44 protein-coding genes (2 of these 44 cut by a window edge) are annotated in these 57671 nt (G+C 56.5%); 19 read left to right on the forward strand and 25 right to left on the reverse strand.

Going from position 1 to position 57671, the window contains the following annotated elements:
• From SD425_RS00220 to SD425_RS00230, 3 genes are all read left to right on the forward strand, one after another.
• On the forward strand, window positions 1–2475 hold the 3' portion of the coding sequence (locus tag SD425_RS00220; protein ID WP_324674168.1) for an Ig-like domain-containing protein. It extends 2196 nt beyond the left edge of the window; only the last 2475 of its 4671 coding nucleotides appear in the window; its start codon lies off the left edge, out of view; the stop codon is at window positions 2473–2475.
• Between the two features lie 185 nt (window positions 2476–2660).
• A complete protein-coding gene (locus tag SD425_RS00225) occupies window positions 2661–3629 on the forward strand; it encodes an NAD(P)/FAD-dependent oxidoreductase (protein ID WP_324674170.1) in 969 nt (322 codons plus the stop codon).
• A 267-nt stretch (window positions 3630–3896) separates the two neighbouring features.
• A complete protein-coding gene (locus SD425_RS00230) occupies window positions 3897–6410 on the forward strand; it encodes a DUF5686 and carboxypeptidase-like regulatory domain-containing protein (protein WP_324674172.1) in 2514 nt (837 codons plus the stop codon).
• 183 nt (window positions 6411–6593) lie between these two features.
• On the opposite strand, the gene SD425_RS00235 is transcribed toward SD425_RS00230, so the two are convergent.
• Window positions 6594–7811, reverse strand: coding sequence for an alpha/beta hydrolase family protein (locus SD425_RS00235; RefSeq protein ID WP_324674174.1), 1218 nt, complete (start codon window positions 7809–7811; stop codon window positions 6594–6596).
• A gap of 243 nt (window positions 7812–8054) precedes the next feature.
• Here SD425_RS00235 and SD425_RS00240 point away from each other — a divergent pair, with 243 nt between their 5' ends.
• Genes SD425_RS00240 through SD425_RS00250 form a run of 3 tightly spaced genes read left to right on the forward strand, consistent with a single transcriptional unit; the run spans window position 8055 to window position 11897 of the window.
• Window positions 8055–8660 (forward strand): 2Fe-2S iron-sulfur cluster-binding protein, encoded by a 606-nt coding sequence (locus SD425_RS00240; RefSeq protein ID WP_324674176.1) that lies wholly within the window; start codon window positions 8055–8057, stop codon window positions 8658–8660.
• On the forward strand, window positions 8657–9649 hold the full coding sequence (locus SD425_RS00245) for a xanthine dehydrogenase family protein subunit M (protein WP_324674178.1): 993 nt from the start codon (window positions 8657–8659) through the stop codon (window positions 9647–9649). The genes SD425_RS00240 and SD425_RS00245 overlap by 4 nt, the downstream gene beginning before the upstream one ends.
• A 4-nt stretch (window positions 9650–9653) precedes the next feature.
• Entirely contained in the window at window positions 9654–11897 is a 2244-nt protein-coding gene (locus SD425_RS00250; protein WP_324674180.1) for a xanthine dehydrogenase family protein molybdopterin-binding subunit, read from the forward strand.
• A 77-nt stretch (window positions 11898–11974) separates the two neighbouring features.
• On the opposite strand, the gene SD425_RS00255 is transcribed toward SD425_RS00250, so the two are convergent.
• The 9 genes from SD425_RS00255 to SD425_RS00295 form a co-directional block, all read right to left on the reverse strand.
• Window positions 11975–12889 carry a helix-turn-helix transcriptional regulator gene (locus SD425_RS00255; RefSeq protein ID WP_324674182.1) on the reverse strand — a complete coding sequence of 305 codons (915 nt, stop codon included), beginning with the start codon at window positions 12887–12889 and terminating at the stop codon, window positions 11975–11977.
• 21 nt (window positions 12890–12910) lie between these two features.
• Window positions 12911–13861 (reverse strand): alpha/beta hydrolase family protein, encoded by a 951-nt coding sequence (locus SD425_RS00260; RefSeq protein ID WP_324674184.1) that lies wholly within the window; start codon window positions 13859–13861, stop codon window positions 12911–12913.
• A 31-nt stretch (window positions 13862–13892) separates the two neighbouring features.
• On the reverse strand, window positions 13893–14888 hold the full coding sequence (locus SD425_RS00265) for an aldo/keto reductase (protein ID WP_324674186.1): 996 nt from the start codon (window positions 14886–14888) through the stop codon (window positions 13893–13895).
• 299 nt (window positions 14889–15187) lie between these two features.
• Window positions 15188–16234: an aldo/keto reductase gene (locus tag SD425_RS00270; protein ID WP_324674188.1), complete on the reverse strand. Its 1047-nt coding sequence runs from the start codon at window positions 16232–16234 to the stop codon at window positions 15188–15190.
• A gap of 98 nt (window positions 16235–16332) precedes the next feature.
• On the reverse strand, window positions 16333–16962 hold the full coding sequence (locus tag SD425_RS00275) for a cyclase family protein (RefSeq protein WP_324674190.1): 630 nt from the start codon (window positions 16960–16962) through the stop codon (window positions 16333–16335).
• A gap of 84 nt (window positions 16963–17046) precedes the next feature.
• A complete protein-coding gene (locus SD425_RS00280; RefSeq protein WP_324674192.1) occupies window positions 17047–19008 on the reverse strand; it encodes an amylo-alpha-1,6-glucosidase in 1962 nt (653 codons plus the stop codon).
• A 130-nt stretch (window positions 19009–19138) separates the two neighbouring features.
• A complete protein-coding gene (locus SD425_RS00285; RefSeq protein ID WP_324674194.1) occupies window positions 19139–21760 on the reverse strand; it encodes an MGH1-like glycoside hydrolase domain-containing protein in 2622 nt (873 codons plus the stop codon).
• Window positions 21761–21999: 239 nt separating this feature from the next.
• Window positions 22000–22815, reverse strand: coding sequence for an SDR family oxidoreductase (locus SD425_RS00290; RefSeq protein WP_324674196.1), 816 nt, complete (start codon window positions 22813–22815; stop codon window positions 22000–22002).
• Between the two features lie 220 nt (window positions 22816–23035).
• The gene (locus SD425_RS00295; protein ID WP_324674198.1) at window positions 23036–24103 is read right to left on the reverse strand and encodes an aminotransferase class I/II-fold pyridoxal phosphate-dependent enzyme; all 1068 of its coding nucleotides are present in this window, start codon (window positions 24101–24103) and stop codon (window positions 23036–23038) included.
• A gap of 127 nt (window positions 24104–24230) precedes the next feature.
• On the opposite strand from SD425_RS00295, the gene SD425_RS00300 reads away from it, so the two are divergent.
• Both SD425_RS00300 and SD425_RS00305 read left to right on the forward strand, forming a co-directional pair.
• On the forward strand, window positions 24231–24674 hold the full coding sequence (locus tag SD425_RS00300; RefSeq protein ID WP_324674200.1) for a hypothetical protein: 444 nt from the start codon (window positions 24231–24233) through the stop codon (window positions 24672–24674).
• 192 nt (window positions 24675–24866) lie between these two features.
• Window positions 24867–26060: a class I SAM-dependent rRNA methyltransferase gene (locus SD425_RS00305; protein WP_324674202.1), complete on the forward strand. Its 1194-nt coding sequence runs from the start codon at window positions 24867–24869 to the stop codon at window positions 26058–26060.
• 87 nt (window positions 26061–26147) lie between these two features.
• Here the strand turns inward: SD425_RS00305 and SD425_RS00310 are convergent, their stop codons facing one another.
• A complete protein-coding gene (locus tag SD425_RS00310) occupies window positions 26148–27041 on the reverse strand; it encodes a prohibitin family protein (protein ID WP_324674204.1) in 894 nt (297 codons plus the stop codon).
• Window positions 27042–27078: 37 nt separating this feature from the next.
• A complete protein-coding gene (locus SD425_RS00315) occupies window positions 27079–27285 on the reverse strand; it encodes a hypothetical protein (RefSeq protein ID WP_324674206.1) in 207 nt (68 codons plus the stop codon).
• 273 nt (window positions 27286–27558) lie between these two features.
• Between SD425_RS00315 and crtD the strand changes: the two genes are divergently transcribed.
• From crtD to SD425_RS00330, 3 genes are all read left to right on the forward strand, one after another.
• A complete protein-coding gene (crtD, locus tag SD425_RS00320) occupies window positions 27559–29049 on the forward strand; it encodes a 1-hydroxycarotenoid 3,4-desaturase CrtD (RefSeq protein ID WP_324674208.1) in 1491 nt (496 codons plus the stop codon).
• A 151-nt stretch (window positions 29050–29200) separates the two neighbouring features.
• Complete coding sequence (locus SD425_RS00325; protein WP_324674210.1) at window positions 29201–29893, forward strand: carotenoid biosynthesis protein; 693 nt, start codon at window positions 29201–29203, stop codon at window positions 29891–29893.
• Window positions 29894–30092: 199 nt separating this feature from the next.
• On the forward strand, window positions 30093–30680 hold the full coding sequence (locus tag SD425_RS00330) for an arylesterase (RefSeq protein ID WP_324674212.1): 588 nt from the start codon (window positions 30093–30095) through the stop codon (window positions 30678–30680).
• A 172-nt stretch (window positions 30681–30852) separates the two neighbouring features.
• Here SD425_RS00330 and glgP read toward each other — a convergent pair whose 3' ends face one another.
• The gene (gene glgP, locus SD425_RS00335) at window positions 30853–32505 is read right to left on the reverse strand and encodes an alpha-glucan family phosphorylase (RefSeq protein ID WP_324674214.1); all 1653 of its coding nucleotides are present in this window, start codon (window positions 32503–32505) and stop codon (window positions 30853–30855) included.
• A 323-nt stretch (window positions 32506–32828) separates the two neighbouring features.
• Window positions 32829–33281 (reverse strand): PA2169 family four-helix-bundle protein, encoded by a 453-nt coding sequence (locus SD425_RS00340; RefSeq protein ID WP_324674216.1) that lies wholly within the window; start codon window positions 33279–33281, stop codon window positions 32829–32831.
• 271 nt (window positions 33282–33552) lie between these two features.
• On the opposite strand from SD425_RS00340, the gene SD425_RS00345 reads away from it, so the two are divergent.
• The 3 genes from SD425_RS00345 to SD425_RS00355 all read left to right on the forward strand — a co-directional run bounded on the left by SD425_RS00345 (window position 33553) and on the right by SD425_RS00355 (window position 37785).
• Window positions 33553–35001, forward strand: coding sequence for a hydrolase (locus tag SD425_RS00345; protein ID WP_324674218.1), 1449 nt, complete (start codon window positions 33553–33555; stop codon window positions 34999–35001).
• A gap of 203 nt (window positions 35002–35204) precedes the next feature.
• On the forward strand, window positions 35205–35699 hold the full coding sequence (locus tag SD425_RS00350) for a hypothetical protein (protein WP_324674220.1): 495 nt from the start codon (window positions 35205–35207) through the stop codon (window positions 35697–35699).
• Window positions 35700–35880: 181 nt separating this feature from the next.
• Window positions 35881–37785: a glycoside hydrolase family 13 protein gene (locus SD425_RS00355; RefSeq protein ID WP_324674222.1), complete on the forward strand. Its 1905-nt coding sequence runs from the start codon at window positions 35881–35883 to the stop codon at window positions 37783–37785.
• A gap of 47 nt (window positions 37786–37832) precedes the next feature.
• Here SD425_RS00355 and SD425_RS00360 read toward each other — a convergent pair whose 3' ends face one another.
• Entirely contained in the window at window positions 37833–38072 is a 240-nt protein-coding gene (locus tag SD425_RS00360; RefSeq protein ID WP_324674224.1) for a GxxExxY protein, read from the reverse strand.
• 38 nt (window positions 38073–38110) lie between these two features.
• Between SD425_RS00360 and SD425_RS00365 the strand changes: the two genes are divergently transcribed.
• The 4 genes from SD425_RS00365 to SD425_RS00380 all read left to right on the forward strand — a co-directional run bounded on the left by SD425_RS00365 (window position 38111) and on the right by SD425_RS00380 (window position 43570).
• The gene (locus SD425_RS00365) at window positions 38111–38818 is read left to right on the forward strand and encodes an SDR family oxidoreductase (protein ID WP_324674225.1); all 708 of its coding nucleotides are present in this window, start codon (window positions 38111–38113) and stop codon (window positions 38816–38818) included.
• A 73-nt stretch (window positions 38819–38891) separates the two neighbouring features.
• Window positions 38892–40739 (forward strand): alpha-amylase family glycosyl hydrolase, encoded by a 1848-nt coding sequence (locus SD425_RS00370; RefSeq protein WP_416381017.1) that lies wholly within the window; start codon window positions 38892–38894, stop codon window positions 40737–40739.
• A gap of 73 nt (window positions 40740–40812) precedes the next feature.
• The gene (locus tag SD425_RS00375) at window positions 40813–42225 is read left to right on the forward strand and encodes an MFS transporter (protein ID WP_324674227.1); all 1413 of its coding nucleotides are present in this window, start codon (window positions 40813–40815) and stop codon (window positions 42223–42225) included.
• Window positions 42226–42472: 247 nt separating this feature from the next.
• Entirely contained in the window at window positions 42473–43570 is a 1098-nt protein-coding gene (locus SD425_RS00380; protein WP_324674229.1) for a glycosyltransferase, read from the forward strand.
• Window positions 43571–43592: 22 nt separating this feature from the next.
• On the opposite strand, the gene SD425_RS00385 is transcribed toward SD425_RS00380, so the two are convergent.
• The 4 genes from SD425_RS00385 to SD425_RS00400 form a co-directional block, all read right to left on the reverse strand.
• Window positions 43593–47513, reverse strand: a complete 3921-nt coding sequence (locus tag SD425_RS00385; RefSeq protein ID WP_324674231.1) for an FG-GAP-like repeat-containing protein — start codon at window positions 47511–47513, stop codon at window positions 43593–43595.
• Between the two features lie 321 nt (window positions 47514–47834).
• Window positions 47835–48485, reverse strand: a complete 651-nt coding sequence (locus tag SD425_RS00390) for an HAD family phosphatase (protein ID WP_324674233.1) — start codon at window positions 48483–48485, stop codon at window positions 47835–47837.
• A 406-nt stretch (window positions 48486–48891) separates the two neighbouring features.
• Window positions 48892–49314: a hypothetical protein gene (locus tag SD425_RS00395; RefSeq protein WP_324674236.1), complete on the reverse strand. Its 423-nt coding sequence runs from the start codon at window positions 49312–49314 to the stop codon at window positions 48892–48894.
• Window positions 49315–49520: 206 nt separating this feature from the next.
• The gene (locus SD425_RS00400; protein WP_324674238.1) at window positions 49521–51236 is read right to left on the reverse strand and encodes a M28 family metallopeptidase; all 1716 of its coding nucleotides are present in this window, start codon (window positions 51234–51236) and stop codon (window positions 49521–49523) included.
• A 200-nt stretch (window positions 51237–51436) separates the two neighbouring features.
• Between SD425_RS00400 and SD425_RS00405 the strand changes: the two genes are divergently transcribed.
• Window positions 51437–51898 (forward strand): hypothetical protein, encoded by a 462-nt coding sequence (locus tag SD425_RS00405; RefSeq protein WP_324674240.1) that lies wholly within the window; start codon window positions 51437–51439, stop codon window positions 51896–51898.
• A 60-nt stretch (window positions 51899–51958) separates the two neighbouring features.
• On the opposite strand, the gene SD425_RS00410 is transcribed toward SD425_RS00405, so the two are convergent.
• The 6 genes from SD425_RS00410 to thrA all read right to left on the reverse strand — a co-directional run.
• Entirely contained in the window at window positions 51959–53215 is a 1257-nt protein-coding gene (locus SD425_RS00410) for an NAD(P)/FAD-dependent oxidoreductase (protein ID WP_324674242.1), read from the reverse strand.
• A gap of 91 nt (window positions 53216–53306) precedes the next feature.
• Complete coding sequence (locus tag SD425_RS00415) at window positions 53307–54089, reverse strand: hypothetical protein (protein ID WP_324674244.1); 783 nt, start codon at window positions 54087–54089, stop codon at window positions 53307–53309.
• Between the two features lie 89 nt (window positions 54090–54178).
• Window positions 54179–54856 carry a c-type heme family protein gene (locus tag SD425_RS00420; protein WP_324674246.1) on the reverse strand — a complete coding sequence of 226 codons (678 nt, stop codon included), beginning with the start codon at window positions 54854–54856 and terminating at the stop codon, window positions 54179–54181.
• A 238-nt stretch (window positions 54857–55094) separates the two neighbouring features.
• Entirely contained in the window at window positions 55095–56480 is a 1386-nt protein-coding gene (thrC, locus tag SD425_RS00425; RefSeq protein WP_324674248.1) for a threonine synthase, read from the reverse strand.
• Between the two features lie 30 nt (window positions 56481–56510).
• Entirely contained in the window at window positions 56511–57452 is a 942-nt protein-coding gene (locus tag SD425_RS00430) for a homoserine kinase (RefSeq protein WP_324674250.1), read from the reverse strand.
• Window positions 57453–57533: 81 nt separating this feature from the next.
• Window positions 57534–57671: the 3' portion of a bifunctional aspartate kinase/homoserine dehydrogenase I gene (thrA, locus tag SD425_RS00435; RefSeq protein WP_324674252.1), read on the reverse strand. 2307 nt of this gene lie beyond the right edge of the window; the window shows 138 of its 2445 coding nt (coding positions 2308–2445); the start codon falls outside the window, past its right edge; its stop codon occupies window positions 57534–57536.

The raw sequence follows: 57671 nt of genomic DNA on the forward strand, positions 1-57671 counted from the left end.
GCCAGTAACGTGACTACTACCGCTACGCAAGTGGCCGATGTGGCTGCCACCATCACAGGCCCAACGGCTACGGCGCCAGGTGGAAAAACCGTACTCAACATTGTAGCCAGTAACTACGGTCCTTCGGCGGCGACCAACGTGCTACTGCGGGCTACCATCTCCAAAAACCTTACGAACGTCACTGTATCAGATGGAGGTAGCTACGATGCAACTACGGGCGTAATTACGCTACCCGCTATTACCAGCTTAGCATCATCTGCCTCTACCGGCTTCACTGTGTCGTTAACGGCTCCGAAGAGCTCTGATCAGCCTGTCATAGGTTCGGTCAATACTACGGCAGCTACCGCAGATCCTGCTGCGAGCAACAACGATGGCTCGGCTTCCTTCTCGAATATCCGGGTGGCAATCAGCAATACCGTTTCCAGCCAAGCGTGTCTTACTACTTCTACAACGGACGTAACAACGGCTGCTAACCAGCAGATCAACACGTACTACAAAGGCGTAGGATCCGCTGCGGCAAACAGCACTACGCTGGCCGTTGGGCCAGCCCTGTCGACGGTAGGTGCCGCTGACATTGTTCCCGGCGACTTGCTGCTCATTATTCAAATGCAAGGTGCACAGATTGACTACAGCAATACCAATGCATACGGTGATGGAATTGCTTCAACGGATTCGCCAGCAAATGGTACGCTAGGTACCGGGCTAACGGCCGGTTTGTATGAGTATCGCTACGTAGATGCTACTTCCGCTTCCGCAACCGCGGCGGGCGGTGGTACGTTGACGTTGTCGTCGCCGCTAACCAGTACTTACACCAATGCCAATGCTACTACTGCTGCTGGTCAGCAGCGCTTCCAGGTAATCCGGGTGCCGCGCTATCGTAACCTGACCCTAGGTGCAGACTTAGTACCCGCGGCTTGGAATGGTGAAACGGGTGGAATAGTGGTACTGGAAGTAGGAGGTACGTTGAACTTCAACGGCTACACAATCAACGCGAGTGGTAAAGGCTTCCGTGGGGGCGCTGGCCGGACGCTAGCAGGAACTACCGATGCAAGCGTCACCAACCTAGATTACGTCACTTCATCGAGCCTAGCTCTCAATGGTTCGAAAGGAGAAGGAATAGCCGGTACGCCCCGCTACGTGAACAATAATGGGGCGTTGCTTGACAACACCGCGGAAGGCTATCCAGGAGGTAGCTACGGCCGGGGTGCCCCAGGCAACGCTGGTGGCGGTGGTACCGATGGCACTACTGCGACCAACGCCAACAACACTGGTGGTGGTGGTGGCTCCAACGGCGGATTCGGTGGTCAGGGCGGCAACTCCTGGAACCAAGGTGCACCTACGGGTGGTAACGGCGGTGCTCCCTTCTTGCAAGCTAGCCCGAGCCGTGTGGTATTAGGTGGCGGTGGCGGCGCTGGTACTACCAACAACGGTACAGGTACGCCGGCCAACGGCCTAGCCAGCAGCGGTACAGCAGGTGGCGGTATCGTGATTGTAAACACGAACCAAGTAGCTGGCACTGGTACAATTAACGTCAGCGGAATCGACAATACGTTTACAGTACAAAACGATGGTGCGGGTGGCGGTGGCGCCGGTGGCAGCGTAGTATTCCTCGCTCAAGGAACCCTCTCAAATATTATTGTCTTGGCCAAAGGTGGCCAGGGAGGTAGCGACAACCTAGCTCCGCAAGCCCAGGGTCACGGGCCCGGTGGTGGTGGGTCGGCAGGTGTCGTTTTCACGTCTTCTGCTATCAACAGCTCTTCGGAAATTGCGTCAGGTGCCAGCGGCCAAACGGGTGGTAGCAACGGCAACTTCAGCTTTGGAGGTACAACGGGTACGCAGTTCGCGGGCCTCGTTCGTAATACTATCGCGCAAGCTGACGTGCCCAACATCACACAGGCGTCCAACTGTACAGTACAGCCTCTGCCCGTCGAGCTGGTGCAATTTGACGCCAAGGCGCAAGGCCGCCAAGTGCAGCTAAACTGGAGCACCGCTTCCGAAAAGAACGCTGATTATTTTGCGGTAGAGCGTAGCATCGATAGCTACTCGTTCGAACAAATTGGCAAGGTGGCCAGCTATGGCACTACGACTGATAAGCACGGCTACGCTTTCACCGACCAGGAAGCAAGCCGGTATGCAGGCCAGGTACTCTACTATCGCTTGCGTCAGGTAGACCTCGATGGAGCAACGACGTACTCCCCCGTGCGGTCAGTAGCGTTGCAGGCGGGCATGGCTACGTTCGATCTTAGCCCCAACCCGACCTCCGACTATGTCACCCTTGATCTTACCGCCTTGCCCGCGGGGCAGTTTCACCTATCCTTCCACGACGTGAGTGGTCGTAATGTAGGCGGATTAGAGCAGGATGTTAAAGGTGGCCAACCTACTACCTTGAACGTGGCTATTTTGCCCGCCGGCGTTTATATCGTGACGCTGCAAGGAGTAGATAAAGTGCTAACGCGCCGCTTAGTGAAGCACTAAATCTCACGAAGTAGACCGCTTGCGGTTGAACTAACCCAGCTGTTTCGTTGTGCAAACGGAGCAGCTGGGTTTTGTTTTAGGGTTTGTCAAGGCCAAGTTCATGCTTGAGCTAGCGAAATATCTTGTGTAGTAAGCCCAACTCCTACGCTAATCTGCCGTTCTAAATGGCCGACTACGTGTTTGGTATGGCTACTCTTTGTGCTCCCATTTATTCTCGCCGCCCCTCAACTATTGCCCCTACCGATTACGATGTTGTCATCGTTGGGGCGGGTTGCGCAGGGCTAGGTGCCGCTCTTGTATTAGGGCGCTGCCGCCGTCGGGTACTCGTCTGCGACGGCGGAGCGCCGCGTAATGCTCCTTCGTCGGGAGTGCATGCGTTTCTGAGCCGCGACGGCATCAAACCGCAGGAGCTCCTGCGCATCAGCAGAGAACAACTGGAACCCTACCCGTCGGTGGTTATTCGGCCGGGCAAAGTCACCAATGTGTCAGCTGAAAATCATGGCTTTACGCTTATCGCCGAGAGCGAATCGGGCCGGCCAGCGACTATTACTACGCGGAAGCTACTGCTTGCTACTGGCGTCGACGATGAACTTCCCCCGCTGGACGGGATGAGGGAGCTCTGGGGCCGGGGGGTACTTCATTGCCCTTACTGCCATGGCTGGGAGGTACAAGACAAAGCGCTGGCCGTCTACGGACGTGGAAAGATGGTGGTGGGGCTAGCCTTGCTGATTAGTCGTTGGTCGCGCGACGTGGTCGTGTGCACCGATGGTCCCATGGGCATTTCTGCCAATGCGCGCCGCCGTTTGCAAGCCCAAGGTATTACCGTTCGGGAGGAGCCAATTATCCGCCTGCAAGGCAACCGTCGTGGCGATTTAAAATGCATACTCTTCAAAAATGGTGATGAGCTGGAGCGAGATGCGTTGTTTGTGCACGCGCACCAGCACCAGCGAGGCACGCTGGCCGAGCAACTCGGATGCCGCACCACCAGCAAAGGAGCCGTGTGGACCGACAAATACCTGCAAACATCCATGCGCGGCGTGTATGCGGCCGGTGATATGACGCCTGGCTCCCAACAAGCGTTAATCGCCGCCGCCGAGGGTACTCAAGCGGGCATCTTCCTGAATGAGCGCTTAACTAAGGAAGAGTGCGTTTAGCGCTACTGTGAATGGGAACTAGGGGATCAGCCATAAATATGAATTTAGCTTAGGCTTGCATTTTGCTGAGGAGACAAGTGAAGCCACTCGGCTAACCTCAACGGTAGCTGAACCGGTCAGAAAAGAGCGAAAGAAAGATTATCAGGTGCTTACGGCTAACTCTTAGACGAATGATCCGTCTAAGAACCTAGCTTTTCCTGCAGCTGAGTGCGTATCTTTCAAGGCTGCGAACTATGTTCAGCTCGCTCAGGTTTGTGTGCTTGATTTATGAAAAAGGTTTCCTTCCTGCTTTTACTGCTGTTGCTGTTAGCTGGCGTTTCGTCGGTGCAGGCCCAGCGTATCGTGCTGAGTGGGCAGGTGACGGAGTCGACAACCGGCCAACCTGTGCCGTTTGCCTCGTTGTTTTTGCCCGGAACATCGGCGGGCATAACAGCTGACGAGCAAGGACACTATGAGCTAGCTACTTCCGAACGCGCTGACTCGCTAGCTGCTTCGGCCATGGGCTACAAGGTGCAGAAGAAGCGCATTGGCACGGAATTACGGCAGACGATCAATTTTACGTTGCCCACTAGCGGCGTGACCCTCGGGGAAGTAACCGTCCGTCCCACCGAGAACCCCGCCTACGAAATTCTGCGCCGCGTGCAGGCCCACAAGCCGAAGAACGACAAACGCTTCCTAGAAGCCTTTGCATTCGATAGCTACAACCGCGTAGAAGTAGCCGTGAACGATTTGCCCAAGGGCGCGGCGCGTAGCCGCGTATTGCGCCAAATGACGGCCGTTGCCGACAGCCTAGGCCAAGCCCGCGCGGACAACGGCAATCCTGTACTACCGATTTTCGCCTCTGAGGTGCTGTCGCGCTATTTCGCGCGGCGTGAGCCTCGGCGCAAGCGTGAAGAAATCAAACGTACGCAGATGCGGGGCCTAGCGCCGCGCGATGGCTCAGTGCTGTCGCAAATCCTAGGTTCTTCCTTTCAAGACTGGGACTTTTATCCCAACTGGCAGCAGTTGCTGGGCAAGGACTTTATCTCGCCTATCGCCGACGGCTGGAAGTTCACGTACGAGTACGAGCTGCAAGACTCGGTGTACTTGGGCAAAGACTGGTGCTACAAGCTAGGGGTAGAGCCGCGCCGGCCCCAAGACCTAGCTTTCACCGGTACCATCTGGATTACAGCTGATACTTACGCGCTGCGCCGCGTCGACCTGACGGTAAGCCCCGAGGCTAACCTCAACTTTGTGAGTAAGATCCAGGTGTACCAAGACCTAGCTCCGACGGCGGCTGGACCGTGGCTACCTACGCGCACCCGCGTGTACATTGCCATTAAGCCGGGTGGGGTGCAGGTGGCAGGCGTCACGGCCAAGTTCACTACCGTCAACCAAAACTTCGATATCAACCACCCGCAGCCGCTTGCCTTCTACGACCGGCCTGTGGTGGCTGCCTCCGATGCGTACGACGCACCCGGCGATTTTTGGGAGAAGAACCGTCCTGATTCGTTGTCGGTGGATGATCAGCGCACCCTCGCCATCCTAGATTCCGTGCAGAAGCTGCCGTCGGTGCAGTCGTTAAAGAAGCTGGCGGATGTGTTCGTGAACGGCTACAAGCGCGTGGGCATGGTGGACCTAGGTCCGATCTGGACTTTGTATGGGTTCAATAACATCGAAGGAAACCGTTTTCGGGTGGGCTTCCGTACCACGCCCGATTTTAGCCGTGAGTGGCAGATGCGCGCCTACCTAGCCTACGGCACCCGCGACACGCGTCTGAAATACGACCTGCGCATCAGTCGAATCCTGAACCGGGACAACTGGACGGTAATTACCGCTGAGCGCCGCCGCGACCTCGACCAACTGGCGCTGATCGACAACGACTACGCTTTGGAAAATCCGCTGTTTGAGGCGGCGGCTCGCCTCGGCAACATCACCAGTAGTCGGCCGCTGATGCGTGATTTGAATACGCTCAGTATCCAGAGTGACTTGTTCCGGGGCTTTACGCAACGGGTTACGGTGCGCCAGCAGAACTTCGACCCGCTCTATCCTTTTGCTTATTACACCGACGAGCCTGCGCCTGGTGCGCCGCTAGCTGATCAGTTTTCTTTATCGGAGCTCGTGCTCGAATCGCGCTACGCCCGCGATGAGGTGTTGGTGCAAAGCCGTAACCAAAACCAGCGCTACGCCATCGGGCTGAAGAAATGGCCGGTATTTACGCTGCGCTACACATTGGGGCTAGACAAGTTCTTGAGCAGCGATTTTAAGTACCACAAGTTTACTTTCCAGGTCAGCCAAAGCGTGCGGCTAGGGCAGCTCGGTCGCACCGACTACATCGTAGATGCGGGCTACATCCCCAGCACCGTTCCTTACCTGATCTTAAAAACGCACCTTGGCAACCAATCGCCCTTTTACAACGTGGGCGCTTTCAACCTGATGCGTTACTCCGAGTTCATCAGTGACAAGTACGCATCCTTTCAGTTCGAAAACCACTTCGAAGGCTTTCTGGTGAATAGTGTTCCGGCCCTGAAGCAGCTCAACTGGCGCCTGGTAGCTACCGGCAGTTTGCTCTATGGTGGCGTAAGCGCCGCCAACCGCGCTATCACGCCGGCCCTCAGCGCAAACGGAGAGCCGTTGTTCACCTTCCAGTCGCTAGGTCGCTTACCCTACGCTGAAGTTGGCTACGGCATAGAAAACATCTTTAAGGTAGCCCGCGTCGATTTTATCCACCGCCTCACCTACCGTAACTCTCCCGGCGCCAAGGATTTTGGGGTGAAAGTGAGCTTGCAATTCAAACTGTAAAGATTAACTGCTCACAAGGCTACTAGTCAAACAGAACGAAGCTCCCCTCCTTTTTTAAGGAGGGGTTGGGGGTGGTTCCTTGTCGTTGAACGACAGGCTAGGTCTAATCTTCTAGTTCTAGTCTGACCACCCCCAACCCCTCCTTAAAAAAGGAGGGGAGCTTTTAGTTTTAACTAAAACTCTCTACTTATCCAACGACTGCAGCCACGGCAGGGCGTTCAGCATCATGGGCACAATGCTGGTGCGGTGGGTGCCACCCGGAATGGGGAAGAACGCTACATTGGTGGCGCCAGCGGCTTGGAAGCGGGCGTAAGTAGTGACGGAAGTGCTGAAGAAAACGGACTCATCGTTGGTGCCGTGGTAGAGGCGCGTGGGGCTTCTGGGTACCCAGTTGTTGAAGCTGTTTTCGAGGAGCTTCTGCCGTAGCGCCGGTTCGCCGCTTGGGTTCTTTAGGTTGGCGTAGAAGGTGGGGTTAAACAAAGAAGCTAGGTTGGTGGTCAACTCGGCGTTGATTTGGTCGATGTTCTTGGTGCCATCGAGCAGCATGGGAATCTTGCCAGCGTAAGGTTGCTGAAAGAAATCAGTGAGTGGCCGGTTCCAGGTGTAGGTGGTGTTATAGGCCTGCAGGATAAACGCCAGAAACGACGGGCTAGCGTACGTCGGCACGGTGGCAACCTGGTTTAGGAACTCCGGCAGGTCATAGCCGCCCGCGCCTGCAGCGGCGGCCGTCAGCGTTAGTTGGTGACCGGGATGCGTCTCAATTTCCTGCTGGGCAGCCATCGTCACGTAGCCACCTTCCGAGTAGCCCGCCAAAAACAAGTTTTTATTGAGTGCTATACCGCCGCTTTTGAGAAAGTACTGGGCGGCCTTCAGCATGTTCACTACCGTCAGGGCGCTGGACTTCCGATCGAAGTACGGATGAAAAATATTCCGGGAGGTGCCGTAGCCGATAAAATCGGGGATGACGGTAACGAACCCTGTCGAGGCGAAGAGCTCGAAGCCGCTAAAGGTAGCCGGGAAGTTCGAAGGGGCTTCCGCTTGTAGGAATGTGGTGCCGTGCTGGGCACTGAGCAGTGCTGGTGGGGCCGGCGTGCCTTGTGGAATGCCGAGTAACCCGGAGGCCTGCACGTTCTGCCCTTGGTAGTTCACTTTATACACCATGCGGTAAAACGTCACGTCGTACTTGGCGAAGGGCGCAAAGCTCTCAAAACCGGCCGCAGTTGCCAAACTCTTGAGGGTAGCCGCAGGCACCGTCCCAACCAGCTCAGCCGTCACGAACAAATCCTTTCCGCTTGGCTGCGGGTCCATGGGCACCGGATCATCGTTCAAGTATTCGCAGCTGCTAAACACAGCTAGCCACAGCACGAGCAGCCACCGAAGGGAAGTGAGGTTTTTTTGCATGGGTGTTAAGGAAGGTATGGGTGTTCGATAGGTCTTGCGCTTGTAGGAAATTGAGAGCGAGTAGTTTACGTTTATTGTGGAACAAACCCAAGAAAAAGTTGAAAAATAGCTGGTCGTAGTAGCTTGTCAGGTCTGTACCCCGAGCAACCTTCCGGCGCGGCAGGCAGTAGACCCACGAAGAAGTTGCCCTGGGTAGCCTGTCATCGTGCCTGCCATTTTGGGTCAACCCAACTAGCCCCTCCTATGAGCTTCTCGATTGAACAGATTCTGCGCGGGGATATTCCGCGCGTGGAGCACCGGCCGCCGTCTGCCGCGGACCCTGGCTTAGTGCCCGTTAGCCTGCGCATCAATGGTCAAACCTATGACTTGCAGCTAGAGCCACGCGTAAGTCTGCTTGATGCCCTACGCGAGTTCATTGGCCTGACGGGCACCAAGAAAGGTTGTAACCAAGGCGCATGTGGTGCCTGCACGGTACTCATTGAAGACGAACGGGTTAACTCATGCCTGACCTTCGCCATCATGCACGAGGGCCAGGAAATTACCACCATCGAAGGCCTAGGTACCCCAAACGAACTGCATCCGCTACAAGCCGCCTTCATCGAGCACGACGGCTTTCAGTGCGGCTACTGCACGCCAGGGCAAATCTGCTCGGCGGTGGCCATGTTGAAGGAGGTAGAACAGGGCGACGCCAGCGTCCTAACGCCCGACCTAGCCGCTACCAAAGTAGAGCTGACCGATGAGGAACTGCGGGAACGAATGAGCGGCAACGTCTGTCGGTGCGGTGCCTACCTCGGTATTATCGATGCCATTCGCGACGTGTACGAGCAGCAAAAAGGGCCGCAAGCATGAGAGCATTTACCTACACCCGCGCCACGGATGAGCAAGCTGCGCTCAATGCCGTATTCCGGAACCCAGAAGCCAAGTTTATTGGTGGCGGTACCAACTTGGTGGATTTAATGCGCGAAGAAGTCGAGCGACCAAGTGAAGTAGTGGATATCAACGCGCTGCCCTTCAAACAGATCAATGAACTGCCCGATGGTAGCGTACGCCTTGGTGCCCTCGCGCGGAATAGCCACACGGCCAACCACCCCCTCCTTCGGCAGCGGTATCCGGTACTCACGCAAGCTATGCTAAGTGCGGCCTCGCCGCAACTGCGCAACCTAGCTACCAACGCCGGCAACCTCTTGCAGCGCACCCGCTGCTACTACTTCTACGACATCACGGCGCCCTGTAACAAGCGCCAGCCCGGCTCGGGTTGTGCGGCTATTCACGGCGTCAACCGCATTCACGCCATCCTCGGTACCAGCGAGCAGTGCATTGCCACGCACCCTTCCGATATGGCTGTTGCATTGGCTGTTCTTGATGCAGTGGTGCAGGTACAAGGCTCCAACGGCGGACGTAGTATTCCGATTGAGAAATTTCACCGTTTGCCCGGCGATACTCCCGAGCAGGATACCAACCTAGGGCACGACGAACTGATTACAAGCATTGATCTGCCAGCTTTGCCGTTTGCTACTAACTCCCTCTACCTCAAAGTGCGCGACCGGCCTAGCTTCGCGTTTGCGCTGGTGTCGGTAGCGGTGGTGCTGGAGCTGGAGGATGATAAGATTAAGAACGTGCGCTTGGCCCTGGGTGGTGTGGCGCACAAACCCTGGCGGGCGCATACGGCCGAACAGGCGCTACTAGGTGCATCCGCTACGGCCGAGAACTTCCGGCAAGCTGCGGAAGCGGAGCTGCAAACCGCCATTGCCTACGAGCATAATGCCTTCAAAATCGAGCTAGCCAAGCGCACCATCGTGCGGGCTTTAACTACGCTCGCCGAACGCAACCTAGCCTAAGCCGATGAGAACGAAAGAAGTAGGCCGTCCCCTCGACCGCGTTGACGGACGCCTGAAAGTAACCGGCCAAGCACGCTACACGGCGGAGTTTCCCGTCGAGCAGGTAGCGTATGGGGTTCTTGTGCGCAGCACCATTGCCCGCGGCCGCATTTTGGCTTACGCTACCAAGGCAGCGGAGCAAGCCCGCGGCGTGTTGGCGGTGATAACGCACGAAAACGCCCCTAAGCGCCACCCGACCAAAGAGTTTGACCCCAGCGACAAAGAGCCCAGCGCATCGCCCACTACCATCCTCGCCCTTAATACCGATGAAGTAAGCTGGCACGGGCAACCTATCGTGGTCGTCGTGGCCGAAACGCTCGACCAAGCCGAGTACGCAGCTGACTTGGTGCGCATCACCTACGCACCGGCCGAAGAGCCAGCTAGGTTGTCGATGCTGGACGAGAAATCGGAGGCGTTTGTGCCCAAGAAGGTGCTAAACGAAAAGCCAGAAGTAAAGCAGGGCAATGCCGAAGAAGCCTTGGCTGCCGCGCCGGTCAAAATTGACCACACCTATACCACGCCGCCCTACAACCACAACCCCATCGAGGCGCACAATACCCTAGCTTACTGGGAAGAGGAAGACCGGCTGACGGTCTATGATTCAACGCAATATATCTTCGGCGTGCGCAAAATGCTTTCGGAAATGTTTGCGCTGCCGGAAGAAAATATACGGGTCATTTCGGCCTTTGTGGGTGGGGCTTTTGGCAGTAAAGGTCGGGCTTGGCCGCACGTTGGCCTGACGGTAATGGCCGCCAAAGTGGTAGGTCGCCCGGTGAAAGTCGACTTGCCGCGTAAGGACATGTTCTACATGGTAGGCGGCCGCACGCCCAGCGAGCAACGCGTAGCCCTAGGTGCCAATGCGGAAGGCAAGCTGCAAGCCGTTATCCATACCGGCCTCACGGCTAGCTCTACCAGCAACACCTTCGCCGAGCACTTTTCCTTTGTCACGCGTCACCTCTATGCTAGCCCCAACTTCCTGATTCAGCAGAAGTTAGTGCGGCTCGATATGGTGCCGAATACCTTCATGCGGGCACCCGGCGAAGGTATCGGCACGTTCGCGCTGGAGTCGGCCATGGACGAGCTAGCCTACGCCCTGAACATAGATCCGATAGAGCTGCGCCTGCGCAACGAGCCCGAAAAAGACCCTACCATGCACGTGCCCTTTTCGAGCCGACACTTGAAAGAGTGCTTTGCGCTCGGGGCGGAGAAGTTTGGCTGGCACTCGCGCAACCCGCAGCCGCGTAGCCAGCGCGAAGGTCCGTGGCTTATCGGCCAAGGCACCGCAAGTGCTTTTTACCCGGCTAATAAGCGGAGCGCTGAGGTCAAAGTCCATCTTTCTATTGATGGCACAGCGGTGTTGCAAAGTGCCACCCACGAAATGGGCACCGGTACCGCCACCGTGCAAGCCCAGAACGCTGCTGACCAGCTAGGCCTATCCGTCGAAAAGGTGCGTTTTGAGTACGGCGACTCGCTATTGCCGAAGGCCAACGGCAGCTACGGTTCCACCACCACCATTACGGTGGGCGGGGCCGTGGAACTAGCCTGCGAAGACTTAAAGCGCCAGTTGTTGCGCCTAGCCGTGAAGCACCCTAGCTCGCCTCTGCACGAAGCCAGCTACGACGACCTCGAAGCCCGCGACAACGGCTTGTTCTACAAAGATAATCCTGCCCAAGGCGAAACCTACGCGACTATCATGGCCCGTGAAGGCAAAGCCGGCCTCGAAGCGCAAGCTAGCTTCCCGCCCTTTCTGAAGGAAAAGCTAGAAGAAATGGCGTATTCCTTCCAGTCATTTGGGGCGCAATTCTGCGAGGTGCGCGTGCACGAGGATACCGGCGAGGTGCTGGTGTCGCGCTGGGTGGGCGTATACGACTGCGGCACCATCCTAAACGAGAAAACCGCCCGCTCGCAGTTCCTCGGCTCCGTGACCATGGGCATCGGGATGGCGCTGTGGGAAGCCACCCAGTGGGACCTGCGCGACGGTCGCATCCCGAATGCTAGCTTGAGCGAATACCACGTACCCGTTGCCGCGGGCCTGCCGCGCATCGAAGTTCACTCCCTGGGCATACCGGACCCGCATACACCCCTAGGTGCGCACGGCGCCGGCGAAATTGCCGTGACGGGCGCGGCCGCCGCTATTGCCAACGCCGTGTACCACGCCACTGGCAAGCGCATCCGTAATTTGCCGATCACGCCGGATAAGCTGCTGTAAAACAAGGTTTTTCATAGCATACTACACGGCTGCCAGTTAGACGTCGTAGGGGTTTAAACGGCAGGCGTGTAGTATGCTTACTGCACCGAGAACCGGAACGCCGCAGGCGTAACGCCTGTTTTGCTCTTGAACAGGCGAGTGAAATATTGTGGGTACTCGAAGCCTAGCTGATACGCCGTTTCGTTGATGGTGAGCGACGTGCTGAGTAGCAGTTGTTTGGCTTTGTTGATCAACGCATTGTGAATGTGCTGCTGTGTGTTCTGACCTGTGAGGGTGCGGAGCATATCGCTCAGGTAAGCAGGCGACACATGCAGGGCGTCGGCGAAGTGCTGCACCGTGGGCAACGGCAGTTCCGCCTCTTGAGCGAAATAGTTGGATAGCAGCGCCTCGAAACGAGTAAGCAGGTCGTGCTCGGCGGTGCGGCGGGTGTGGAACTGGCGGTGGTAGAAGCGGTTGGCGTAGCTTAGCAGCACGTCGAGCTGCGACACGAGCACATCCTGGCTGAAGGCGTCGATGGGTTGCTCATACTCCATCCGGATGCCATCAATCATACCCGCCAGCAGGCTTTCTTCCTTGGCTGACAAGTGCAAGGCTTCGTGCGATTGGTACGAGAAGAACCCGTAGGTGAGTATCTTCTTGGCCAGTGGGTACTTCAGCAGTAAGTCGGGGTGAAATACGAGCATCCAGCCATTTATTTCAGAAATGTCAAGCGTCTCATCAACCGCAAACACCTGATCGGGGCCTAGGAAGAACAGTACGCCCTCAGCGAAATCGTAGGACTGGCGGCCATAATAGATCGTACCCTTTATACCCCGCTTCAAGGCCACGGTATAAAGCTGCTGCACCATCGGTGTGGTTGGGTGGGGCAGGCAACGGGCTTTTTCCAGGTCAATGATGGTGAGCAGCGGGTGCGCCGGAGCGGGTAGGTTGTAGAAGCGAGTGTAGTCCGTCACGGTTGACAGCACACGGAAGTTTTGCGCGGTTTGCTTCATAAAACATTGTGCCATAGTCTACTAGAGCGCTCGTGATAAAAAAGCTAGCACTTCCGTGTTTAGCTCATCGTGAAAACGTGCTCGATCAAAGCCCGGCGGATCTTGGGAGGGCGGAAACGCAGGACTAACCCTAGCTTCCGGAAAAGGACTCAGGAAGGAGAAATGCCCGGCATTCTCAACCACGCGGTGCTGAATCTTGGTTGAGTCAGGTACTCCCGTGAGAATCACTTGAGCATGTTCGGAAGGCGTATGGACGTCTACCTCCGCCGTAAGTAACAACGTAGCAACGTGAACGTTGCGTAAGGCGCCTTCTGCCCTGAACCACATGGCTGCCGGCGCTAACAATACTAATGCTTTCACCCGGCTATCCGTAGGAGTCGATATGAAGTGGAATTGGTTATCGGCCGATTCCCAGGGGAAGGAGGTGGGCTCGCCGCCTGCTAGCGCCAAAGCCGTGTAACCCCCTACTGAGTGACCAATGAGCCCCACCCTAGTCGGTTCTAAGAACGCAGCGAACCTAGGATGATCCATCAAGTGGCTGATAGCCAGTTGTAAGTGTCGAGGACGATTCGCTAGGTTCTGCGCTGTTTTGGCCCAACTGTTATCCAGCCGATTATTGAACGGGTGGTCTGGCATGCCCACCACGAACCCGTGGCGAGCTAGGTAATGCGCCAGGGTGCGGTACACGAGTCCCGAGCCACCGTTACCGTGCGAAATCAGCACCAGCGGAAACACGCCTTCTTGGATGGGGGCATCCGGCGCAACGTCGAGCTGGTACATTCCGACGGCTTGCAGGCTACTCGGCGTGCTAGTCGGGTAGAGCACCACCATCGGAAACGTCAAACCAAGCTCTGGATCAGCTACTTTGGTTGTCCAATATCCTACAAAGTCACTCATCGTTTCTGTTCTGCTGCGTAGCTCATGGCGCGTAGCCCGGTCAGGATGCAAACCCTGACCGGGTTGTTGTCGCAAGTAACTGAAAGCTACGCAGCCTAGCAGCAGCTTAGAACATAACAGGGTACGCGGCGCCCGCAGAACTACCAACCGGCATGATGGCTTCTAGTTCAGCTAGCTCTTGGGGGCTCAACGTGATACTAGCTGCCGCTACGTTGGCTTCCAAGTACTTGCGACGCTTCGTGCCCGGAATAGCCACGACACCTTGGGCCAAAACCCAAGCAATAGCGAGTTGGGCAGCTGTCACGCTTTTGGCCTGCGCCAAGGTTTGCAGCTTTTCCACTAGCTCCAGGTTCTTGTAAAAGTTTTCGCCCTGGTAGCGTGGGAAGTGGCGGCGCGAGTCGTTGGCTTCGAGGTCGTCGGGTGACTTGAGGTCGCCGGAAAGGAAGCCACGACCGAGCGGCGAGTAGGCCACAAAGCCAATACCTAGCTCCCGTGCAGCCTGCAAAGAACCCGTTCCCTCCACACCCCGGTCGAACAGGGAGTACTCCGTTTGTAGGGCCGTAATGGGGTGTATGCCATGGGCACGGCGCAACTCCTCGGGCGTCGTTTCCGATACCCCTAGGTAGCGCACTTTGCCTTCTTCTACGAAGCGGCTCATCTCGCCGATGGAATCCTCAATGGGTACATTCGGGTCGACACGGTGCAGGTAGTACAGGTCAACGTAGTCGGTGCCGAGGTTCTTCAGCGACCGTTCGATGCACTTGCGGGCGTAGGCGGGGTGGCCGTTTAGCTTGCCGGTCCAGTTCTCGTCATCATCTACTTCAAAGCCGAACTTGGTAGCTAGAATAACATCTTGCCGGCGGCCGGTTAAGGCTTTGCCAACCAGCCGTTCATTGTGCATAGGGCCGTATAAGTCGGCTGTATCCAGCAGGTTAATACCTAGCTCCAAGGCGCGGTGCAGCGTGGCGAGGCTTTCAATTTCGTCGGCTTCCCCGTACACACTCATGCCAGCTACGCCGCTCGTCATGCCCATGCAGCCGAGGCCTTCGGCGGGAACTATTAACCCTTGGCTACCCAGGGGTACTCGTTTGATAGTGCTCATCTTGTGGCTATTGTAAGGTAATAGGGGTTGACTTTTTACCTTACAAAGGTCTGGCAACAACCTAGGCTGGGACTTATACAAACCGTCGCTTCTGCAACACAAAACGCCGTTACTGAGCCGGGAAAAAAGTAAAAAGGAACGTGGCTTTACTATTCTAAATGTGAACGTCATGCTGAGCTTGTCGAAGCATCTCGCGTGCAATGGTAAACCCTGAGGATTAGAGTTACTACTGCACGCGAGATGCTTCGACAAGCTCAGCATGACGTTCTACTTTGGACGTATTGGTGAGTTTACCAGGATTACCAGCCCTGCACCGTATGGCCACCGAAGATGCCGCGGTTCACGGCTGGGGAGAAAATGGGGTACGGGTAAATAGGGTCGAGGGCACTAGCTTGGTCAAGCTTCTGGAGCTGATCAGCCGTTAGCCGGACCTCTATCGAAGCTAGGTTATCGTGCAGTTGCTCTAGTTTGCTGGCGCCGATGATGAGTGAACTCATACTCGGTTGCGCCGCAGCCCACGCTAAGGCCACTTGTGCCAACGGTAGGTTTGCCTCGGTGGCTACTTCGCGCAGCGAGTCGAGCACGCGCCAATTGCGGTCGGTAAATAGCTGGTCGCCAAACGGGTTAGGGCCGCTGAGGCGACCGTCCGTCGTGGCTTTGGGGTCTTCACGGTGGTACTTGCCGGCTAGGAAACCTGCTGCGAGCGGACTCCACGGCGTGATACCTAGGCCCAGCGCCCGTGCCGCCGGCACGTGCTCCCGCTCGATGCTGCGGTCGACCAGCGAGTATTCGAGTTGCAAGGCAATAGGGCCGGGAATGGCGTGCGCCGAAGCTAGGGTAGCGGCCTGCGTGGCGTACCACGCAGGCACGTTGGAGAAGCCGAAGTAGCGAATCTTCCCGGCCCGCACTAGGTCGCCGAAGGTTTGCAGCACTTCCTCTACGGGCGTCACCACATCCCAGGTGTGCAGCCAGTACATGTCGACGTAGTCGGTGCGCAGGCGGCGCAACGAGCCTTCCAGCGCCCGGTAGATGTTCTTGCGTCCGTTGCCGCCCGCGTTTGGATTGCCGGGTTGGGCATTAAAAGCAAACTTGGTAGCGAGCACCAGTTGGTTGCGCAGGCGGCGGTCGGCGATGTAGCCGCCTAGCAACTCTTCGCTGCGGCCTCCGGCGTACACATCAGCCGTGTCGAGGAAGTTGCCGCCGGCCTCCACATAGGCGTTGAAGACAGACGCAGAAACTTCATCGGGCGAGCCCCAACGTGGAGTGCCGAAGGTCATGGTACCGAGACACAGCGGACTGACCACCAGGCCGGAGCGACCAAGTGTGCGAAAATTAGTAAGACTCATGGGAGCAGCTTTTGCTAAGAAGATAAGACCTTCAAAGATCTAACTATCTTATACGGCTGAGCTTATACAAACCGCGTCTTCTGCTACACGAAATGCTGCTAGGCCAGCGGCTTGAGCAGCACCCGCGCCGGCGCCCCATCCGACCCTTTGATTTTTAGCGGTAAGCAAATCATCTCATAAGCGCCCGGCTCTACCTGCTGCAAGGCTAGCCCTTCAATTACCGTAATGCCGTTATCGAGCAACGCATGGTGCGCCTCGGGTCCGCCAACCGACAGATAATCAACACCCACGCAGATCACACCTTTCTCTTGCAGGAACTTGGCCGCATCAGCCGCCAACGCTACAAAGTCTTTCTTGAAAGGTGCCGTGGCCCACTCCGACGATGAGTTGCGGGTCTTAAATAACACCCGCTCGCCGGGGGCCAGCGGCAAGTCCTGAATCTCGCTCAACTTGATGGCTTCTGGGTCCTGAATCTGCACCAGCCGCACGGGGCCCATCAGGGTAGCTAGGTCAAGAGTAGTCACGTCGTCGCCGTTGGCGATGAAGTGCAGCGGCGCATCTACGTGGGTAGCTGTGTGGGCGCTCATCGAGAGCTTGGTAACGTTGGCCGCGTCACCGTTGGCAATGCTAGAGGTGTGCGTGATATGTACGGGCGCGTTGTCAGGCCAGTGGACCATGCCATCTTCAATGGTGGTCGTGACGTCAATCCAGGTGCTAGGAGTGGGCATAATGAGTTGTTAATGAAATGGGTACTTACGTGAACCTCAGTCTTAGCCTCGGTTTGCTTGCTGCGCAAAGTCCGAAAAACAAGGCTAGGGGTGAGGTTGCTTGAACTCAGTTGCTACGCGCAGCACTTCGGCTACGCTCCAGGCCTGCGCCATGCAGCCGCGCGGATAGTGAGGCGCCTGGCCGTCGAAGATTTCGGAGATGGTACCCACACCCGCTTCGCGCAGGTGATACGTGAATGCTTCCAGCACCTGCTGCGCCCGTTCCTGCCCTAGCTTCTGCCCATGCACGTACAGTAGCGCATCGACGTACGGCCCGAGCAACCAACTCCAGACGGTGCCTTGGTGGTAAGCACCGTCACGCTGGAGGAGAGGACCTTCGTAAATAGGTTGGTAGCGAGTATCTTCTGGTGAAAGGCTGCGCAAGCCAACGGGGGTGTACAGGTGTTCTGCTACAACGGACAAAACCTGTTCAGCTCGCTCGCCAGTGAGCAAGGGAAATGGCAAGCTCAGCGCGAAAAGTTGATTGGGCCTGATGCTCGCGTCGGGTGTACCATCCAGGTGCAGGCAGTCGTAGAGGCAACCTAGGTCAGCGTTCCAGAAGTTGGGTTGAAAAGCGGCATAGAGGCGACTGGCTTGCTCCTCAAGTTGTTGGCCCGTGGTTGGCTGCTCAAAATCGTAAGCTAGGATGGAGCCAATACGTAGCGCGTTGTACCATAAGGCATTTATCTCTACGGCTTTGCCCTGGCGCGGCGTCACGACCCAATCGCCTACTTTGGCATCCATCCAAGTCAGCTGCTGCCCTTCTTCGCCGGCGCTGAGCAGGCCATCTTCTGCTACGCGAATGCCGAAGCGCGTGCCGCGCTGGTGCCAGGCTAGAATATCGAGCAGCACTGGTAACAACTCGCGCACAAAGGCCTCATCACCGCTGGCCTGCCGGTAGTGATGAATAGCCACAAAAAACCACAGCGTCGCGTCGACGGTGTTGTACTCGGGCGCCTCACCTGAGTCGGGAAAGCGGTTGGGCAGCATGCCTTCGCTCACCGATTGAGCAAACGCTTGCAGAATCAAGCGCGCATCATCGAAGCGGCTGGTCGCCAGACACAAGCCGGGCAGCGCAATCATGGTATCGCGGCCCCAGTCGGTAAACCAATGGTAGCCAGCTACTACTGTTTTGAGTTGGGTGCCGCGGCGCACGATAAACTGATCAGCCGCTAGGGTTAGCTTGTAGAGCAGGCTATCGGGCGCAGCAGTGGGTGGCAGTAGGGCAGCACGGCGCTGTTGCTCCTGGGTCAGTAAGGCTGCCGCGTCGCGGCCTGCCGGGGAGTCGGTCGAGACTAGGATGTGCACGGTGTCGCCGGCTGCTAACGTGAGCGAGAAAGAGCCCGGACTAAACAGATCTTCGTGGTACTGCTCGCCCCGCTCTTGCTCAATGGCGTATTCTAACTGGTAGAACCACAGCGGCCTAGGTGCGTAGCTAGCGCCCGGTATCGCTAGGTACAGCTCTGGCGTGTTGGGTTGCGGCCGAATCTGAAAGATGGCGTCGGTGCGAGTGAAATCAGGCTGCGGCGTGTCGTCGGCGTGGCGGAAATCGTGCGAGTTGCGGCCAGCGAGCAGCGGCAACAGCTCCAGCGTAAACGAAGCCGGAGCTGCTAGCACTTCGTATCGGACAAGGGTAGTGTTTTCGCCCGCCAGCGCCACGATGGTTTTGCGCAGCGTCACCCCACCTGCTTCGTAGGTAAACTCCGGAAAAAGGTTGCGCTGGAACTGGGTAAGGTATTGATAGCCTTGGGGCTGCACCGTGCCGGGGTACTGATTGCACCCTAGCTCGTAACGCTGTCCGCCAAGAACTAGTGTTTCGTCTAGCTTGGATAGAAGCACCTGCCGGTCTACCGGCGGGCGGGTGGCTGCCACCAGCAAGCCGTGGTAGCGGCGGCTGTGCGCCCCACTGATCGTGGAGCTAGCCCAGCCGCCTAAGCCATTGGTTTCTAACCACTCCCGGCTCAGGGCTTGTTCAAAGTCTTGGGTAACGGTAGCGTCAAACAGCATGCAGTAACGAGCTTGTAGGAACGCGCTATGGCGCGCTCAGCATTAAACAACCTAGGGCCGGAAGCTGAGGATCATACCAGCGCCGTGGACATCGAACGGGCCGTAGCACGTGCTTATGAGCAGCCCGCTACTAGGAACGAGGTTGCAGCAGCTTTGCAATCAGGCCCGTCCAGCCGGTTTGGTGGTTGGCACCTAGGCCGCGGCCCGTGTCGCCATGAAAGTATTCGTAAAACAGCAGATAGTCGCGGAAATTCGGATCGTTCTGCATACGCTTGTCGTCGCCGAAGGTGGGGCGCTGGCCTTTCTCATCGCGCAAAAACAGCTTGGTCAGTCGTGCAGTTAGCGCATCGGCAATCTCCAGCAGCGTCGAATACTGACCGGAGCTCGTGGGGAATTCTACCTTGAAGTCGTCGCCGTAGTAATGGTGGAAGCGCTGTAACGACTCGATAAGCAGGAAGTTAATAGGGAACCAGATCGGGCCGCGCCAGTTGGAGTTGCCGCCAAACAAGTCGGTAGCCGACTCGCCAGGCTCGTAGTTGATGGTGAAGTCCTCCTCGGGGGTGTGGTACACATACGGATGGCTGGCGTGGTAGCGCGACAACGCCCGCACGCCGTATTCCGACAAGAACTCTGCTTCGTCGAGCATACGCTTGAGCAGCCTTTTTACGCGGTGGCCGCGCAACAACGAAAGCAGATGCCGGTCGCCTTTGCCGGGCTCTTGCCACCGAGAAACGAGGCTGGCAAGTGCTGGCCGGTTGTCGAGGAACCAGTTCATGCGCTTCACAAACCGTGGCGCTTCCTGGAGCAGATCTTCGTCGAGCACCTCCACGGCAAACAGCGGAATCAGCCCCACGATGGAGCGCACCTTCAGCGGGTGGCGGCCAGTAGGCGTGTTTAACACGTCGTAATAAAACTCGTCCTCGTCATCCCACAGGTCCAGACCGGCGTTATCCGTATCAGTCATGGCCCCAGCGATGTAGAGGAAATGCTCGAAGAACTTGCTTGCTAGGTCTTGGTAGACAGGGTTGGTTTTCGTCAGTTCCAAGGCCATTCGCATCATGTTCAGCGTGTACATGGCCATCCACGAGGTACCGTCGGCTTGCTCGATGTAGTAGCCGTGCGGCAGCTTGGCGTTGCGGTCAAACACACCAATGTTATCCAGCCCTAGGAAGCCGCCCTGGAAGATGTTGTTGTTGTGCTGGTCCTTGCGATTTACCCACCACGTGAAGTTGAGCAGCAGCCGGTGAAATACCGACTCCAGGAACGCCGTATCGCCTTCTCCACCGCGTTGCTTTTGCTCGATCTTGTACACCCGCCATGTGGCCCAGGCGTGCACCGGCGGGTTCACGTCGGCGAGGGCCCACTCGTAAGCGGGCAGTTGCCCATTAGGATGCATATACCAGTCACGCAGCAGCAAGCGCAGCTGATTCTTGGCAAATTCTGAATCGAGCTGAGCTAGGGGCAGGCAGTGAAAAGCTAGGTCCCAGGCTGCGTACCAGGGGTACTCCCACTTGTCGGGCATCGAGACGATGTCGGCGTTGTTAAGGTGCTGCCAACCGCTGTTCCGGCCCTTACGTCGCTGAGCAGGTGGGGGCGGCATGGCGGGGTCACCCTTAAGCCACTCGGCTACATCGTAGTAGTAAAACTGCTTGCTCCACAGCATGCCCGCAAACGCCTGGCGCTGCACGTTGCGCGCGTCCGCATTTTGCAAGTCTTTCTGAATCACCTGGTAAAAAGCGTCGGTTTCGCCGCGGCGCTGTTGCAGGATCCGGTCAAAATCGTCGAAGGGTTTCGCTAGGTCAGCGCTACCTAGGCGCAGGCGCACCACTTGAGTTTGGCCGGACGCCACGGTCAAGGTGTAGTGCGCGGCGGCTTTGGTGCCGTTTCCCTCAGCGTTGACGGCGTCCTTGTTGCCGTGCAGCAGGTACTCGTTGATGCCGTCTTTGAAGAACTTCTCGGCAGAGGTGCCCTGGTAAAGGCGCGGCACGTTGGTGGCATTTTCGCAGAATAACAGCTCTGGCTCCTGCTCACAGAAGAGACGGAGATTGTCAAACTCCCGGTGCTCAACGGTAATAGTTCCTTTTGCAGACGTACTCAGCGCTGGTCGATAATCGTCGTAGCCCCACGCCCAGGTGTTGCGAAACCAAATCTGCGGCAGCACGTGCACCGTGGCAGGTTCCGGTCCGCGGTTCACCACCGAGTATTGAATCAGCAGATCGTCGGGGCCTGCTTTGGCGTACTCAATAAAAACGTCGAAGTAGCGGTCTTCGTGAAACGTGGCTGTATCCAGCAGCTCAAACTCGGGTCGGCTGCGGCCACGTTGGGCGTTTTCCTGTACCAGCCACTCGTACGGAAATGCACGGTGTGGATACTTGTACAGCATCCGCATGTAAGAGTGCGTAGGCGTGTTTTCGAGGTAGTAATATACTTCCTTCACGTCCTCGCCGTGGTTGCCTTCGGGGCCACTCAATCCAAATAGGCGCTCCTTTAGAATAGGGTCTTGCCCATTCCACAGACCTAGCCCCAGGCACAACAGTTGATCGTCGTCGCTGACGCCGCCAATGCCCTCTTCGCCCCAGCGGTAAGCGTAGCTACGCGCCATGTCGTGGGTTACGTAGTTCCAAGCGTTGCCGTCAGGGCTGTAGTCTTCGCGCACTGTTCCCCATTGTCGTTCAGATAGGTAGGGGCCAAACCGGCGCCAAGGGGATTTCTTATCCTTGGCGTCGGCCAAGCGTTGGTGTTCTGGAGTCATGGGGAGGGCGGCAGTTGATCTTGTAAGAGCCAAGAAACCAGAAGCTAGGATGAAGCTCCCCTCCTTAAAAAAGGAGGGGTTAGGGGTGGTTCCTCTCGTCGAACGAAAAGCTAGCTCTAGTTATCTAACTCTAGTTTGACCACCCCAACCCCTCCTTAAAAAAGGAGGGGAGCTTCATCCTAGCTCTATCTCTAGTTCACTGTTGTAACTTAACCAGTATCAGGCTAAACCTACTTTTATCAACCGTTATCCGCGAAACCGGGGTACAGGGTCATACCGCCATCGGCGAAGATGGTGGTACCGGTTACGTAGTCGGCCTCGTCGGAAGCAAGCCATGCAGCCACGTCGCCGATGTCTTTGGGCTCACCAATGCGGCCATAAGGAATGAGCGTGAGCAGGCTCTTTTCTTCCTCGGGGGTGTCGCGGGCACTCAGGTTGATGGGCGTTGCAATGGCACCTGGTCCGATGCTATTTACCCGAATCTTGTGCGGGGCTAGCTCCTGGGCAATGCTCTTCATCATCAGCATGATGCCGCCTTTCGAAGTCGCATAGTTCACGTGCCCGGCCCACGGAATAACCTCGTGTACGGAGCTCATGCAGATGATCTTGCCAGTTGCCTTGGAAATCTCGGGCTGCGGACCGCGCCGGATAAACTCGCGGGCGGCTTCGCGGGCGCACAGAAACTGACCGGTCAGGTTGACGCTGATGACCTTGTTCCACTGTTCCAGGGTCATATCCACGAACTTAGCATCGTCTTGAAGACCGGAATTATTGATGAGGATGTGCACGGTGCCAAGCTGCTCAATGGTCTGCTTAAACATCTTCTGCACTTCCTCTTCCTTGCTCACGTCGGCTTGCATGATGATGGCCTTGCCGCCTAGGTCTTCAATTTCTTGCTTCGTCTTGTTAGCGCCTTCCTCATCGCTGTGATAGTTCACGACGATAGTTGCGCCGTCGGCAGCCAGGGATTTGGCGACACCCGCTCCAATGCCGGAGCTGGCACCCGTGACGATAGCCACTTGGTTGATTAGTCGTTGTTTAGGTGAAAGAGCCATGGTATGTGTGCAGGTTTGGAGCGCGAAAAGAAAGTTCAACAAACTAAAGACGAATGTTGCTCGCATGAAGTTGTGCCGACGGTTTTGTGCTTGTGTTGTGCTTTGCCAACACCCTAGCTTGTGCGTTCCTGGGTAAACTTACTGTCGGTGTCGGGTATCAGGCTCAACTATGTAAAAATGAGCTAGGGGCTAACCTTCGCATAGTGAGCACACTTGCTTCTTATTTAGTGCCCAAGGCAAAGCTGCGTACTAACTCGGTTACGCGTGCTACATCATCGGTAGTGTGTAGGCTGCTGAGTACGATGCGCGTGACGCAGGGGTCAGCGGGCGTAGGGTAGGCGAAGCTAGAAATCAGAACGCCGTTCTTTTCGAGGTAAGGCGCCAGGGCATTCACGCTCGTGTAGAAGACCGGAAAACCAGGCGCGAAATCGAACAAGCCGAGCGGACCAACCGCTTCGGCAAACTGCGCTACATTGGCTTGCAGCTGCTGTCGGGCTTGCGCATAAAGCGCCGTGGCTCGCGCAAAGGCATGCAAGTAGGCGGGTACTACCGGCGAGCTAGCTCCGAAAAAGCCGCTGCGCCGCAGTTGCGCCACGAAGTCAGCATCCGACAGCACCACGCCGCCCGGAATGCCGCACGCTTTGCCCAAGGAGCTGATTACCACAACTCGTACCGAAGCGGGTGCCTGCACTTCGGTGATAATACCGGTGCCATCCTGACCAATGACACCGAAGCCGTGTGAGTCGTCGATTAGCAGGGTGATGGGGCGGTCGGTGGGTAGGTGAGCGGTCCAGCTGAAGTCGTAGCGCTCCACCCGGAGCGGGTCCAATGAGTTACTGACGATGACGAGGGGCTCGGGGGGAGTAGAGGCTAGGCGCTGAAGCAGTTGCTTGCTCCACGCATCGTAGGAGCTAGGATGGTTCATGGCCGCTGGGTGCTCGGCCAGCCAGGCCGCCGGGTGCGTACCGGGGGCATACTCGAAGTGCCCATGCTGGGCAAGGGTCCGCACGGCCATCTGTCCCGCTAGGTAGCCGGAGGATACGGTGAGGGCTGCCGCGGCGCCGGTCTGGGCACATAGCAGCTGCTCGGCTTCCTCAAACACGGCGAGCTGTAGGTTGGAGTGGCGCGAGCTGCCATAGTTGGTGCCATAGTGCTGCATGCCTTCTGCCACTAGCGCCGCGAAAGCTGCGTTGCGGCCCATACCGAGGTAGCTGGTGCCGCTGCAAAACAAATATTCGTGGCCGTCGACCACAAGGGTGCGGCCGGGTAAGTGGTCAATGATAGGCACAGTGGTGCGGGATGAGGGGAGGTGCAGAGTCTTATAAAGAGCCTAACGCAAGCTGATTGCAGCTAGATTAGGTCTCGGTATAAAGTGCTTACGGCAAACAAAACAGTATGGGCTACGTTGCCTAGCTATGCACGTCACCCTGCGCACTCTCGTTCGCCAATCACCTGCCCAGGTGATGGCTGGTTTTACCCGCGCCTTATTCCTGAGTTTAGCGCCTCCTTTCCCTAAACTAAAGCTGCTGCGCTTCGATGGCTGCCGCCGCGGCGACCAAGTGGAAATAGAGCTGCAAACCGGTCCTTTGCGCCAACGCTGGACCAGCCTCATCACCGACGACGGCGTGCTGCCCGACGGTACCCACTACTTTATCGACGAGGGCCAGACCTTGCCCAAGCCACTCCGCTACTGGCGCCACCGCCACCTGATCGAACCTAGCCCTACCGGCACCGGCAGCGTAATTGTAGATGCACTGGAGTATCGCACTGCCTTTCGGTGGCTCGATTTGCTGATGTATCCGGCCATGTGGGCGCAATTTGCCTACCGCAAGCCGATTTACCGCCGCACGTTCCGTTAGGTGTCGTCTGCCAGCCCGACTGCGCTCAGCCGTTCTATAAATTGTCGTTGCTGACTCCTGCCGGTCCGACGCCCTAGGCAGCCGACCGCAGCCGACCATAGCAATACGGGTCGGGCGCAGGCGGAACTTTGCGCGGCGGTAACTGCTTCGGCGAATGTACCTTTGTTGCTTTCATTTCCGAATCTGCTGCTCATGCCCGCTACTGTCACCCTCAAACCTGGTAAAGATCAATCACTGCGCCGCTTGCACCCCTGGGTGTTTTCGGGCGCTATTGCCCGCATGCAAGGGGAGCCGCAGGAAGGAGAAGTGGTAGCAGTGCAGGCCGCCAATGGTGAGCCGCTAGGTGTGGGCCACTATGCGCCCGGCTCTATTGCCGTGCGTATGTTGCGCTTCGGCGCCGATGCTGCCGAGCCGGGTGCTGCATTTTGGGAGGAACGCCTACGCAACGCCTACCAGCTACGTCAGAACCTAGGCCTAACGGGTTCCAACGATCAAACCAACGTGTACCGCCTCGTGCACGCTGAAGGCGATGGGCTACCGGGTCTCATCATCGACGTGTACGACAACGTGGCGGTGCTACAGGCCCACAGCGCCGGTATGTACCACGCTCGCCCGCAAATAGCGGCAGCCTTGCAGCAGGTGTTAGGTGAAAATCTGAAAGCCATCTACGACAAGAGCGCCGAAACGGTGCCGGCCAAAGCGGCTCCCGACGCCAAGAACGGTTACCTCTTCGGCCAGTCATCAGGTGCCGAGCACATCGTGCACGAAAACGGTCAGCCGTTTGCCGTGGATTGGGAAACGGGCCAGAAAACCGGCTTCTTCATCGACCAGCGCGACAACCGGCAGCTGTTGGCTCGCTACGCGCCCGGCCGCCGCGTGCTCAATACCTTCTGCTACACCGGTGGCTTCAGCTCCTACGCCCTACAAGCCGGCGCCGAGCTAGTGCACTCTGTGGATAGCTCCAAGCGTGCCATCGAACTCACTGACCGCAACGCCGAGCTAACGGGCCTTGCCAGCAAGCACGAAGCGTACGCCCAAGACGTGTTCAGCTTTATGAAAGCTAGCCAAGAGCAATACGACCTTATTGTGCTCGACCCGCCAGCTTTTGCCAAACACCTTTCAGCCCGCCATAATGCGCTGATGGGCTACAAGCGCCTGAACATTGAAGGCTTAAAGCGCATCGCGCCGGGTGGGCTGCTGTTCACCTTCAGCTGCTCGCAGGTGGTTTCAGCAGAGTTGTTTGAAGGAGCAGTGCTGGCTGCAGCTATCGAAGCGGGCCGGCCTGCGCGCATCCTCCACCGTCTCACCCAGCCCGCCGACCATCCTGTAAGCTTATTCCACCCAGAGGGCGAGTACTTGAAGGGATTAGTGCTGGCAGTGGGGTAAAGCTAGGTACTCGAACGACGCAAAACAGAGAAGCCGCACCTAGGTGCGGCTTCTCTGTTTTGCGTCCAGCAATAAGCAATGCCTGCTTTACTTGGCAGCATTGCCAACCGGCGGAAGCTGTAACAAAAACTGACCGCCTCCGCCACCCGAAGTATACGTAGGTACGGAGCTGCCACCTTTTTCCCAGGCTTCAATCCAGCGCATTTGCACCAATAGCGGCGTAAGCGACTGTTGCTGCTTCTCGTTAGCGTATGCTTGCGCATCAGCAGCGATGCGGATAGCCTTAGCCCTGCCTTCAGCTTCAGCGATGTTAATGCGGGCTTGTGCTTCGGCTTGCCGAATGCGATTTTCGGTCTGCAAGCCGGTTTGTACGGCCGTATTCTTAGCATCGATGGCAGCTTTTAGACTCGCTGGGGGCTCTAGTTTCGTGGTGATTTGCTGAACTGTGAAGCCCATGGCCTGCAACTGGCTGACGAGATTGGCTTTTACCTGTGCTTCGTAGCTGCCTCGGTTGCTGATGAGGCTGTCGGCGGTGTAGCGGTTAGTGGCCACGCGGTACGCCTCATAAACAGCGGTCTTCAAAAAGCCTTCTTCAATAGCGGGCAACGGGCGCCGATACTGGCGGAAGATATCGTCCACCTTACCGGATTGCACAAAGTAGTTGAGGCTAGGTGCCACGCCGAACCCTGAGCCATCCTTGCTTTGTACTTCAAACTCCTCGTATTCTTTGTGTTGGGTATAGATCGGAAACTCGTACACGGCCGTGCTTAGCGGACTGTAGAATACCCAGCCCGTGGTATAGGTGATGTCGTCGACACCGCGGGACGAACCTGCTAGGTTGACTTTGATGCCTACATTTCCGGCGTCGATTCGCTCTACCTTGATCAGGCTGCACCCGGCAATAAGAGCCAAAAATACGAGCCCTAAGTAGATAATTGGTCTGAGCCAGCTGCTGCTAGGATTGAGTTGAAATTCTGCCATAGAGCGTAAGATATAGAGAGGAGTAAAGCGTATCAGTTTACAGGCGGCGTGTAAGCGCCCGTCCAGCTTGATACAAAGAAAAGGCCACACCTGCTGCTAGGATCAGTAGGCCTACGATGCCGCAGCTAAACTGCCAAGTAGAAGGATGGCTCATCCAATCGAGGCAGGCGGGCACAGCCTTCGGTAGCACGCCAACGTAAAACGTTAGCCAGCCAATCAGCCAAACCCTAGACCAGCGGATCATTGTTGTTAGTCGTATTGGTATCGTATTAAATCCTACCTATTCAGGCTATGGGCAAGCAAGGACCTAGCTTGGGCTAAGTTATCATTCAAGCGACGAAACGGCAGCGTTTAGGTTAGTGTTAATCCTATGCTTCCCACACACATGTGCTACCAACGTACTGGTGCAGCTAGTGTAGTGAGCTAGGTTTGAAATGAGCATTTTGCGCCGCTCATGCTAAGACTAAAGCGAGCTTTGTGGGTTATAAGCATACGAAGTGCATCTTACATAAACTCAGTGGCCCGACCTAAACTCGCTTCCTCCCTCAAACAACCCGCCGCTATCATCGGCGCGGGCATTGCTGGTATTGCTACCGCCGTGCGGTTGGCCTTGAAAGGTCATGCCGTTACGGTGTTCGAAGCGGCCGATACCTTCGGGGGCAAGATGCACCAGTTTGACCTGCCGGGCGGCTACCGCTTCGATGCGGGTCCCTCGCTATTCACCCTGCCGCAGCTCGTTGACGATATATTTCGGTTGGCAGGGCGCGACCCCAAGGAGCATTTCCGCTACGAGCGGCTCGACCCGATTACGCACTACTTCTTCGCCGACGGTACGCGCCTCGATGCCTGGGCTGACACGGAAAAGTTTGCCGCTGAAATCGAAGCAAAGCTAGGAGTGCCGGCTCGCGACGTTGTGCAGTTTCTGGACCGGAGTGCCCACGCCTACCACGCCACCGAGAAGACCTTTCTGCATAAGTCGTTGCACAAAGCGGGCACCTACTTCAATGCCGACGTGCTGAAGGCGCTGGCCGCCTTGCCAGGCCTAGGCCTCACCGGGACCATGCACCAACGCCACGCCAAAGCCTTCCAAGACCCGCGTCTCGTGCAGCTCTTCGACCGCTTTGCCACTTACAATGGGTCCGACCCGTACCAGGCTCCCGCCACGCTCAGCCTGATTCCGCACCTAGAGCACGGCATTGGTGCGTTCTACCCGGAAGGCGGCATCTACAGCATAGCCCGCAGCTTGGTAGAGCTAGCCCAGGAGCTAGGTGTAACTTTCCGCTACAACGAGCCGGTGGAGGAAATTCTGACCGCTGGTGGCCGTGTGACGGGCGTGCGTACCCCGCTGGATGTGTACGACATGGGCGTGGTAGTCAGTAATATGGATGTGGTGCCGACTTACCGGAAGCTGCTGCCGCATGAGAAAGCGCCGGAGCGCACCCTCGCTCAGCCGCGCTCCTCTTCAGCCCTGATTTATTACTGGGGTATCGGCCATTCGTTCGACGAGCTAGGAGTGCACAACATTTTCTTCTCCCAAGACTACAAGCAGGAGTTCGACGCCATCTTTCAGCAGAAAACCGTCAGTGCTGATCCGACGGTTTACGTCAATATCACCTCTAAGAAAACGCCCACGGACGCGCCTGTCGGGCACGAGAATTGGTTTGTGATGGTGAACGTGCCCCACCACCAGGGCCAAGATTGGGAGGCGTTGATTCAGCAAACCCGCCAAGCGGTGCTCGATAAGGTGAGCCGGAGCCTAGGTGTGCCGATTGAGCCGTTGATTCGAGCCGAGCAGGTGTGGGATCCGCGCGGTATTGAGCAGCGCACGTCGTCGTTTGGGGGCGCGCTCTACGGCAGCAGTTCCAACAATACCTTGGCGGCGTTTCTGCGGCACCCCAATTTTTCGCGGAAGCTCGATGGGCTGTACTTTTGTGGCGGCAGCGTGCATCCGGGCGGCGGCATTCCGCTGTGCTTACTCTCCGCCAAAATTGTGGCCGACTTGGTTTAAGTCGAGTTGAGCGTTGAACTTTGAATGAAAATGCCGTACCCAGTGTCAGCAACCTAATGCGCGTATCATTCTCGGCAAATCGACAGAACAATTCCGCGTAATCCCGTAAAGCCAATTCAGCTTTTACTACCTAGCCCCTCCGCTTTTTCTGATGTCTTTTCCTGAATCGACCCAACAAGTTCCTCCGCCGCAACTAGCGGCCGCCAGTGCCTACAAGCGGCGGCTGCGTGTGGCGCAAGGCGTGTTGCTGCTTTTCCATGTTACCGGCTTTATAGGGCTAGCTTTTTCCAAGGACCCTAGCTTTTACTTGCAGTTTGTACCGCTCAACTTGCTGCTTACCATGTTGCTGCTGCTAGCCTTTCAGCCTGATCGTAGCGCCGCCTTCACGGTTTTCTGCGTGACAGTTGCCGCAGTGAGCTTTTTCGTGGAAGTGGCCGGCGTACAGACGGGCCGTCTATTTGGGCAGTATGAGTACGGGCCTGTACTAGGGTGGAAATGGATGGGTGTGCCCCTTCTGATCGGACTCAACTGGCTCATGCTGACCTACATGGCGGGTATTCTGGGTGAGTATGTGCGGGTGCCTAGCTTTGTGCGGGCGCTCATTGCCGCCGTGCTAGTGGTAGGCATGGATATCTGCATCGAGCCCGTAGCCGTGCGCTACGATTTCTGGACCTGGCAATACAACGTGATTCCAATGCAGAATTTCAAGGCGTGGTTTGCGCTGGCGCTCATTCTGCAAGTGTACTTCAACCGCACCTACTTCGTGAAGCGCAACCCATTGGTGCCGTTCGTGTACTTGCTTCAGCTCCTGTTCTTCTTTGGACTGAGCATGGTCATTCGGTAATCTCCACTGCAACAGCGCAGGGCCTTCTTGCGGTATACCGAAAAGGCAGCGGGTACTCCAAGTCTGGAGCCCCCGCTGCCTTTTCTTATTCACTCGTATGCGCCTCCTGCTGCTCCTTTTGCTGGCGTTCAGCAACGTCTGCTATTCGTCGGGAACCGATGACGTTGTTCATCGGGTTGCCGCAGTCAAGCCTTTTCGTATGCAAAACATCATTTTCTTTGGCAACAGCCTGACGGCTGGTTACCAGCTTCGCGGCAGCGAGGCCTTTCCCTCTCTTATTCAACAACGTATTGATTCTCTGCACCTGCCCTACAAAGCCATTAACTACGGCGTGAGCGGCGAAACGACGGCTGGTGGGCGGCAGCGCATTGTTAGCGTATTAGCTCGCCAACCCGTCGATGTGTTCGTGCTGGAGTTAGGTGCCAACGACGGCCTGCGCGGCATTCCGGTTCGGGAGACCACGCAGAACCTGCAACACATCATCGACCAAGTGCATCTCAAGTACCCGAAGGCGCGCATCGTGCTCGTCGGGTTAGAGTTTCCCTTCGACCTGAGCATTCTGGGTGGTGGCTACGGCCGCTACGGCGCCGAGTTTAAAGCGCTATTTCGCACGCTCGCCGACAAGAACAACCTCGCCTTCGTTCCCTTCTTGCTGCAAGGCGTAATGGGCATTCGAGAGCTAAACTTACCCGACGGCGTGCACCCCAACGCACAGGGGCAGAAGATTTTAGCAAACAACGTGTGGGCCGTATTGCAAACGGTTTTGACCGAGAAAGCAGCTCAGTAAAGCAAGCTAGGGTTATACTTAAAAGCGAAAAGCTCCCCTCCTTTTTTAAGGAGGGGTTGGGGGGTGGTCCGGCTAGAGCTAGAAAACTAGACCTAGTCCGTCGTTCAACGACAAGGGACCACCCCCAACCCCTCCTTAAAAAAGGAGGGGAGCTTTTTAGATGTAGTGCTAATTATTTGGCGTTGTACATCTTCTCGTAGTACTCCGTGGCCATGCGGTTGGAGCCAAACTCGGGCTCAATCTCGCGCATGCCGGTTTTGGCGATGCTCAGGAACTTGTCAGGCTGGCCGTAGTAGAGCGGCACGATTTCATTTTCGAGTACGTCGAGCAGGTTGCTTGCCTCGATATCATCCTTTACGTTGTCGGGCTGGTTGATATCGGTGTGTTCGATGATGAAGCCGTTTTCGCCGTGGCGCACAAACTCCGGAATCCAGCCGTCGGCGATGCTCAGGCTGAGGCTAGCATTCATAGCAGCTGTCATGCCGCTGGTGCCCGACGCCTCGCGGGGGTAGCGGGGCGTGTTCAGCCAAACGTCGGAGCCCTTCTTCATATAGGCTGACAGACCTAGCTCGTAGCCCGTTAGTACAGCACAATTCTTCAAGCCTTTGACGCGGCGGATAATGCTGTTAAACAGGTTGATAGCGCCGTAATCTTTGGGGTACGGCTTACCTGCCCAAATCACCTGCACCGGCCGATCAGCGTTGTTGATGATCTTCAGGAAGCGGTCGAAGTGGTGCAGAATAAGGTCAGCGCGCTTGTAGCCAGCGAAGCGGCGAGCCCACACTACCGTCAGCTTGTCGGGGTCGAGCAAGGTGCCCGTTTGGTCGGCTACAACCTTAAAGAACTCGCGCTTTAGCTCGCGCTTGCGGGCTTTCAGGGCTGCGTCGTCGTTGGCTTCCAGCGCTTCATGCAGCGCTTTATCGCGCCAGTAGGTGCCGTTCTGGGCGTTGGTGATGGGGATGATGGGGCAAATGCCCTCATAGTGGCCCCACATTTCCTTTGCCACGTCACCATGCACTTTCGACACGCCATTAGAAATGCGCGAGAAGCGCAAAGCGGTGAGCGTGTAGTTGAGCGCATCATTTTCGACGCGGGCTACGCGGCGTACTTCCTCGCCTGGTACCGGCCCGAAGAAGCTCATTTCTTCGAGCAGGCGCATGCTATGCTCTTCATTACCAGCTAGTTCCGGCGTATGCGTGGTGAACACGAGGCGCTTCTGCACTTCCTCTAGCTTGCGGCCATGCTTCTCATAAAGGTAGAAGGCGAGGGGCAGGCCGTGGCCTTCGTTGAGGTGGTATACATCTACGTTCACCCCTAACAGATCGAGCAGCTTGCCGCCGCCTACACCCAGCAGAATGGATTGGGCAATGCGAGCAGCCGTGTCGGCGTCGTAGAGGTGGTGGGAAATGGTACGCGAAATAAAGTCGTTCTCCGGAATATCGGTGGTCAGAAAGAACATCGGCGCCGTGCCGAACGTGTCAGGGGCTAGGTACATAGCTTTTACCTTCACCTCCGTATCGTGGATGGTGATGGGGAAAACCAGTCCGGTGTCTTCTAGGAAGGAGTAGTTCTTCTGACGGAACTCGGCGCGCATCGTCTGGTCCTCGTTGCGGTCTTGGTCGTAGTAGCCGAAGCTCCACAAGATGCTGATACCGATGAGGTTTTGCTTTAGCTCATAGACCGAGCGCATGTGCGAGCCTGCCAAAAAGCCGAGGCCGCCGGAGTAGGTTTTGAGCGCTTGGTCGAGCGCGAATTCCATGGAGAAGTAAGCCGCCTGAGTCTTGAACTCGGGCGCGGGAGCGTAAGGTTTGAACTCGAAAGCCATGAAGGAAGAAAGGGGTTCGTAAAAAAGGTACTTATGTAGTCGGTTAAGGAAGCTTATGCCCTAATGGTGCTTGTAAAAACTAGAGCTAGTGGCAAGCTCCCCTCCTTTTTTAAGGAGGGGTTGGGGGTGGTTCTGGTGTTAGAACGAAAAGCTAGCTCTAGTTTTCTAACTCTAGCTAACCACCCCCAACCCCTCCTTAAAAAAGGAGGGGAGTTGCTAGCTCTAGTTGGTACTGTGGCCTAGCGGCTTAGTGGCAAGCTGCTCCGAAAAAAAGCGGAAACCAAACGCTCGTTCGATTTCCGCTTCAGTTTAGTTGTTGCTTGCTAAGGATGACTCACGCCACCTAGACTCTTGAGCTTCTGATAGGTTTGCTGCGAAGTCTCGTATTGCCGTTCCACGGCTTGACGTACGGGCGCGGGCAAATCGTGCGCTTCTAAGGCTTCTTTGTAGGCCTTAAGCGCCCACTCTTCGCCGTACACGTTGGAGTCGAGAATGGCTTTTTCGTCTTTACCGGTCACGAGAGCCTTTGCGTCCATCCAGCTGCGAAAGAACTTGCCTTTCGTGGTAGTGCCGGTTTCGGCATCGCCACCAGCGCTGCTTGCAAAGCCATTTAGCTCATTTGCAAACTGTTGGCTTTGGCTAACTAGCTGCTGATAGTATGCTTTGTGCTCGGGGTCTTTGCTATCGGCAGCGGCGTGCTTGTAGCCCTCGATGCGGTCGTTGATGAAAAGGGTAAGCTCATTGAGCGTATCGGCAACTTTAGAATCGGTAGACATAATAGGAGAATCAAGGTTGAGAAAACAGCCGCTCGTGGCAAGCTGACGTTTCGCATTCAGAAACGGACGGGCCGCGAAAGAGTTGGGAAAAGCGCCGAAATCAGACGGGAAAGCTAGGGCCCCAAGATTTTGTACAAAATTTATAAGTTATTCATTTACTGTTATTTGATAATAAAATCATAACATAGAAGCCGGGAAGGGGCCGGCAAGAGCCCGCTAGCTTTGCCCTACGAAAGCCGTTCTGTTCTCATTCACCATTCCCCTCACGCGTATGAAACATTCTTTTCGCTGGCTCTCGGCCTCCCTCATTAGCCTCACGGTTCTCTCCTGTGCTAAGCAGGAAATGGATCCTAGCAGCAGTGCACCGGCCGTCGTTAATATTACAACCCAAGACGTTAGCGCCACAGGCTTCCCCGAAACGTTCGAGACGGGCACCAAAACGGCGTATACCACGGGCAGCGTTACCCTAGGGTCCGGCTCCTGGACGTTGAACGATGCCTTGATCGGCAACACGACCGCTGACGCCAAGACCGGCAGCCAGTCGGTGCGCATCCGCAATGTGGGCACGGTCTCCATGAACTTCAACACCACAGCCGGCGTGGGCGTCGTAACGGTGCAGCACGCCGTGTACGGCACCGACGGCAGTAGCCAGTGGGAGCTGTGGGCCTCTACGAGTAGCGGCAGCTCCTACGCCAAAGTCGGCTCGACCATCACGAGCAGCAGCGCTACGCTCCAAACGGCATCGTTCACGGTGAATCTAGGTGGCAGCGTGCGGCTGCAAATCCGGAAAACATCGGGGGGCACCAACCGCATCAATCTCGACAACATCACGGTAGAGCAGTATGGCGGGGGCACTACTACGCCGCCACCAACTACCAGCGGCAAGAAGTTCCTCTTCGATGCTAGCCACGGCGAGCTAGCCGGCAATGCCGATTGGGTGCTAGATGTGGACAATGGCGCTACGTTGCGCTACCCATCGCCCGCGCAAAGTGGCATCACCAGCAGCACCCCCGAAACGTACTGGACGGGCGCGGTATCGGCCTGGGGCGTGGCGCTGGTAAAGCTAGGTAACACCGTGGAGCAACTGCCCAGCGGCACGGCTATCAGCTACGGCAACACCTCTAACCCGCAGGACCTAGCTAACTATAGCGTGTTTGTGATTGATGAGCCCAATACCTTATTCACCGCCGCCGAGAAAACGGCCATCGTGAACTTCGTGAAGAACGGTGGGGGCTTGTTTATGATTTCGGACCACGACGTATCGGACCGCAACAACGATGGCTACGATTCGCCCGCTATCTGGAATGACCTGATGACCAACAACTCGGTGCAGGCCAACCCCTTTGGCTTCAGCATCGACAAAACAAATATTTCTGAAACCAGCAGCAACGTGCTAGCCAGCAGCACCAATGTTATTTTGCACGGCTCGCAGGGCAACGTATCGCAACTGAAATTCAGCAACGGCGCCACCATCACCAAAACGAGCGGCTCGGCGGCGCAGCCGCTCATCTGGCGGAGCAGTGCTACGCAGGGTCTCACTAATATTATGTGCGCCAGCAGCACCTTCGGGACGGGCCGCGTGGTCGTTGTAACCGATTCGTCACCAGCCGACGATGGTACCGGAAGCCCCGGTAACACGGTATACCCCGGCTGGACAGAAATAGCCAGCCACGCGCCGTTGCATATGAATGCTTCGCTGTGGCTGGCGAAGCAGCAGTAGGCTATATTTTCATAAAGCAAGAAGCTCAGCACTGCTAACGGTGCTGGGCTTTTTTTATGACTTTAAATAGTCTGTCAGCAAGCAAAATAATGCCTTGGTGCAACGCCTGCGCAATATTGCCTATGACGTAACATAAATACTTATATAAAACTATGTAATGCGTTGGTTTGGAAATATTTATGATTTATTTGCATCTTAGTACTATGAAAACATTATCTACTTTCCGCTCTCTGGTACTCGTACCCTCCCTATCCTTGCTAGGATACGCGAACGACGCACCCAAGGAAGTCGTAAAGACAGCAGATACGCACGTAGTACAAGTGCGGGTTATGGGGCAAAACTTAGATGGCCTAGGTGCTGAATTATCGGTACGCTCGGTGTTGGATTGGAGCCCCCGCAGCTACAAGCCAGGACCAACACTTTCCAGAAACTTTGATAAGTCTATCAACGAAACATACACGATTGGCACCTTCGGAGAAAAGGACTATGTAGAAGCATCTATTTCCTTTAAGAACGTGATGTTTCACAACAACATTCGACCCTCGGCGAATACGCAACTGCGGGTAGAAATCATCACAGATGGCAAAGTAGGAGAAAAAACGCGACTTGATGCTAACGCTCTGAATGACAAAGTGTGGCGGGTAGAATACGATCCATACATGAAAGGTACGGTGACGGTCGAAACCAACAAACTGTAAGCTGCGCGGGGTCATCCTCTAGCAGTTTGCTCATTACGTAGCCCGGCTTCCTCTTTGGAGCCGGGCTTTTTGTTGCCTCATACCTCCTTGTTGCGCGTCGTGCTCGCGGCAGCCTAGGGCTAAAGCGCAGTTGATCGACTATAGAATAGTCTTGGAAGTCTCAACCCGCCGTTTCCTTCGCATGAAACCCACTCGTCTACTCTCGCTGCTAGGCCTCACCACCCTGTTCGCTACCCAAGGAGCCGTTCACGCAAGCCCATTAGTCGGCTCTGCTCGCCCCACTGTTCCTGAAGTAGCTAGCCCCAAAGTCAGTACCATCAGCCGTATCGATCCGACGTTCTGGTGGGTGAGCATGAAAAACCCGAAGCTGCAACTACTGGTGCACGGGCCAGGTATCGGCAGCAGCCAGGTAAGTCTGCGCTACGATGGTGTGACCCTCGACGGTACGCAGAAGCTGGAGAGCCCCAACTACTTGCTTGTCAACCTCACGATTAGCCCAGCGGCTAAGCCCGGTAAGCTAGCATTGATATTTAGCGGCGATAAGAAGACCACTTACCAGTACGAGCTACGCGCCCGCAACACTGACAAGAGCCGGGTGCAAGGCGTCACGTCGGCTGACTTCATCTACATGTTGATGCCGGACCGCTTCGCCAACGGTGACCCCAAGAATGACGTGGTGAAAAGTACCCGCGTCAACCACATTGCCCGCGACTCGATGTACGCCCGCCACGGTGGTGACCTGAAAGGCATCGAGAACCACTTCGACTATCTGAAGTCGCTTGGGGTGACGGCCATCTGGCCCACGCCGGTAGTGGAGAACGACATGCCCAAAGCTAGCTACCACGGCTACGCCGTTACGGATTACTACGCCGTGGATCCGCGCTATGGCAGCAACGAGGAGTACGCGCAGTTTGTGCATAAAGCTCACCAACAGGGCTTTAAGGTGATTCATGACGTGGTGCTCAACCACATGGGCAGCTACAACTACCTGTTTCTCGACCAGCCCGCCAAGGATTGGCTGAACCAGTGGCCCACGTTCACGCGCAGCAACTACAACTCGCAGGCCCTCAACGACCCCTACGGCTCCAAGCTCGATCAGGCCTTGTACAACAAGGGCTGGTTTGACACTACCATGCCCGACGTGAACCAGTCGAACCCGCTGGTGGCTACCTACTTGATTCAGAACTTTCTCTGGTGGGTGGAATACACGGGCCTCGATGGTTACCGCATTGATACATATCCTTATTCTGATCCTAAGTTCTTGATGGCGTGGGGAAAGGCCTTGCTGGATGAATACCCGCAGCTGTGCATGTACGGCGAGGCTTGGGTGGGTAGCACGGCGCAACAGGCGTTCTTCGCACGCAACATCTTTCAGCCAGTCGACGGCTTCAAGTCGAACCTGCCGGGCGTGCTGGATTTTCAGTCGAATTCCGCCATTCAGGATGCCTTGAAGGAAAATGGCAACGTGGGCAAGCTCTACGACGCTCTGCAAGGCGACTGGATGTACGAGGACGCCACTCGCAACGTAGTGTTCATGGACAACCACGATATGAGCCGCATCTACTCCGTGATAGGCGAAAACCTAGGTCGGCTGAAGATGGGCTTCGCTTGGCTTATGACCACGCGCGGCATCCCGAACATCTACTACGGCACAGAGGTGCTGATGAAGAACTTCTCGAACCCCGACGGGCTGGTGCGCGAGGACTTCCCCGGCGGTTGGGCTACTGATAAAAAGAACTATTTCACGGCTGCGGGCCGCGCGGGGCAGGCAGGTGAGGCGTTTAACTACTTGAGCAAGCTAGGTCTGTACCGCAAGGCGCACCCGGTGCTGCAAACCGGTAAGCTGATGCAGTTTATCCCGCAGGATAACGTGTACACCTACTTCCGCTACGACGAGCAGGGCAACACGGTGATGGTGATGCTGAACGGAAACAAGGACGCCAAAACCGTGGATGGCGCCCGGTTCGCCGAGCGCACGAATGGGTACAGCGGCGGCACGGAAATTACGTCGGGTGCTGCGGTACCTAGCTTGAAGTCCTTCACTATCCCGGCTCATACGGCTTGGGTCGTGGAGCTGCGGAAATAGGTATATTTCGTTCTGGTGCTTTTTAGCCCGCAGAAGGCGCAGTGTTCTTACAGGTCGTTTACTTTTCGAAAAATACCGGCTTTGATAGCTGGCACGTTGAAGTTGATGAGTAGGCCTAGCTTGTGGCCGGAAAGCTTTAGGTAAGTGAGTAGTTGCATGTGGTGGACTTCAAGTAGTACCTCTACAGACTTTAACTCGACAATTACCTTATCTTCCACTACTATGTCCATGCGGAACCCATTCTCTAGCCGCAAGCCATCGTACGCCTTCTGCGGGCTAAAAAGCATCAGAACGACAAAACCCGTGCTACTAAACAGAACCTACCATGAACGACCTCACGAACCAAGTTGCCATCGTCACCGGCGCTAGTCGCGGTATTGGCCGGGCCACGGCCTTGCTTCTCGCTATGCAAGGCGTCAATGTAGTAGCCGTAGCTCGCTCTACCGACGAGTTGGAAGAACTGGTACTCAAGACGCACGGCCTCGCCATTCCAGCTGATGTGTGTGACGAGGCAGATGTGCAGAATGTGGTAACGGAAACCCTTCGTCACTACGGTCGTCTCGACATTCTGGTCTGCAATGCGGGTATCGGCAGCTTCAATCCCCTCGAACAATTTGAAACGGCCGAGTGGGATCAGATCTTCGACGTGAACGTGAAAGGCACTTTCCTGATGTGTAAAGCAGCGGTGCCACACTTCAAAGCCCAGCGCCACGGCCACATCGTCGGCATTGCCTCCGACGTGTCGAAGCGGACGTTTGCCAACGGCACCGCTTATGGGGCGAGCAAGTACGCCCAAGATGCTCTACTCGGGAGCCTGCGTAAGGAAGTGCGGCCCTACGGGGTGAAGGTGAGTACCATCTATCCCGGTTTGGTGGATACGTACTTCAACGATAGCCAACCCGGCAACCCCGAGTGCGAGAAAACTCACCTCAAGCCTTCCGACATCGCACAAGCCGTGCGCTACGTGCTGGAAGCGCCCGCGCACGTTGTCGTCGACGAGCTGATGATCCATCCTGTTAGCCAAGAGTGGTAAAAGCGTGACTGAGTGACTGAGTGCGGTCGTTCAGGAAAATCATTCAGTCACTCAGCCACTCAGTCACTTTCCCATGAAGAAATTTCTAGTACCCGTTGCCGCAATTACGCTTTCGTTGGTTTCATTTAGGCTTCCATTTACCTTGAATCCGACGACTGCGCCTGTGACCGATTCCTTCACGCTTGCCGACCCGAACACCACCGACGAAGTACCACAAGACCATAAAATGGTCATTTATCAGATGATGACGCGTCTGTTTGGCAACAAGACGAGCGTCAACAAGACGCATGGTACTATTGCTGAAAACGGCGTTGGCAAATTCAACGACATCACGGATACCGCGCTTCAGGCCATCAAAGAGCTAGGGGTAACCCACGTGTGGTACACCGGGGTGCTGGAGCACGCCACCATGACCGACTACACGCAGTATGGCATAGCCCTCGACGATGCCGACGTGGTGAAAGGCCGGGCCGGCTCCCCGTACGCTGTGAAGGATTACTACGACGTGAGCCCCGACCTAGCCGTGAACGTGAAGGAGCGCATGGCCGAGTTTGAATCGCTGGTGAAGCGCACCCATACCAACGGCTTAAAGGTCTTGGTCGACTTCATTCCTAATCACGTAGCGCGCTCTTACAAGTCGGATGCGAAACCAGCCGGTGTGGTAGACCTAGGGGAGCAGGACGACAAAGCCAAAGCCTTCGCGCCCAACAACAACTTCTACTACATCCCTGGCAAAGCCTTCGTAGTGCCGGCCGGAGCAAATCCGCTCGGGGCGGCCATGGGGCCGAAGGAAGACAATAAGTACTTCGAGATGCCCGCCAAAGCCACCGGCAACGATGTGTTTTCGGAGCACCCGTCGATCAACGACTGGTACGAAACGGTAAAGCTCAACTACGGCGTTGATTACCAGAACAATCGGCAACACCACTTCGCGCCGGTACCGGACACGTGGAAGAAGATGCGTGACATCCTGGTATTCTGGACGCGCAAAGGGGTGGATGGCTTTCGTTGCGACATGGCCGAAATGGTGCCCATCGAGTTTTGGGCCTACGTCATTCCCGAAATCAAGAAGATCAACCCCAACATCGTGTTCATCGGCGAGGCTTACAATCCGCAGGTGTACCGGCAATACTTGGAGCAGGGTAAGTTCGACTTCTTGTATGATAAAGTAGGGCTCTACGACGGCTTGCGCCGCCTCATGCGGGGCGAAGGCACCACGGAAGACATCACAAAGGTGTGGCGGGAGGAAAGCCGCGGCTTCGGCTCGCATATGCTGCGCTTTCTGGAAAACCATGACGAGCAGCGGATTACCTCGCCCGATTTTGCCACCGACCCACGCACCGCCATTCCGGCCATGACGGTTACGGCAACCCTAGGGTCGGGGCCCGTGATGGTGTACTTCGGGCAGGAAGTTGGCGAGCCCGCCGATGGCAACGAAGGCTTCAGCACCCGCGACGGCCGCACCACCATTTTCGACTACTGGGGCGTACCCGAGCACCAGAAGTGGATGAACGGCGGCAAATTTGACGGTGGCCGACTTTCGGCGGAGCAGAAGCACCTGCGCGACTTCTACGGCCGCTTGCTGCGCCTCAGTGCCAGCAGCGACGCCATCCGCCGGGGACGCTTCTACGAGCTGCAAGCCGCCAACAACCTAGGCCAGGACTACGATGCGCACTCCGTGTACAGCTATCTGCGCTACACCGACCAGCAGAAACTGCTCATTGTGGTCAACTTCAGCCGCGACAAAACGCTGAAGCCCACAATCCGCCTTTCAAACGAAGCCAAGCAAGCCGCTAGGCTCGATCCTAACCGGTCGCTCACCTTCACTGACCTCCTGAATAACGCGCCGTCCACTGAAAGCCTCTCACTGACCCTAGCCCCACTCAGCGCTTATGTATTTGAGATTAAGCCGAAAGAGTAAAAGCTAGCAGGATCCAGTTGAATAGGCGACAAGCATCTAAACTAACCCCCACCTAACCCCACCCCTTACTGACATGGCCACCAGCGTAGCGGCTCCTACGGATACCCGCGACAAACCCCGCCTGAGTTTCTGGCAAATCTGGAACATGAGCTTCGGCTTCCTAGGTATCCAGTTTGGCTTTGCCCTGCAAAACGCCAATGTGAGTCGCATCTTCGAGACGATGGGTGCCAAAACCGATGATATTGCCATCCTGTGGCTGGCGGCGCCAACCACGGGTTTGTTGGTGCAGCCTGTCATCGGGTATCTCTCCGACCGCACCTGGAGCCCACGGTGGGGTCGCCGTCGCCCGTTCTTCATGATTGGGGCCGTCTTGGCCTCTATTGCGTTGCTGGTGATGCCCAACGTAACAGCCCTCTGGATGGCAGCGGGCATGCTGTGGGTAATGGATTCGAGCATCAACGTGTCGATGGAGCCTTTCCGGGCACTGGTAGGCGACTTGCTACCATCGGAGCAGCGTACGACAGGTTTTGCGGCTCAAACCTTCTTTATCGGGCTAGGTGCCATTGTGGCTTCGTCGCTGCCTTGGATATTTACCAACTGGTTTGGTGTGCCCAATACAACGTCTGCCGGACAAATTCCTCCGTCGGTGCGGTATGCTTTCTACATAGGGGGCGTCGTGTTCTTCCTGGCTGTGCTTTGGACGGTGCTGCGCACGAAGGAATATCCGCCCGAAGACCTAGCTGCTTTCGAAGAAGAAAAGCAGCGCACCGCCGGTTTTCTCAATGGTCTGCGCGAGTCGTTCATGGGGATCTTTCAGATGCCTAAGACGATGCAACAGCTAGCCTTGGTGCAGTTTTTTACCTGGGTGGCGTTCTTTTCCGTCTGGATTTATGCTGTGCCAGCAGTTACCAGCCACGTTTATCACGCCACCGATACCACTTCTAAGCTCTACAACGAGGGCGCCGACTGGGTTGGGGTGTGCTTTTCGGTGTACAATGGAGTGTCGGGGGTAGGAGCGTTGCTGCTGCCCTTCATTGCCCGGGCCACGAGCCGCCGCTTCACGCACCTGCTCTGCTTAGTAGTTGGTGGGTTGAGCCTAATTTCTATCTACTTCATCCCGTCGCCGTCGTTACTGCTGCTGCCCATGGTTGGGCTGGGCTTTGCCTGGGCTAGCACGCTTTCTATGCCGTATGCTATGCTGGCCGGCGCGTTGCCCGCCAACCGCATGGGCTACTACATGGGCGTGTTCAACTTTTTCATCGTGCTACCACAGATGTTTGCGAGCCTAGCTTTGGGCTTCGTAACCAAGAACTTATTTGGCGGTCAGAGCATCTACACACTGGTGTTAGGCGGTGTGTCGATGGTAATTGCTGGTCTGTTCTCCCTGCGCGTGCACGACGCCGACGACGTGCCGGCCACCGTGGAGCCAACCGTTCTAGCCAACCCCGCTTACGATTCGCCCATCGAAATGGACCCGCGTTTGTAGCAATCATCTGACCTAGGTCATGTGTCAAAAGCCCCAACGCTCTAGCTAAGCATTGGGGCTTTTTCGTGAAAAAGCGAGACCGTTATTAGGTACTGAGTTGCACATTACGCATTTATACGGATCTGATTTGCACAAAATTCAGCACTTGCCCAAGCAACACGCTCTCATGCACTAGCCGTATGCAGTTAGTATTAACTGGCTTGCGGCGCCCAAGGGCAGCAGCGGCCACCAATGCTTGTGGCTGTTTATGTTGTTTCCTGCTATTTTCTTCGGCGTCTTCTTCGGACTGTTTGTTGTTTTCTTGCTGCTAGCGGTGCGTGCTCGACGGGCGCCTTGGCCAATTGAGGAGCGGCCTCGGGTGAGCATTCTCATTGCCGCGCGCAACGAAGCAGCCAACATTGAGCGGTGCCTGACCTCGCTCACGCAGCTCAACTACCCACCCGAGCAGCTTGAAATCCTGATCGGCGACGATGCTTCTACTGATGATACGGTCGCCGTTGTCGCGCGCTTTATCGCTGATAAGCCCCAGTTTAAGTTGCTCCTTATCCGGCACCGGCTGGGTACCGCCCGCGGCAAAAGCAACGTGCTAGCCCACCTGAGCCGGGCTGCCACGGCCGACTACTTCCTCATCACCGATGCCGACATGGCCTTGTCGCCCGATTGGGTGCAAACGATGCTGGCCGCGGCGCCAGAAGGTGTCGGCGTCGTGACGGGCGTAACGACGGCCGAAGGAGGCTTGTTCGGCCGTATGCAAGGCCTCGACTGGCTTTTCGGTCTGAACGTCATCCGCTTGCTGACCGACCTAGGTTGGCCCATCACGGCCGTTGGTAACAACATGCTCGTGACCCGCGCTGCCTACGAATCTATTGGCGGCTACGAAGCTCTCGCCTTCAGCATCACCGAAGATCTACAGCTTTTTGAGTACATCGTGGCCCAAGGGTGGGGCTTCCGCAACCTGGTTGATGGGCGAGTGCTCGGCGTATCGGTTCCTCAGCCTACGGTGCACTGCTTGCTGCACCAGCGCAAGCGCTGGATGAAGGGTACCGGACGCCTGCCCTGGCAGCTCTCCGGTCTATTCGGGTTCTATGGCTTATTCTACATGGTACTCTTTTGGCCGGGCTTGCTGCCACCGTTGTACGTAGCGAGCTTGTTTGCCGCTAAAGTGGTGATACAAACGCTTTTCCTGTTCCTAACGCTGCGGCAAGTCAACCGGCGCGAGTCTTTGCACGTGCTGGTGCTGTACGAGTTCTACCTAGCCATTATGTCTATCGCTGTGATTGGCTATACGCTGCTACCCGTCAAGATTCAGTGGAAGGAGCGCCGCTACCGTTGGGCTGAGGGCTAGGCCTGTTTTATTACTATAGGTACTATGGGTGTACCAGCGTAATGCTCTGTAAGCGTGTGTTTTGACGTAACGTCAAGAGGTATAGCCCAGAATGTAGGAAGGAGACTTCCGGTAAGGTGAACGTGGTAGCGCCTCGCATTAAAGTAAGTGTACGGTACACAATTACCCGGCCTAGGACGTCCGTGAGCTGCAAAATGGCCGGACCAGGTTGCTCAACGTCCAGGCGTACCGTAAGCTGGTTCTGAAAGGGATTGGGATATGCTTGTAATTGCAGGCCTGTTGATTGAGAGAGACTTACTGGTAAAGGAGTAGCAGAGTTGGTACTCTGACCGAGCTGCTGAGCATCTACATAAATCCAGGGACCATAGCGGGGTAAGGCGCCCGTACCTCCTGTGCCTGCTAGGAGCATTGTCGATGCGAGTGAGGAAGCCGAACTGTATTCTAGCCGGGCGCGTACGCGTGTAGTACGCCCGGCCTTCGGAATGAGACTTTTCAACTCTGTGGGGTTGCTTGCGAGTAAGTCCGTCCAGGCTCCGCGCCCAGAGTAAGCAGTGGAATTCGTGGTGGAAGCTCCGGTTGAGAAAGGAATGCCATTGCCTACGGCCTCCCATACCAAGCGAGCCTCTACGCGCCCAAAGGCTGAGCGCGCTACAAGCCCTAGGCCTACTTGCGGCTCCTTAACATTGGTCTGCGCTAATGGAGTAATGAGGTCAGTATTGTAAAAGCGTAACCTGCCAAGCCGGCTTCCGCCTTCGTTGCCGAGGTACAGATAGGCTTTGCCTTGCTGCGCACGTGTCCCAACGTTGGTACTCCACGCGCCCACCAGCACATCCGCGTAGCCGTCGCCGTTCACGTCACCGGTACCAGTTACGCTAAAGCCAAAAAAATCGGTACTACCCCCTGTTTGTCCTGTCACAAATGTGTTTGGTGTAGAGCTTAGGCCTGCGCCAGAACCTAGGAACAGGTAAGCCCGGCCGCCAGCGCCTCCGACCGGTAGATAGGCTCCTACAAAAATGTCGGAGTATCCGTCGCCGTTTATGTCGCCGGCTCCTGCTACACTTTGGCCAAAGAAGCCGGGGGCACTGCCACCAGGATTGTTGAGCGTTGAACTCGGAGTTGCGCTAGGCCCTATACGGCGCCCTAAGTACAAGTAGGCACGACCATTGCCGCCGATAGCCTTGCTGGCACCGATGACAATATCGGCGTACCCATCGCCATTTACATCGCCGGCCCCAGCTACGCTACACCCAAACGAATCATATGAAGTTGTAGGATCCGGGAATGATACACTTGGAGTAGTAGCAAGACCTGTGCTGCCTCCTAGGTACAAATAAGCCCGGCCTTGAAGATTGCTGGCGCCAGGGGCTCCAATAATGACATCGGCGTACCCATCGCCGTTCACGTCGCCCGCACTGGCCAAGCTACTGCCAAACACATCGTTGGTGGTCGCTGTCGGATCAAAGAGGGAGATGCTGGGCGTTGTCGGCAGCCCGGTGCTACTACCTAGGTACAAATAAGCTCGACCCTGACCAGTGGAGTTACCATCGGCACTGATCAGCACATCGGCGTAGCCGTCGCCATTCACATCGCCCGCGCTGGCCACGCACTTCGCAAAATTATCACTGATCACGGCCAACGGGTCACGAAGGGCAAGTGTGGGTTGTGTGCTCACCCCGGTGCTAGTGCCCAGGTAGAGGTAAGCGCGGCCCTCACCGCTGGAGGCACCAGGCGCACTCACAACGATATCGGCGTAGCCATCGCCGTTTATGTCGCCCATGCCGGCTAGGCCGTAGCCAAATTGGTCATTGTTCGTTGATGTTGGATCAGGCAGCGTAATAGCTGCAGTGGTACCTAGGCCCGTGCGGCCACCCAGGTAGAGGTAAGCTCGCCCCTGCGAGCCAGCAGTTCGGAACGCCCCAATAAGCATATCGGCGTAGCCGTCGCCGTTTACGTCGCCGGCGCCGGCCACCGTATACCCAAAGGAGGCGGCCTCTGACGCCGTAAGCGACTCACTGGCACTCGTTAATACCGTGGCGGTGCTACCTAGGTAGAGGTGGGCACTGCCATTGCTGTTGTTACTCCCCCAAGCCCCGATAAGAACATCGGCGTAGCCGTCGCCATTTACGTCGCCGGCGCCGGCCGCACTGAAGCCAAACTGGTCATAGTGTGCAGCCGTTGGATCATTGAGGGTTGTGCTTGGCACTGTGCTCACGCCCGCCGCGCTACCTAGGTACACGTAGGTGCGCCCCTGTAAATCGTTGGTACCAGGAGCTCCGATGAGCACGTCGGCATACCCATCGCCATTCACGTCGCCCGCACTGGCCACACATTGGCCAAAGTTCTTGTCTTCCGTAGCGGGGTTGGTCATGAGGGTGCTAGGTGTGGCGCTTAGGCCAGTGCTGCTGCCCAAGTACACGTAAGCACGGCCGCGCAAATCATCGGGGCGGTAGGTGCCTACAACTACGTCGGCGTAGCCATCCCCATTCACGTCGCCGGCCCCGGCTGCACTAAAACCAAACTGATCACCGCTGGTAGCAGGGCTGCTGAGCGTACTGCTGAGCGCTGCGCTAAGGCCAGTGCTGCTACCTAGGTACAGGAAAGCAGCCCCTCGACCATCATAGTCGGGAGCACCAATGACTGCATCAGCGTACCCGTCCCCGTTTACATCACCCGCGGCGGCTACACTCCGACCAAAGCTGCCAGTGTTCGTCAATATCGATTGGGAAGTTGCGCTGACGCCCGTGCTGCTACCTAGGTAGAGGTAAGCGCGTCCTTGGCCTGTGTTGCCATCAGCGCCGATGAGTATATCGCCGTAGCCATCACCGTTCACATCGCCAATGCCAGCTACGCTACGCCCAAAAAGACTATTGGGAATCGCCGGATTGAACGTGGTGCTAGGAATAGCGCTCAAGCCCGTGCTGCTACCCAGATACAAGTACGCACTGCCTTGGTCCGCGTTAGTTCCCCACGCGCCCACCAGTACATCGGCGTAGCCGTCGCCGTTCACGTCGCCGGCACCCGCCACACTGAATCCAAATAGGCTGTACAGCGCCGCGGCGGGGTCTTGGAGCGTAGCAACAGGGGTTTTACTTAACCCATTGCTGCTGCCTAAAAATAAATAAGCACGTCCCTGGCTATTGCTGCCCGGAACGCCGACAATGGCATCGGCGTACCCGTCGCCATTTACGTCACCGGCACCGGCTACACTGTAGCCGAACTGTCCACTGTAGTTTGGCGCCGGGTCGGTAAGCGTAGCGCTAGGTGTGCTGGCAAGCGGATCGATGGTGATGGGATACGTGGCATGCGCATCGTCTACTTCCAACGTCAATGCCTGGGTGTTATTCTGCCAAGCTAGGTGGGCCGGCAGTACACGCCCCGTGGCGTCCCAGGCCTGCAAGCCGGAATAACGGAGTACCGTTGAGTCGGTGTTGGTGGCGAAAGTAAGCGTTGTGCTGTCTTCTTTCTGTACGTGCAACTGCGTTTCAAGCCGTAGCAGTACTTGTAGCGGACCGGTTGAGCCTGGGCGTTGGGCTACTTGATAGTTTTGTCGCACGCCCGCCGGGGAGTTTACGTAATCGACCGCAAAAGCGGCTCCGTGGGCGTAGTGAATAGTGGTGTCGGTGGCGGTAGCAGAAGCAGTAGCCTGTGGATGAATGCTAACCTGCCCGCGTCGACCAAGACCGCGCAGGATAAAGCGCACGTTCCAGGCTGGTGGCGTAGCCTGGTCCTCCTGGTGGAGCTGATTGGAAGGCGATGGATGAGGTAAAAAGCTAGCAGCCGCTAGGGTGTAAGTGGCAGCTCCTAAGTGAGCCGTTAGGTGCTGGGCAGCGTTGGCCGCCAGGTGCGTAGTAGATTTTTCAGCTACTGGACTGAGAAAGTAGGAACGGCGCTGAATATCGGCTAAAGCGCCCGTTAGGCCCGCCGCAGAAGTGTCGACCGGCAAAAGAACTGGCCTATGGGGAGGCGTTTTGAACCGTAGTGAAGCTGAAAACCTAGGAATAGCTACTGTTCGTGGACTAACCGACGCAGTATGTACAGCCGCAATGGGGCTCTTAGCTACAAAACTAGCAATGAGTACTAACGTGCTCAACACGCTTATTCCGCCCACGCGGAGGATAGTAGAAAAGTGCATGCAATCGAATCTATAAACTATAATATAGTGGTATAAAATTAACAAATCGATCAGCACTTATGCAAAGCGACCCTACACTGCTATAGCATAGGGCCGCTTTGCATAAATACAGCTCGTAGGTTGTTCGTTGACTTATAAAAGCGCCTTAATAAATGGGTCGGTGAAGTCGTGAGCGAAGTGCAGCACATTCGGGAAGGCCGCAAACTCGTGGACTTCGTGGGTAGTGGTGAGGACTACGGCCTTCATCCCCGCATTTTGAGCCGCCTCAGCACCCTTCGGTACGTCCTCAAACACAATGCATTCGTTAGGTGCTGCGTTGAGTAGGGCCGCCGCTTTTAGGAAGGTTTCGGGGTGTGGTTTGCTCAATACCACGTCGTCGGCGCTGACGATGGCCGTGAAGTAGTGCCGTATGTTGAGGTTATCCAGCACAAAATCGATGTTGAACGGAATGGCGGCCGAGCCAATCGCCATCGGAATGCCTTGCTGATGCGCTTGCTCCAGGAACTCAGTCAAGCCCGGCAAGAGCTGCAAATGAGGCAGGAATTCTTGCTGATAGCGCTTTTCCTTCTCAAAGGATAGCTGCTCCATTTCTGCCGCCGTAAACCGATCGGCTCCGAACATACGCACCAGCACTTCGCTGTTCTTGCCGTACATCTGTGGCTTCACCTCTTCCCAGCTAAAATTGCCACCTAGCTCTTGGTTAAATAAGGATTGCCAAGCCCGTGTATGGTATTCCATATCGTGGATCATGGTGCCATTCATGTCGAAAATAAACGCTTTCATGCTATAGCTCGCTAATGGCGTTTGGACGCAAACGCCGGGTTCGTTCAGGGCAAAGTTCGGCCTTTTCGCCGCTTTCGCCATGCTATAGGCGGCTGCTCTGCCAGGCTGAGAACCGGCTTGGTGTGCTGCCGCTGAGGGTATAATGCTGACAAATAGAGATTTAAAGAACCTTACATACCTGATGCCATCTTGCTGTAGTAGGCGTCAAAAAAGAAACCCCAGCTAAGCTAGCCGGGGCTTCCAAAGGAGAGAGAGGTGGAAGGTCGGAGTTTGTTTGGCCTTTACCAAACAGCTGATCAAGTTCGCCTCGGTTTCTTACCAATTGTCAGGCCTATAGCCTACTACGATGCCTTCAGGCACGAATGCTTGGGCACTGCACAGCCGGAAGCTGTTTAGCTAAGGCTGGTTACTGCGACCTAGCTGCCAGCCACTGCTGAGCAAACTGTTCTTCTGTAAAAGCTTGTACCGCAGTCTGCTTGTCAGCTGGCAAGCCGGTGGTTGCTTCTAGTTGCTGTTGCCGTTCCTGAATGAGCGTAGCATGGTAGGGCGTCACGAAGTACGCCAAACGGCGGTCTACCTCCGGCAGCGTGGCAGCCAGCGTAAGCCTGAAATCCACCATCACCCACTGAAAATCTTCGGCCGAAGCTAGCCCACGAGTACGCAAATCGATCAGCCAGTGCCCAACCTGCATCTGGCGAGCTAGGGTCAGCGCCGCTAGGTACCCTTCCTGATGCTCGGCCGACGAAACCGGGCGCGTCCAGCGCAAAAACAACACGTGCAAATCGGGGCGATAAGCTAGGCGTACGTAGCTGAGGTCGAGGGTATGCATAGGCTGGGAAAAGCACCTAAAGAGGCGCTTCGGTAGCGAGGGCAAGCTAGGGTGTAAACGGGGGCATTGATCAGACGCTACGTTGCCGGAGCGTCAGCCGGTATGCAGTACCAGCACCACGCTACCACTTCACGAAAAAAGCCCTGACTAGTTGCCAGGGCTTTTCAACGATGGATAGTATAAAAGAGTTATACGGTTCAGCTTATCTATTTGTTTGCTAGGCTTTTCTGCCGAATTGCTTTGAACTCGGAGCCGGGTTTCCACTGAGGGAAAGTTGTTTCGTTGGCCAAGCGTAAGCCCACTTGAAATAGCAACCGGGCATCTTGTTCCATGCCGCGCAGGTCCCACTTGGGGTTGTATTCGTCGGAGGGCTGGTGGTAGTGCTTGGCTTCGTACTCCTGGTGCTGCTTCTCCATGTACTCTTTGCCCTTGCTACGGCTATCAGCGCCGCCGCTGGCGTACAGCGCTGGCACGCCTACTTTGGCGAAGTTGAAGTGGTCGGAGCGGTAGTAGTAGCCCTTCTCGGCATTCTGGTCAGGCAAGATGTAGCGGTCTTGCTCCTTAGCTGCCGCACGGGCGTAGTCGTCAAGTTCCGACTGTCCGTAGCCAATCACCGTCAGGTCGCGCATGGGGCCGCTGGCGGGCAGGTCGTCCATGTTTAAGTCAGCCACCGTTTTGTTGAGCGGAAATAGTGGATGGGCGGCGTAGTAAGCCGAGCCAAGCAAGCCCTGCTCTTCGCCCGTGACGGCCAGAAACACGATGCTGCGCCCTGGTCCTTTCTCCAACTGCGTATACGCTTTGGCAATGCTGAGTAGCGCCGCGCAGCCACTGGCGTTGTCGAGGGCGCCGTTGTAAATAGAGTCGCCGGCCACCGGTGCGCCAATACCTAGGTGGTCCCAGTGCGCCGAATAAACAACGTACTCGTTAGGGCGCTTCTCCCCCGAAATAACAGCCACTACATTTTTAGAGGCGGTGCGCTTGAGTTTGTTCTTGATGGTCGTGCTAACGTTCAGATTCAAGGGAATGGCCTTGAAGCCGGGCTTGTTGGCAGCGGCGTAAGCGTCGTCGTAGCTCTGCCCCGCCGCCTGGAAGAGGCGCTTGGTGGCGTCCAGCGTTAGCCAGCCTTCGAGCGTACATTTGCTAGCGCCTTTGTCAGCGGTTTGGGGACGCAGCTTTGCTCCGGAGTAGCTGCTCTGTACTACCGACCAGGGGTAAGCGGCAGGCTTGGTATCGTGCACAATGAGCAAACCGGTAGCGCCGTGGCGAGCAGCTTCCTCGTATTTGTAGGTCCAACGGCCGTAGTAGGTCATGGCGTTGCCCTTGAAGAAGGTGGTATCGTTGCCCGCGTTGCCGGGGTCATTGACTAGCACCACCACGGTTTTGCCCTTCACGTCGAGGCCAGCGTAGTCGTCCCACTTGTACTCGGGCGCTACCACGCCGTAGCCGGCAAATACTAGCGGCGAGTTGCTCACGGCTACCGAAGGTTTTTCTTGCTCGGTGAAGGCTACATAATCAGTGCTCAAGTTCAACGTAACGGGGCCGCTCTTACCACCAGTTATCTGCATGGTAGGGGCGGGCATCCCAGTAATTTCCACCAGCGGCACCTTCTGGAAGTAGCTGCCGTCGGGGCCCGGCTTCAGACCTAGCTTTCGGAACTGATCGGCTAGGTAGGCCGTCGCTTTTTCCTCACCCGCCGTGAAAGGCTTGCGACCCTGAAACTCATCGGAGGCTAATACCTTAATATGTTGTCCGATATCAGCTCCCGTGATGCCGTCGTTGGGGGAAGTGATGGTTGTATCGGCGGGGGCGGCGCCAGGCGTGCCGCTTTCCGTAGAAGCAGTTTGCTTGGTCTGGCTCTGACAACTAGCTAGCAAACCGAGTAGCAGCGCGGAGGCTAGCAAACGGGAAGAAAAAATGTGCATGCGCGAAGTTGAAAAGGTGAGGAAATGCGTGGCTACCAAAATAAGCTACGCAATCCGATTTCGGTCATCTTCTGCGCTAGGGCTTGCACAAAAAGAAGCCACGTACAAGAATCGGGCTTTTGCTTATTGGCTGAGCAGTGTTCGTCACTCTGCGGCTGTACTACGCGTAAATGCTTCATTCCCAACATGCAATTTTGACGATGGAAAAGAAGACAACCGGGGAGCCAAAGAAAACGACGGCTAAGCCCAAGGCCAAACCCGAAGACACCTACACCGACCCCACCCTGCGCGAGCGGCTGAAAGAAGAAATCAAAGCCGGCGACAAAGGCGGCGATGCTGGGCAGTGGAGCGCCCGGAAGTCGCAACTGCTCGCCAGCGAATACAAGAAGGCGGGTGGAGGCTACAAGAGTAAGAAGCCCACAGAAGAGCAGAAAGACTTGAACCAGTGGACGAAGGAAGACTGGCAAACGGCCGATGGCAAACCAGCCAAGCGCGCCGGCGGCACCACACGCTACTTGCCCAAGGAAGCCTGGGAAGAGCTGACGCCTGCCGAGAAGAAGGCCACCAACGCAAAAAAGCAAGCGGCCTCGAAGGAAGGAAAGCCGAAAGAAGAGAACACGAAAGCAGCTAAAACGGCCCGCAAGAAAGCTACGAAAAGCTAGGCGTAGCGCGAACTTGGTAGTTCGCGCTACGCCTAACGGTACCTTAGGTCCAAAATGCTTTTAGCCAGCGAGGATCATTTCGGCCACTTCGCGTCCGGTAGCAATAGCTGCGTTTAGTGAAGGGTATGCCGCCCAATCGCCGCAGCGGTAAAGGTTGTCGTCTAGCTTTAGAGGCTGGTACGCGGGCTGCCCGGCCGAGTAGACGGGCAGGGCGCGGTCGATTTTGTACGTACGGAGGTGTTGCCACGTTCCGACTTCCGGGCCAAACCAGGTAGTAAGCTGCGGCTGCAATTGGCCTAGCAACTCCTCCTCACTTAAGCCATGCGGCCCCTGCGTGCTCACGGAAATAAGCGTCCGCCCGGCCGGGGCATAATCGGGCGCTACGTCGCTGATGAAAGCCACGTTGTGAGCCACCCCATCGGGCACTGAGTTGAGGCGTAAGAGCCGGTCGCCGTGCCCCGGCGAGCGGTCGGCGGCGAAGTACGTGCAAGTCGTTTGGCGCCATTCGGTGGCTGGTGTGCCGGCTAGTTGGGGTAGAAAGGTGCGGGCAGCATCACCATCGGTAGCGACCACCACGGTCGCCGCCGTCAGGATTTCGCCATTGCGCAAGCGGACCTGCGCGCCGTGTACCGCCTCTACGGGCGTGTTCAGGCGCACCGTGCCAGCGGGCAGACGAGCCGCTAGTTGCTCCGGAATTTGCTGGATGCCAAGCGCTGGTACCGCCGCCTCACCCGCTATAAATTGTTGAAAGACAAACTCAAAGAAGTTGCTGGCCGTGCTCAGGTTGCGGTCGAGGTAGATGCCCCCGAAAAACGGACGAAAGAAAGTGTCGATGATGTAAGGACTCCAGCCATAATTGCGCAAGCACGAAAGTGTATCGGTGCTAGAGCGGGCCAGGAGTTCCTCGCTCGTGTACTGGCTGACTTGGCGGGCTAGCTTGGCAATCAGTAACTTATCGGTGAGGCTGCCCACCGGTGATGTCAAGGCTGAAAGGGCAGCTATTGGCTGTTGGAGGGGGTTCAGGAGCGTCGTTTCGCGGCCATCGGGCAAGCGCGTGATGGCACCCGAGCGAAACGCCTTTAGGTTCAGCGCCCCGTAGTCAATCAGGCGCTGCACCTCCGGGTAGCGCGTGAGCAGAATCTGAAATCCCCGATCAAGGCGGAAGCCTTCGGGTGTTACGTCGGTGCGCACGCGGCCACCCACGGCGTCCGCTGCTTCCAGCACTAGTACTTTCTGACCCGCACGATGCAAGTAGTTAGCGCAAGCCAGGCCCGCCATGCCTGCCCCAATAATGATGATAGGATCAGAGGAATTCATAAACAAAGAGCAATAGGAGGAAGTGAGAGGGGAGAGCGTCAAGTGTACAACAGCTATAAGTCGGTACTGTTGAGACTCGGTTGCGTTCCGCTCACTTCGGCGTTTCTGTGGGTGGGCAAGGTGGACCAATCTTGAACGTTTCGGCGGTGCTGTAGTCCTCCCAGTCATTCAAGGAGATACGCGACTGATCCATATAATACTCACCAGATGCTAGGGTTATTCCATTGCGAAAATGTCCTTTCGAATATTTTTCACTAGCTACCAAGTTTTTGTTACCCGTCAGATACTCTAGCCGCCAGCGGCCATCGGGGATGCCGTTGAATACAGCACCACCCCAACGCATTTCATCCTCGTCGCGGTACCAAGTGCCATTACCGTTGCGCACGAGCTGTTTGCCGGTTGCGTCCCAGAATTGTTGCACTGTAGGTTCGCCACCGGCTCCGAAGCTGAGCACCTGTCGTGGCTTACCCGACGGATACCAGTAGGCCCAGTCGCCTACCTGACGGCCCTCGTGGTAGTGCCCCCGAGCAGCTAGCTCCCCGGTGCGGTGGTACAGCTCAAATACGCCTTCCTTCTTGCCGTTGCGAAAAGCGCCGCTCAGCGCCAGCATGTTGTTGTGCATCCAATAGTCGCGCACGAAGCCCTTGAACACACGCGTACTATCGAAGCGCACGTGGCGGCGAATGGCGGCGCAGCCCGCTGGAGCAAGGAGGTAACGATCTGAATAAAAGAAGGCTACGCTATCCTTGCCAGCTATGCGGTAGCAGTCGCGAATATTGGCGGTAACTGGAGGCGTAAATGTGCGTTGTTGCCCCCAAGCTGGTCCTGCCCAACTGATGGCAATCAAACTAAGTAAGATTAAACAATAGCGCATAAACATGGTAAGAAGCTAGGTGCTGGTAGCTAAGTAGCTATACGGAAACGACGAAGCAAAAGAAGCAGAAGCCTGCCCAAGCGTAAAAATCAAAACAGCTTGGGCCTAGGCTTCATGACTTTGCGCGTTTTCATGGTGTAAAACTCAGCTACGCCGGGCCGGGCTAGCTCTACTTGCCACACTCCCATCACTTGCCCGCGGCGGTAGCCAGTGGCTTGGTCGCGGGGGTAATTCTTCTTGATCAGCGCATAGTCAGCCGCCGTGATGTCGCCGCCCACCGAGCCGTGGCAGCGTAAGCACAGTGCATCGTCGAGCACAATGGGACGCTGATAGGTGAACACCTCTGCGCTAGGCCGCGCCACCAGCCGGGCGGTATCCGATTGAAGCTGAGCGGCTGGCAAGCTAGCTAGGTGCTCCGGGGTGCGTGGCCGGCTGCTCACACGGCGCGCCTTGGCTTTCAGGATTCGCGCCATCGAATCCGTGGAAGCGTAGCTTTCCGGGCGGCAGTAGGGAAGGGCTGCCGCCACACCGCCCTCAGCAAGCTTTGCTTTCAACAGGCGGTGCAACTCTCGGTCGGCCGTACGAGTGAGTGAGTCGCCCGCCCAGCGTGCTGCGTGTAGTAAGTCGGCAGGCATAATTCGCTTAACCTCCCAGTTGGCGGCTTCCACGGCAATCTTCTTCGTATCGCGCAGGTGTTGAATCTGGTCGGACGAACAAGCGGCAAGACTGAGCAGCAGAATGGCAGTAGCGGGAAGAAGCAGGCGCATAAGAAGAGGGCAATATGTACTAGAAACCTCGTTCTAAGGCAATAAGTTGAAAATGTAGACAGTGTTTAGAAGCTAACCCAAAAAGCTAGCTCCCCTCCTTTTTTAAGGAGGGGCTGGGGGTGGTCAGACTAGAACTAGAAAACTAGATTTACCTAGTCGTTCAACGACAAGGGACCACCCCCAACCCCTCCTTAAAAAAGGAGGGGAGCTTAGGCCTAGCTTTTAGCGCTAATGGCATCTACGCCGTAGCTAGCAGGTACTCTTTTAGTTGCGCGAAATCGGGTGCTAGCGGAATGCTTTTCTTTTCCCTTCCTAATAGAACTTCCACGGCCGAAGGCAGCGCAATTTTCTCCTGCGTAATCGGCTCTACGGTGTCGTAGAATTTCACTGGGTGCGCCGTTTCGAGGAAGAAGCCTTGGTCGCTGGGGTGCTGACCTAGGTAGTCTTCCAACGCGTGATACGCTACGGCGCCGTGCGGATCGAGCAAGTAGTTTTGCTCGTTTTTCACGCGCTTGATGGTCTCGGCCGTGATTTCGTCCGTTACGGTGTAGCCGGTGATGGTGTTCTTGATGTGCTGATAATCAAGCTTAAACAGCTCTTGAATACGCACGAAGTTGCTAGGGTTACCCACGTCCATGGCGTTGGAGAGGGTCGGCACGGCTAGCTTCGGCTCAAACTCGCCGCTGAGCAGGTAGGCCGGCACTGAGTCGTTGATGTTGCACGCCGCCACAAAGTGCTTAATCGGCAAGCCCGACTCGTACGCCATTAGACCGGCACCTAGGTTGCCGAAGTTGCCGCTGGGCACCGCCACCACGGGCGGCTCTTCGCCCTGCCACTGCTGCCAGGCGTAGCAAAAGTAAAATTGTTGCGGCAGCCACCGCGCCACGTTGATAGAGTTAGCCGAGGTGAGCGACCGGCGCTGTGTAAGCTCCTGGTCCACAAAGGCCTGCTTCACGAGCTGCTGGCAATCATCAAAGGTGCCCTGGATTTCCAGCGCCGTGATGTTCTGCCCGAGGGTCGTGAGCTGTAGTTCTTGAATCGAGCTAACCTTGCCGGCTGGGTAAAGAATCACCACATCCACGCCTTCCACGCCCAGGAAGCCGCTGGCTACGGCGCCGCCGGTGTCGCCGGAGGTCGCCACCAGTACCGTCACTTTGCCTTCGCGCTGCTGCGAAAAGTGACCTAGGCACCGACTCATGAAGCGGGCGCCTACATCTTTGAAAGCGAGGGTCGGGCCGTGAAATAGCTCTAGCGTGCTGATGCGGTCCGTGATAGAAACTAGCGGAAACTCGAAGTCAACCGTTTCGGCGCAGATGCGGCGCAAGTCCTGCTCCGGAATGGCGTCGCCCACGTACGGTTGGATGACTTCAAAAGCTAGGTCCGCTTTGTTCTTGTGCTTGAGGTCTCGCAGAAACTCGGGGGAGAACTTGGGGATACGCTCTGGGAAATACAAACCCATGTCGGGCGCTTGTCCGGCAATCGTTGCTTGCCGGAAGTCGACAGCCGGCGCCTGCTTCTTAAGGCTGTAATACAGCATGATAGAAGTGTTGTAGCGCGAAGCTCCAGCTTCGTGCATCGGTTGCACAATGGTCGCTGAACGGACGCCGGCGCAAGTCGTTCGCAACGCGCAAAGCTGGAGCTTCGCGCTGTTCATTTACTCAGTCACTACGCGCACCCCTTCCGAGTTGATGGTGGTGACGTAGGTGTGAAAATCAATACCCAGGCGGGTGTAGGTTTCGCTCATGCCGGCCTCCACTTGCCGGGCCGTGTCTTCATCCTGGCTCAGCATGAAAATAGAGGGACCCGAGCCGGAAATGCCACCGCCTAGGGCGCCGGCTCTTCTCGCTTCCAACTTCACATCGGCAAAGCCTGGAATAAGAATGCTGCGCACGGGCTCGATGATAACGTCTTCTAGGGAGCGGCCAATCAGCGCGTAGTCGTTTTTCAGCAGGCCCGCTACTAAGCCGCCCACGTTGCCCCACTGCCGGATAGCATCTTTCAATAGCACTTGCTTCTTGAGAATGTCGCGGGCGTCGGAGGTACGCACTTCGATTTGGGGGTGCACCACCGTTACCCACAGCGGCGGCGCGGCTAGCGGTACAATGTCGAGCGGCTGCGTGGACCGGATGAGCGTGACGCCGCCGTAAATGCAGGGCGCAATGTTGTCGGCGTGCTGCACACCGGACGCTACTTCCTCGCCAAACATGGCAAAGCGTACCAGCTCAGCCGGTGAGTAACGGTTGCTTAGTAAGTGGTTAGCCCCGACTACCGCACCCGCTGCACTCGCCGCACTAGAGCCGATGCCGCTGCCCGGCATAATGGCTTTGGTAATTTCTACCTCAAACCCAACTACATCGGTTGCATCGCGCAGCAACGCTAGCAAGGCGCCTCCTGCCACATTGCGCTCGGCTTCGGTAGGTAGGTTATAATCGTCTTTGTTGATGATGGTAACGCCAGGCTTGTCAGACAGGCGCATGCGCATCGTGTCGCAGGGCTCGTGCAGAGCAAAGCCAAGCACATCGAAGCCACACACCACGTTGGCTACCGTGGCGGGAGCCAGCACGGTTACTTGGCTGGAAGATAAAGTCGAGGACATGGAAGTTGCTGAGTGGTTGTGACTGAGCACCTAGCCTCCTACTATAGGAAGCTAGGTGCTCAGTCAAGCAAAGCGAGAGTCTTAAATCCGCGCGGCGCGCATTACGTCGGCAAATACGCCGGCGGCCGTCACGTCGGCACCAGCACCAGCTCCTTTCACCACGAGTGGCTGCTCGGGGTAGCGGTTCGTGTAGAAGAGCACCACATTGTCTTTGCCTTG

Source organism: Hymenobacter sp. GOD-10R, from assembly GCF_035609205.1.
In the GTDB taxonomy this organism is placed as follows: Bacteria; Bacteroidota; Bacteroidia; order Cytophagales; family Hymenobacteraceae; genus Hymenobacter.

Coding starts and splice junctions, on each gene's coding strand:
- SD425_RS00265 (WP_324674186.1), bottom strand. CDS start 14,888: ATGAGCACTATCAAACGAGTACCCCTGGGTAGCCAAGGGTTAATAGTT.
- SD425_RS00355 (WP_324674222.1), top strand. CDS start 35,881: ATGAAACCCACTCGTCTACTCTCGCTGCTAGGCCTCACCACCCTGTTC.
- SD425_RS00420 (WP_324674246.1), bottom strand. CDS start 54,856: ATGCGCCTGCTTCTTCCCGCTACTGCCATTCTGCTGCTCAGTCTTGCC.
- SD425_RS00365 (WP_324674225.1), top strand. CDS start 38,111: ATGAACGACCTCACGAACCAAGTTGCCATCGTCACCGGCGCTAGTCGC.
- SD425_RS00400 (WP_324674238.1), bottom strand. CDS start 51,236: ATGCACATTTTTTCTTCCCGTTTGCTAGCCTCCGCGCTGCTACTCGGT.
- glgP (WP_324674214.1), bottom strand. CDS start 32,505: ATGGCTTTCGAGTTCAAACCTTACGCTCCCGCGCCCGAGTTCAAGACT.
- SD425_RS00340 (WP_324674216.1), bottom strand. CDS start 33,281: ATGTCTACCGATTCTAAAGTTGCCGATACGCTCAATGAGCTTACCCTT.
- SD425_RS00325 (WP_324674210.1), top strand. CDS start 29,201: ATGTCTTTTCCTGAATCGACCCAACAAGTTCCTCCGCCGCAACTAGCG.
- SD425_RS00275 (WP_324674190.1), bottom strand. CDS start 16,962: ATGCCCACTCCTAGCACCTGGATTGACGTCACGACCACCATTGAAGAT.
- SD425_RS00245 (WP_324674178.1), top strand. CDS start 8,657: ATGAGAGCATTTACCTACACCCGCGCCACGGATGAGCAAGCTGCGCTC.
- SD425_RS00345 (WP_324674218.1), top strand. CDS start 33,553: ATGAAACATTCTTTTCGCTGGCTCTCGGCCTCCCTCATTAGCCTCACG.
- SD425_RS00380 (WP_324674229.1), top strand. CDS start 42,473: ATGTTGTTTCCTGCTATTTTCTTCGGCGTCTTCTTCGGACTGTTTGTT.
- SD425_RS00430 (WP_324674250.1), bottom strand. CDS start 57,452: ATGTCCTCGACTTTATCTTCCAGCCAAGTAACCGTGCTGGCTCCCGCC.
- SD425_RS00240 (WP_324674176.1), top strand. CDS start 8,055: ATGAGCTTCTCGATTGAACAGATTCTGCGCGGGGATATTCCGCGCGTG.
- SD425_RS00350 (WP_324674220.1), top strand. CDS start 35,205: ATGAAAACATTATCTACTTTCCGCTCTCTGGTACTCGTACCCTCCCTA.
- SD425_RS00250 (WP_324674180.1), top strand. CDS start 9,654: ATGAGAACGAAAGAAGTAGGCCGTCCCCTCGACCGCGTTGACGGACGC.
- SD425_RS00330 (WP_324674212.1), top strand. CDS start 30,093: ATGCAAAACATCATTTTCTTTGGCAACAGCCTGACGGCTGGTTACCAG.
- SD425_RS00370 (WP_416381017.1), top strand. CDS start 38,892: ATGAAGAAATTTCTAGTACCCGTTGCCGCAATTACGCTTTCGTTGGTT.
- SD425_RS00255 (WP_324674182.1), bottom strand. CDS start 12,889: ATGAAGCAAACCGCGCAAAACTTCCGTGTGCTGTCAACCGTGACGGAC.
- SD425_RS00410 (WP_324674242.1), bottom strand. CDS start 53,215: ATGAATTCCTCTGATCCTATCATCATTATTGGGGCAGGCATGGCGGGC.
- SD425_RS00225 (WP_324674170.1), top strand. CDS start 2,661: ATGGCTACTCTTTGTGCTCCCATTTATTCTCGCCGCCCCTCAACTATT.
- SD425_RS00270 (WP_324674188.1), bottom strand. CDS start 16,234: ATGAGTCTTACTAATTTTCGCACACTTGGTCGCTCCGGCCTGGTGGTC.
- SD425_RS00300 (WP_324674200.1), top strand. CDS start 24,231: ATGCACGTCACCCTGCGCACTCTCGTTCGCCAATCACCTGCCCAGGTG.
- SD425_RS00390 (WP_324674233.1), bottom strand. CDS start 48,485: ATGAAAGCGTTTATTTTCGACATGAATGGCACCATGATCCACGATATG.
- SD425_RS00235 (WP_324674174.1), bottom strand. CDS start 7,811: ATGCAAAAAAACCTCACTTCCCTTCGGTGGCTGCTCGTGCTGTGGCTA.
- SD425_RS00285 (WP_324674194.1), bottom strand. CDS start 21,760: ATGACTCCAGAACACCAACGCTTGGCCGACGCCAAGGATAAGAAATCC.
- SD425_RS00290 (WP_324674196.1), bottom strand. CDS start 22,815: ATGGCTCTTTCACCTAAACAACGACTAATCAACCAAGTGGCTATCGTC.
- SD425_RS00395 (WP_324674236.1), bottom strand. CDS start 49,314: ATGCATACCCTCGACCTCAGCTACGTACGCCTAGCTTATCGCCCCGAT.
- SD425_RS00305 (WP_324674202.1), top strand. CDS start 24,867: ATGCCCGCTACTGTCACCCTCAAACCTGGTAAAGATCAATCACTGCGC.
- SD425_RS00230 (WP_324674172.1), top strand. CDS start 3,897: ATGAAAAAGGTTTCCTTCCTGCTTTTACTGCTGTTGCTGTTAGCTGGC.
- SD425_RS00280 (WP_324674192.1), bottom strand. CDS start 19,008: ATGCTGTTTGACGCTACCGTTACCCAAGACTTTGAACAAGCCCTGAGC.
- SD425_RS00415 (WP_324674244.1), bottom strand. CDS start 54,089: ATGCGCTATTGTTTAATCTTACTTAGTTTGATTGCCATCAGTTGGGCA.
- SD425_RS00375 (WP_324674227.1), top strand. CDS start 40,813: ATGGCCACCAGCGTAGCGGCTCCTACGGATACCCGCGACAAACCCCGC.
- SD425_RS00405 (WP_324674240.1), top strand. CDS start 51,437: ATGGAAAAGAAGACAACCGGGGAGCCAAAGAAAACGACGGCTAAGCCC.
- SD425_RS00360 (WP_324674224.1), bottom strand. CDS start 38,072: ATGCTTTTTAGCCCGCAGAAGGCGTACGATGGCTTGCGGCTAGAGAAT.
- SD425_RS00310 (WP_324674204.1), bottom strand. CDS start 27,041: ATGGCAGAATTTCAACTCAATCCTAGCAGCAGCTGGCTCAGACCAATT.
- SD425_RS00315 (WP_324674206.1), bottom strand. CDS start 27,285: ATGATCCGCTGGTCTAGGGTTTGGCTGATTGGCTGGCTAACGTTTTAC.